This window comes from Clostridium sp. AF20-7 (assembly GCF_003479275.1).
Taxonomy (GTDB): domain Bacteria; phylum Bacillota; class Clostridia; order Lachnospirales; family Lachnospiraceae; genus Otoolea; species Otoolea fessa.
On sequence record NZ_QUGF01000001.1, the window covers coordinates 175,515 to 230,106 of the forward strand.

Here is a 54,592-nt window from a genome sequence, read left to right on the forward strand (position 1 = left end):
TTCTTGATACAAATGATGCCTGGATCCGGGAACGGACGGGTATTGGAGCCAGACATATCTCGACGAGCGAGGGAACCTCGGCGTTGGCGACAGAGGCGGCGAAGCGCGCGATCGCGGACGCGGGCATTTCTCCGGAGGAGATTGAGATCGTGATCGTGGCGACGTCTTCCCCGGATCGGGCGTTCCCGAGTGCGGCGGCGGATGTACAGGGAGCCATCGGGGCGAAACATGCGGTGGCGTTTGACATCACGGCGGCATGTTCCGGATTTATTTACGCCTTACATATTGTGCAGGGATTTATTCAGGCGGGCATCTATAAGACGGCGCTGATCATCGGAGCGGAGACGCTGAGCAAGGTGTTAGACTGGACGGACCGCAGTTCCTGCATCCTGTTTGGCGATGGCGCGGGCGCGGCGGTTGTCCGGGCGGACGAGACGGGTGTGGTGAAGACGCTGGTCGGCAGCGACGGAACGAAGAACGACGTTCTGTACTGCCAGGCAAGAAGTCTTGAAAACTGTCTGACGGGCGGCAAGCCGGAGCTTGGTTTTATGCAGATGGACGGTCAGGAAGTCTTCAAGTTTTCGGTGAAGAAGGTACCGGAGATTGTGAATGCGATTCTGGAGGAGACCGGAACGGACCGCGAGGCGGTACAGCATTATCTGCTGCATCAGGCGAATATCCGGATTCTGGAAGCGGCGTCGCGCCGTCTGAAGGTTCCGATGGACAAGATTCCGGTCAATATCGAGCGCTACGGCAATACGTCGGCGGCTTCGATTCCGATTCTCCTGGATGAAATGCACCGGGACGGACGCTTAAAACGCGGCGATACGCTGGTGATGGCAGGTTTTGGCGCGGGTCTTACCTGGGGCGCGGCATTGATGACCTGGTAGGTGCCTGGAGAAGCAAAAAAATATATAGTAAAACTAATGTACATTATCCCATTTTTTGATAAAATATAAGAACAGTGATTGCATTTTTGCGGTCACAAAAAGAAAATTCATTTAAAAAGGAGATTGAAACGATGTTAGAGAAAATGAAAGAAATTATTGCAGAGCAGCTGAGCGTAGACGCAGATTCCATTACCGAGGCTTCCTCTTTCAAGGATGATCTGGGTGCTGATTCTCTGGATCTGTTTGAGCTGGTTATGGCTCTGGAGGACGAGTACTCCGTAGAGATCCCGGCTGAGGATCTGCAGAACCTGGCAACGGTAGGCGATGTTATGAACTACTTAAAAGAAAAAGGTGTAGAGGCATAATGAAAACAAAGATCACAGAAATGTTGGGGATTGAATACCCGATTATTCAGGGCGGCATGGCATGGGTGGCAGAACATCATCTGGCAGCAGCCGTTTCTGAAGCTGGCGGTCTGGGCTTAATTGGCGGCGCCAATGCACCAGGTGAGGTTGTCCGCGAGGAGATCCGCAAGGCGAGAGAGCTGACAAAGAAGCCGTTTGGTGTCAATGTCATGCTGATGAGCCCGCATGCGGATGACGTGGCAAAGGTAGTTGTGGAAGAAGGCATCAAGGTCGTAACGACCGGTGCCGGTATTCCAGGCAAATACATGGGCATGTGGAAGGAAGCCGGCATTAAGGTGATTCCGGTTGTTGCTTCGGTTGCACAGGCACGTCTGATGGAGAAAAGCGGCGCAGATGCAGTCGTTGCAGAAGGCATGGAGTCCGGTGGACACATCGGCGAGGCGACGACGATGACACTCGTTCCGCAGGTAGTCGATGCGGTTTCGATTCCGGTGATTGCAGCCGGAGGTATCGCAGATGGACGCGGCATTGCGGCGGCATTTATGCTGGGCGCAGAGGCAGTCCAGATGGGAACCCGCTTCGTCGTGTCGAAGGAATCCATCGTAAGCCAGGCTTACAAGGACAGAGTCATCAAGGCGAAAGACATTGATTCGACCGTAACCGGTATGAGTCACGGACATCCGATCCGCTGTCTTAGAAATAAGATGACGAGAGAGTATCTGAAGCTGGAAAAAGAGGGACGCCCGTTCGAGGAACTGGAGTATTTAACACTTGGAACGCTTCGGAAGGCAGTCATGGAAGGTGACGTGGACAACGGAACCGTGATGGCTGGACAGATTGCAGGTATGGTGAAGAAAGAGCAGACCTGTAAGGAAATGATTGAAGAAATGATGGCCCAGGCGGAGGCGCTTTTGGGCAGAAAGTAGAGAGTGAGTGTAACGCTATGAGCAAAATTGCATTTATTTTTCCGGGTCAGGGCGCACAGACCACTGGCATGGGACAGGATTTTTATCAGGAAACGGAAACGGGACGCGGGATGTTTGAGAAAGCAAGCGAGATCCTTGGGTTTTCAATGACCGATCTTTGCTTTGATCCGGCGCAGACGGACCGTCTGAATATCACGGAGTATACGCAGCCGGCGATGGTAACCGCCAGCCTTGCGATGATGCGTGTATTTATGGAACGTACTGGAATCCGCCCGGATGTGGCTGCGGGCCTGAGCCTGGGAGAGTATCCTGCAATGGCGGCTGCAGGCGTTATGTCTGACGAAGATGCCATCCGTACCGTGCGGCAGAGAGGTATCCTGATGCAGGGCGAAGTCCCGGTTGGTCAGGGCGCCATGTCTGCCGTACTGGCGATGGATGCAGAGAAGATCGAAGAGGTGATCGCGCCGATCGAGGGTGTGCAGATTGCCAACTATAACTGCCCGGGACAGATTGTTATCTCTGGTAAGACAGAGGCGGTTGCCGAGGCAGGAGAGAAATTGAAGGAAGCGGGCGCAAAACGCGTTCTTCCGTTAAAGGTAAGCGGACCGTTCCATTCCAAGATGTTAGTGGGAGCTGGCGAGAAGCTTGGAAAGGTACTTGATACCGTTGAGATTCATACACCGGAGATTCCGTATATTGCGAATGTGACGGCAGATTATGTGACCGATGCAGCCGATGTAAAGCCGCTTCTGATGAAGCAGGTTTCTTCCTCCGTCCGCTGGGAGCAGACGATCCGGAAGATGTTAGCAGACGGTGTGGATACATTTATTGAGATCGGACCGGGTAAGACCCTGACTGGTTTCATGCGTAAAATCGACAAAAACGCGAAGGCGTTCAATATAGAGAAACTGGAAGATATCGACAAAGTAAAGGAGGCGCTTGGATGTTAAATGGAAAAGTAGCAGTTGTGACAGGTGCCAGCCGCGGCATTGGCCGTCAGATCGCTATTTCGATGGCGAAAGAGGGCGCTGTGGTGATCGTCAATTATAATGGCTCTGCGGCAAAAGCAGAGGATGTCGTAAAGGAAATTACCGAGGCGGGCGGACAGGCGGAAGCCGTTCAGTGCAATGTTTCGGATTACAGCGCGGCGGAGGTGTTCTTAAAGGACATTATCAGCCGCTATAAGAGAATTGATATTTTAGTCAACAACGCGGGCATTACCCGTGACAATCTTCTGATGAAGATGAGTGAGGAAGAGTTTGACGCCGTCATCGATACGAACTTAAAGGGCGCATTTAACTGCATTAAGCACGTATCCCGCCAGATGTTAAAGCAGAAGGGCGGACGCATCATCAATATTTCCTCTGTTTCCGGCGTGATGGGAAATGCGGGACAGGCAAATTACTGTGCGTCCAAGGCGGGCGTGATCGGACTGACCAAATCCGTGGCAAGGGAGATTGGAAGCCGTGGTATCACGGTCAACGCGATTGCACCGGGATTTATTGATACGGAAATGACCGCCGTTCTTCCGGACGATGTGAAGAAGGCGATGGGCGAGCAGATTCCGTTAAAACGTTTCGGTACGACCGAGGATGTAGCGCAGGCAGCCGTATTTCTGGCTTCTGACCGCGCAGCCTACATCACAGGACAGGTTCTGTGCGTGGACGGCGGAATGGCGATGTAGGGAAAGGGTGCTTTACAGATAGGCACTTTTGGAACCGAAAGTGGCGTACGATAACGTAGTGGCAGCAGATTTTGCCGATTTGGAATGCGAAGCATCGGCAAAATCGTGTCGCAGTTTGCACAACGTGTGAACTGTGACGATAGAAAGGCAGGTTTTTAGATGGGAAATAAGACACGTGTAGTAGTAACCGGTCTGGGAGCGATCACTCCGATTGGAAATGACGTAGCAAGCTTCTGGCAGGGATTAAAGGATAAAAAAGTCGGTATCGCGCCGATTACATATTTTGATACAACCGATTATAAGGCAAAGCTGGCAGGCGAGGTGAAGGATTTTGATCCGAAGAAATACATGGATCCGAAGGCAGCGAGACGTATGGAGCCGTTTTCCCAGTATGCGGTAGCGGCAGCCGGTGAGGCGATCGCACAGGCGGGTCTGGATATGGAAAAAGAGGATCCGTTCCGCGTGGGAACCAGCATCGGTTCCGGTATCGGAAGCTTACAGGCGATGGAACGTGAGCACAAAAAAATGCTGGAAAAAGGACCGAACCGCGTGAACCCGCTGCTCGTTCCGATGATGATCAGCAACATGGCAGTCGGCAATGTGGCAATGCATTATGGTTTAAAGGGCAAATCTATCAACGTGGTAACTGCCTGTGCGACCGGTACGAACTCTATCGGTGAGGCGTTCCGCTCGATCCAGTACGGCGAGGCAGACGTGATGGTAGCCGGTGGTACCGAGTCTGCGATCACACCGCTCGGTATGGCAGGTTTCGCGGCTCTGACGGCTCTTTCTACCAATGATGACCCGGAGACGGCATCCCGTCCGTTTGATAAGGACCGCGATGGTTTCGTCATGGGCGAGGGCGCTGGTATCGTAGTTCTGGAGTCCTTAGAGCACGCGCAGAAGCGCGGCGCGAAGATTCTGGCAGAGGTAGTCGGCTACGGCGGAAGCAACGATGCATTCCACATCACTTCCCCGGCAGAGGATGGAAGCGGCGCAGCGTATGCGATGGAGATGGCGCTCAAGGATGCAGGTATCGCACCGGAGAAGATTGATTACATCAATGCACATGGAACCAGTACACACCATAACGATCTCTTCGAGACGATGGCAGTGAAAAAAGCGCTGGGCGACCACGCTTACAAGGTAAAAATTAACTCCACTAAGTCGATGATTGGACATCTTTTAGGTGCAGCGGGCGGTGTTGAGTTTATCGCCTGCGTGAAATCCATTGAGGATGGATTTGTACACGCAACCGCAGGTTTAAAAGAGGCAGGCGAGGGCTGCGATCTGGATTACACGATGGGCGAGGGTGTTCCGATGGATATCCACTATGCCCTGACCAACTCCCTGGGATTTGGTGGTGTCAATGCCAGCCTGGTAATCAAGAAATTTGAGGACTAAATATAATTTGAGGACGTTTTTGTGTGGATGATTGAATGATTGGAAGCAGCGCACTGGAGCTGGCGGAAGAGACTTGCAGCATACAAAAATGATGTCTGGGAAAGCGAAAGAGGTAACTGAAATTATGATGGGAATTAAAGAGATCCAGGAGATCATCCCGCACCGTCATCCGTTTCTTTTGATCGACTGTATCGAGGAAGTGACACCGGGCGAGGGCGCGGTTGGATATAAAAATGTAACATACAACGAGCCGTGGTTTGCAGGTCATTTTCCGCAGGAGCCGGTCATGCCGGGCGTCCTGATCGTGGAGGCGCTGGCGCAGGTCGGCGCGGTTGCGATTTTAAGTGAAGAAGGAAATAAGGGCAGGACGGCATATTTCGGGGCAATCAACAACGCAAAATTCAAGAAAAAGGTAGTTCCGGGCGACAAGTTAAAGCTGGAGTGCCATATCATCAAGAGAAAAGGACCGGTCGGCATCGGAAGTGCGACGGCAACCGTCGATGGCAAGCTGGCTGTTTCCGCAGAGCTGACGTTTATGATTGGCTAATAAGTGAGGTTGAATAAGAGATGTTTAAAAATCTGTTTAAGAAATCGTATACTTCGATCAATACAAACGACCACGGTTCTGCCGGCGTAAGCCGTGCGGAGAGTGCGAAAGCAGATAAAAGGGCGGCAGAGGCAGCACAGGAAAAACCGGAGAAGATTCCGAGCCGTCCGACGGCGATGACGCCGGAAAGTCTGCGTTCTTTATGGCGTAAGTGTAATAAATGTGAGAAACCGATTCTGGTGCAGGATGTCAAGGACAACCTGTATGTGTGCCCGCGCTGCGGCGGATATTTCCGGATGCATGCGTACCGCCGGATTGAGATGCTGATCGATGAAGGTACCTTTGAAGAGTGGGATAAGGAGATGTCTGTGGTCAATCCGCTTGCATTTCCGGGCTATGAGGGCAAGGTTGAGGCAGCCAGAGAGAAAACAGAGTTAAATGAGGCGGTTGTCACTGGTAAAGGAAAGATTCACGGTTATGAGACTGTGATCGCGGTCTGCGACTCCCGTTTTCTGATGAGCAGCATGGGTCACAACATGGGAGAGAAGATTGCCCGTGCGGTAGAGCGTGCGACCGAGGAACGGCTTCCGGTTATCATCTACGCGGCTTCCGGAGGCGCGAGAATGCAGGAGGGCATGATCTCCCTGATGCAGATGGCGAAAACTTCCGCAGCCTTAAAACGTCATTCCGAGGCGGGACTTCTCTACATAAGCTTTATGACGGATCCGACCACCGGCGGCGTAACGGCAAGCTTTGCGTCCCTGGGCGATATCATCCTGGCAGAGCCGGGAGCGCTGATTGGATTTGCGGGTCCGCGTGTCATCGAGCAGACGATCGGCCAGAAGCTCCCGGAGGGCTTCCAGAGAGCCGAGTTCCAGCTGACACACGGTTTTGTGGATCAGATCGTGGAAAGAAAAGATCAGAAGCGTGTTCTGGGACAGATTTTGAAGCTTCACAGCCAGGAGCATGGCTGGGAGAAATGGAACGACGAGGCGGAGAACCACACAGAAGCGGCATCTGCATCCAAGGCAGAAAAAGCAGCTTCTGTGGCGGAAGGCAAGTTAAAGAGCCGGAAAGCACCGTTCTCCGGTATCATGCGCCAGAAGACCTTAAATAAGATCGCAGGTCGAGAGAGAGACGCCTGGGAGGCAGTACGCCAGTCCCGTAGCGCCGGACGTCTGAACGCCAGCGATTATATCCGGATCCTGTTTGACGATTTTACCGAGTTCCACGGCGACCGGTATTATGGCGATGATATGGCGGTCATCGGCGGTGTGGCATCCTTCTATGGAATGCCGGTCACGGTCATTGGACAGGAGAGAGGTAAATCCCCGAAAGACAGCATGAAGCACAACTTCGGCATGCCGTCTCCGGAAGGATACAGAAAGGCGCTCCGTCTGATGAAACAGGCGGCGAAATTTAACCGTCCGATCATCTGTTTTGTCGATACGCCAGGTGCATTCCCGGGTATGGAGGCAGAGGAGAGAGGCCAGGGCGAGGCGATTGCCCGCAACCTCTTTGAAATGTCGGATATGAAGGTGCCGATTCTGGCGATTATCACTGGTCAGGGCGGCAGCGGCGGCGCACTGGCGCTGGCGGTTTCCAACGAGGTATGGATGATGGAGAATGCGACCTACTCGATCCTTTCTCCGGAGGGCTTTGCTTCGATTCTGTGGAAAGATGCCAAGAGAGCCAGCGAGGCGGCGAAGGTCATGAAGATGACGGCAGAGGATCTGTATGAGCTTGGCATGATCGAGCGCATTATCTGCGAGGATGAGCCGGCAACCGATGACAACATCGAGGAGATCGGACGCATCATCGACCGCCATATGCGTGAGTTCTTCCAGTCCTGCGCGGAAAAGACACCGGATGAGATCGCGGAGCAGCGGTATGAACGTTTTAGAAAAATCTAAAAAATAGATATTGAAAGGGGGTTGCCGCGCGGCGGTCCCCTTTGTGAATATAGGAGATCGTATGAGTACAATTTTATCACAGTTAAAACCGCTGAAAATTGGTGATCTGACGGCGAAGCTTCCGATCATCCAGGGCGGTATGGGGGTTGGCATCAGCCTGTCCTCGCTGGCAGGAGCCGTGGCGGGGGCTGGCGGCATCGGCATTATTTCCACTGCCCAGATCGGTTTCCGGGAGCCGGATTTTGCCGAACATCCGCAGGAGGCGAACCTGCGCGCGATCGGTTCAGAGTTACAGAAGGCGCGCGCGATCGCGAAGGGCGGTATCGTGGGCTTTAATATCATGGTGGCGACGAAAAACTATGCGGAGTACGTTAAAACGGCGGTCAAGGCGGGCGCTGACCTGATCATATCGGGCGCAGGACTTCCTGTTTCCCTGCCGGAGTATGTGAAAGGGACGGCGACGAAGATTGCGCCGATCGTTTCCTCCGTTAAGGCGGCGACGGTCATCTGCCGGATGTGGGACCGCAAGTACCAGACCGCACCGGATCTGGTGGTCGTTGAGGGACCGCTGGCGGGCGGACATCTGGGATTTGACCGTGAGAAGCTGACTGAGCTGGAGGTAGACACGCCGCACGCAGCCGAGACATTCCATCAGGCGGAATATGACGAGGAAGTGCGGGGAATTATCGCGCTGGTTAAAAAATACGCGCAGAAATATGGCAAATCGATTCCGGTTGTGACGGCTGGCGGCATCTACGACCATGCGGATGTGATGCACCAGATGGAGCTTGGCGCGGACGGCGTGCAGGTGGCAACCCGTTTTGTGACAACCGAGGAATGCGATGCACCGATGGCATATAAGCAGGCATATCTGGATGCGAAGGAAGAGGACATCGTGATTGTCAAAAGTCCGGTCGGCATGCCGGGACGTGCGATCAAGAATGCGTTCTTAAAAGAACTGGAAAAAGGAAGACAGGCAGTGACACACTGTTACCAGTGTCTGGAACACTGTGATCCGGCGAAGATCCCATACTGCATCACGCAGGCACTCGTCAATGCCGCCCGCGGTGATGAAGATCATGCTCTGATTTTCTGCGGCGGAAACGCGTGGAGAGCAGAGAAGATAGAGACGGTTGAGGGCGTGATGCGGGCGCTGTGCGAAGGGTAGGATAGATTTTGGCAGGGTTCAGGGATGAGCCAAGATGAAATTTGCAAATAGTTCAGTGTAAAATGCAAAAATATAAAAAGAGGGCTTGTAAAATGCAGCCCTCTTTTTATATTTATCTTAAAAATCATCCCCTAAAACGATTTAAACAAGCATAAATCTCCTGCACGCGCGGCATTGCCAGTCCCATGGCGGCATATGAAGCATCGCTGAACACAGAGAGCCCGTCTGCTTCATAGGCTTTTAAGAGTGTGGCAACCGTTTCCTGTACGGTGCAGCGCTCCAGAAGCCCTTTTTCCAGGCAGTAGCGCACCATCTGGGCGAGTGCGGCGGTCTGCTCGCTGTCGGCAAGCTGTTCGACGAAGCGCAGATCGACCGGCTCTTTGGCAACCTGGAAAGAGTGTTTGTCGTGGACACGGACTTTGATACGCGTGTTCCGGTCCGAATTTCGGTCAGCTTCGCGGCGTCCTCCGCGACCGCGTTCAAAGCGTCCTGCATCGGAGGCGCTGCCGCCGCGATTGCCAAACCGTCCCAAACGACCGCTGTTTTCGCCCTCTTCCTGAGATTCACCGCCTGCTTCTGCGCGGCTGTCGCCAAAATTCAGCGCCATCGCGCCCACAGCCCGTCCTGTTCCGTCAGCCGCCAGCTTCCGTCCAGCCGTCGGGAGCTTGAACCCAGGCGCCTGGATGGCGGGTTTGGAAGCCTCCTGTTCGCAGGTATTTTTTACCATCTCCGTGATATCAAACGGGCGGTATGCATCCATCTGGATAATAGTGTCTGCGATGAAGAAGTAGGCGCCGGAGCTTCCAGCTACGAGGACGGTGGAGATGCCTGCCTGCTTGTAGAGATCGCGGGCGCGTTCGATGAACGGGGTGATCGGCTCTTTATCGCGGCTGACGATGCGCTGCATCAGGTCGTCCCGCAGCATGAAGTTGGTAGCGGAGGTGTCCTCGTCGATCAGGAAAGCGCGGGTTCCCGCTTCAATGCTTTCGATCACGGCTGCCGCCTGGGAGGTACTGCCGCTGGCATCGGCGGTGGAAAAGCAGGTGGTGTCTTTTTTGTTCGGCAGATCCCGGATAAAGAGGGAAATATCAACGTGGTTGATGCTGCGTCCATCCTCGGCGCGCAGCTTGACTGCGGTTTCATCGGTGATGACATATTCACGTCCATCCCCCGGAATGTGGTTGTAGACGCCGGATTCCAGCGCTTTTAGCAGTGTGGATTTGCCGTGGTAGCCGCCGCCCACGATCAGGGTGATGCCGCGGTGGATTGCCATGCCGGAGATCGGACCGTGTCCCGGAAGATTCAGAGTGATTCTTAAGGAATCCGGGGAATGGAACGCAACACTGCCCTTCATCGGACGGTCGGAGACGCCGGTTTCACGCGGCAGGATTGAGCCGTCTGCGACGAAGGAGACGAGATCTAAGCGTTTCAGCTCATTGCGGATAAATTGCTGGTCGTCTGCCAGCGTGATGCGTTTTTTGATTTCGGCGTTGTTCTGGCGGCGGTAGAAAAAGACGTTTTCGACACAGCCTGGAAGAAAATCAAAGAAAATCCGGATCAGTTCACCGGAGTTGATGGTGCGCCCGAATGCCGGGAAACCAACCTCGAAACGGGCTGTAATCTCATTTCTTCCGATCTCGCAGGCGGTCCGGGAGAGGACCTCCTGACCGGGGCGGCTGGTGGCGATCAGACCACTTTTTCCAGAACCTTTTGCCTTGAAAGAAAGACGACCGATTTCACGGGAAAAACAGCGGAGCAGGTAATCTTCAAGCGCTGTTTTTTTCCACGGCGTATCAAAGAGTTCTGCCGGAAATCCGGCTTTCGCGTGGCGGACCTGGACACTGACCTTGGAAGGGGACGCAAACGGGTCACCCTGTACATGGTCGATGGATAAAATATACGTATTAAAATCATAAGCGCCGCGCACGTCCTTGTAAGCCGGATAGCTTTTGTGATCGATGGAGGTGAGGAGACGCTTTAAATCTGCGGATTGTTTCATTCTGAATACCTCGTTTTCATAATATTAAATCATATTTCAATGTCTTCACGGTTTTTGGCAGGAGAATCCATATAAAATGGCCTTTTTCAAAGAATATCTGTCATGTGAAGCAGATGATAGTTCTTATTTTAAAGATCCAAATTCTGAAATGCAAGCGGAATGGACGAAAAGAAACGATATAATTGTATCTATTTATGATGTATGTTTGGCGTCTTTTTATACTTGTCTGAGTATAAAATGTTCTGAGCGTACCATATGACAGCAGGGAGGTAGATGCATGTTAAATGCACTCTGGGCGTTTATGATGCTTACGGGGCTTGGCTGGGCGGCGGTGCATGGGACGCTGGGGGCGGTGACGGAGGGAATGCTTGCAGCGGCGGGGGATGCAGTCTCGCTGGGAATCACGATGCTGGGGGTGATGGCGTTCTGGACGGGAATTTTGGAGATCGGACGGCGGGCGGGGCTGATTGAGCAGTTGTCGGCGGGGATGCGGCCGGTGCTTCATTTCCTCTTTCCACGCATTCCAGCGGGTCATCCGGCGCTTTCTTCGATGGCCGCCAATATGATTGCCAATATGCTGGGGCTTGGCTGGGCGGCGACCCCGGCGGGGCTTACGGCGATGAAGGAGCTGGAAGAACTGGAGGAGGAACGGAGAGCGGCGGGGGATCCGGCGGTGGTCACACAGGGAACGGCGAGCGATGAAATGTGTACGTTTCTGGTCGTAAATATTTCATCGCTGCAGCTCATTCCTATCAATATGATTGCCTACCGGAGCCAGTACGGATCGGCGCACCCGCTGGCAGTGGCCGGTCCGGCGTTCCTGGCGACCTGTGTCAGTACTCTGGCAGGAGTGGCGGTGTGCCGCGTGATGTGCAGGAGAAAGCAATATAAATCAATAAAAAAGGATGGCTGGAAATAGAAAACGCAATTTGGCGTCATGTAGGGGGAAAATTTCACACAAAAAACAAATTTATCCCCTATAATGCCCTTGTTAAAATAAGGGGCTCTGGAAACAGATCCGTTATCATAGAACGCGGATTCAAACCATACATATAAAACAAGTATAGACACGGGAGCCGTCAAATGCGCTGCATCAATTACCTCTCTGAATACCTGGTTCCGGTTGTTTTGTTTTATATCGTTGGGTTTGCGGTGCTTCAGAAACGCCCGGTTTTTGATGATTTTATCGAAGGGGCGCTTGCGGGGCTTAAAACGGTGGCTGGAATCCTGCCGACGCTGGTGGGACTGATGGCGGCGGTCGGCGTGCTTCGGACCTCCGGTTTTCTCGATTTCCTCTCCGGGGTGCTGGCGGGACCGGCGGCATTTCTGCATATACCGGCACAGGTGGTTCCACTGCTTCTGGTGCGTCTGGTGTCCAGTTCGGCGGCGACGGGGCTGCTCTTAGATATTTTTAAAACGTATGGACCCGATTCGCGGCTCGGCATGATGGTGTCGGTTCTTGAGAGCTGCACGGAGACGGTTTTTTATACGATGAGTGTCTACTATCTGACCGTGCGGATCTCAAAGACGCGATGGACGCTTGCGGGGGCGCTGATTGCAACGTTCGCGGGGCTTGTGGCGAGTATCTTATGTAGTGCTATGGTAACTGTTCACGGGTAGGAATTTTCTGAACTGAAAATTCCATACGATACAGTTCTGGCTGCAGATTTTGCCGGTTTGGAATGCGAAGCATCGGCAAATTCCGTTACTGGGCACGTGTGCGTGAACAGTAACAAGTGCCATGTTATAAGAGAAGATGTAAGAAATTTGCTAGTTGTCTTGCCGCACAGAATATTGTATAATCGGTAGGGTAAATTGCCGTTTTGCGCGCTGAAACCAAGGATGAGAGGGAAAACTGTGGGAAATTATGAGACGCTGAATGAGCTTCTGGTGACGCTGTTCCGCGATGTGATGGACATAGAACAGAAGGTAATCATTACGCCGGAGTTTAAAGACATCACGAATAACGATATGCATGTGATCGAAGCGATCGGGATTGGTGAACCGAAAAATATGTCATCGATTGCCAGAGAACTGTCCGTTACGGTGGGAACGCTCACGATTGCCATGAACAGCCTGGTCAAAAAGGGCTATGTGGAACGAAGCCGGGGACTCGAGGATCGGCGGGTCGTATATATTTCTCTTTCAGAGCGGGGCAGAAAAGCGTATGGGCATCACGCCCGGTTCCATCGGGAGATGATCGAGAGCCTGACAAGCGATCTGTCGGAAGATGAGATGCAGACGTTGGTAAAGGCGCTGATGAAGCTGAATCAGTGGTTTAGGAGTAAGGATGGGCAGCGGTAAAAAGAATGGATGTAGTCTGCACTGGATGGAAACAGGTGTGAAAGACAAAAACGGTTGCGAAAACCGTGAAGCAACTGCTGCGAGGAGAATACAAGGAGGTACATTATGAAGAAATTTATGGTAATGGCAGCTGGTCTTATGATGGCAGCTGTTCTGGGCGCATGTGCGCCGACGGCAAGGAATACAGGAGAAACCAGCGAACATGGAACTGCCCCGGCAGGTGCGGCGCAGCAGGAGACTGTAGACGGCGTGGCTGAGAAAGAAAGCATGGTGGTAACGGATGCAGATCCGACGGTAACGGTTTGCGTATATTCTGTAAAATCTGATAAGAGCGGCTTAAAACAGAATATGGATGGCATTGACGGCGATGAGCTGGATGCACAGGAACTGCTTGATAAGATGGCAGAGGTGGGCGTCATTGAAGAGGGAATCACCGTGGATAAATTTGAGCAGAAGGACGGCGCCCTGACGCTGGATCTCTCCTCCTTAAAGGAGTCCTCTGACAAGCTGGTTGTCATGGCCATTGCCAATACATTTATCCAGAACTACGAGGCAAAGACGCTGGAGTTGAGCGTAGCAGGCGAGAAGATCGGCGACGGTCCGATGAGCTTTGAGAAGAATTACAAGAAAGTAAACTAAAGCATGAAAATGCGAAAAGAGCGGGATCCCTGAAGTCTGCGGATGCATACAGGGAGATACCGCTCTTTTTCTCTTATACGTGTAATTTCTCCGTCATCAGCCATGTTTGAAAATACGGTTTGATGACCCGGAAGGAAGCGCCGTCCATGTTCAGGATGAACTGGTGGAAGCTCTTGGCGTTGAATTTGTTTCCAAGTACCTCCTCGGCTTCCTGGCGCATGGTCAGGATTTCCAGATAGCCGGTATAGTATTTCAGGTAATTGCCCGGATTATCAATGATTGCCAGGTATATCTCGCGCGCGGATTCCGGATCCGTAAATCCGTAGGAATTTTCCAGATAACTGGTGGTTGTGGCGAGATCCCAGCCATCATAGTGGATGCAGATGTCGAGAAGCGCGTACAGCCCGTAGCTGCTGGCTTCGCTGCAGCGCATCAGCGGTTTGACCGCTTCCGGCAGTCCGTTGTCGAAGGAGTAGGCGTACAGTTCGCTGTAGAGTCCCCAGCCTTCGTTGTAGCCGCCGCAGGCAAGAAGCCGCCGTACCGGAACCGGCTCCCGGCCATTGAAATAAGCCGATTGGTAGAGATGCCCCGGATAGCCCTCGTGCGCCAGCATGGTGTAGAGGTTCTGCTCAGTGCTTGCTTTTTCGTTGATGTAAATGGTGTTGGAACCGTCGGAATCGATCGGCGGTACGAGGAAAAACGCCGGGGATAGGGAAGATTCCAGCGCTTCCGGGACGTATTTGAGCGTGTAGGAGGTATCTGTAAGCGCCGGGAAATCATCCTGAATCTGCACCTGTAAATTCTGAAGGATCTCATCCGGATCGGAGAGTGTGATGGCAGAGTCGGTCATCTGCCGGACGAGTTCCGGATGTTCCTTTAAGCGGACGCGGATTTCGGATAAATCTGCCTGCATCTGCTTCTCAATCCGCGTTTTGAGCGCATCGACCGAAGAATCTGTGCCGGTCAGCGCCGCCGCAAGATAGGCATAATACTCCCTACCGTGTTCGTAGGTGCTAAGTCCTCCTGCCTCCGGATGGGAGCCCTTGAGCGATTCCAGTGCTTTAGAGAGGTTTGTATATGCCGGGATAAAGTGTTCCTTTAAAATGGTCAGATGTTTTGCTTTGTAGGACGCCTTTTCTGCATCGCTTAAGCCCTCAACCGCATTTAAGCGGGAGGCAAATGTTTCCGTCAGCAGGCTGTTTTCCGGGCGGATGAGGTAGCTTTTACAGGATTTTAAAATCCGGTCGATGGTGTCGTCGGACGGTGCGAGACCGGCGTCTGCCTGCGCCTGTTCATACGCTGCGAGCTGCTTGTAATATGTGTCGATCTGCGAAAGCAGTGCCAGGTAATGGTCGATGTCGGCACGGTTGTAAAATGTGTATTCGGCTAATAAGGTCGGAAGTTCCGCCTGCGTGCCGATCAGGGCGCTTAACGGCTGATTGTAGAGTTCCAGTCCCTTCGAGCCGGCTTCCGTCTCCAGTGTGTCCTTCATCATCCGGTAGGTGAAGAGCTGGTCGGAGGTCAAGAGAGAGGTATCGAAGGAAGAAAGTTCCTCAAGAACGGCCGCGTTTTCCTCGGAATCTTTTTGAAGCTGTTCCAGGGAATATTCTGGAAATTTCATCTCCGGTTCGGTGATACCGTAATTTTCCGGATTCCGGACAAGAAAATGAAGGGAGAGCGGATCGTCCTGCACGCTTTCTTGAAACTGGTGTGCCAGAAACGCATCAAAACGCGCCTGTTCGCTGGCAGCATCGGACGATGCATTGGAAGGAGAACCAGTCTGCCCGGAAGCGGCGTAGGATTCGGCGGGGGTTCCTGAGCCGGAAGAACCAGCGCATCCGGAGAGCGCCAGGGCAGCAGCTGCAGCGATCGCGAGCGCTGTGCGCGGCAGGGGCGGGAAGGAAAAGCGTTTCTGCATAATATAATACCTCCAAAACAAATATATATGTCTGCAAGTATACCATACTTGACAAAGGGATGCAAAACAGATAGACTTAATCTATATATTTATATATGAAGAAAAGGCAGAGAAAAGAAGGTGGCTTGCCTTTAATCGCAGATGGAAAACCATGGGCGGTTAGAGGCTTTTTTTGTGAAGAACACAATTTAAAGCGCAATTTTAATAAGGAGGGCATGATAAATGTGTCAGAACTGTAAGAAACCTTACTATATAACAACTGCGATTGCCTATACATCGGGCAAACCGCATATCGGAAATACCTATGAGATCGTGCTGGCGGACAGCATTGCGCGCTACAAGAGAGCGCAGGGCTACGATGTGCGTTTCCAGACGGGCACCGATGAGCATGGTCAGAAGATCGAGTTAAAGGCAGATGAGGCTGGCATCACGCCGAAGCAGTTTGTCGATAACGTGGCGGGTGAGATCAAGACGATCTGGGATCTGATGAATACATCCTACGACAAATTTATCCGCACCACCGACGAGGATCATGAGGCGCAGGTAAAGAAGATTTTCAAGAAGCTCTATGATCAGGGCGATATTTACAAGAGCTGCTACGAGGGACTTTACTGTACCCCGTGCGAGTCTTTCTGGACCCAGTCTCAGGTCGTAGACGGCAAATGCCCGGACTGCGGACGCCCGGTACAGCCGGCGAAGGAAGAGGCATATTTCTTCCGTATGAGCAAATATGCGCAGAGACTTATCGATTATATCAATGAGCACCCGGAGTTCATCCAGCCGGTTTCCCGTAAAAATGAGATGATGAACAACTTCCTGCTTCCGGGCCTGCAGGATCTGTGTGTTTCCCGTACTTCCTTTAAATGGGGGATTCCGGTTGATTTCGACCCGAAGCACGTTGTATATGTATGGCTGGATGCACTGACCAACTATATCACCGGTCTTGGATATGACTGCGACGGCGAGAGCGGCGAGCTGTTCAAGAAATACTGGCCGGCAGACCTGCATCTGATTGGTAAGGATATTATCCGTTTCCATACCATTTACTGGCCGATCTTTTTGATGGCACTCGACCTGCCGCTTCCAAAGCAGGTATTTGGTCATCCGTGGCTGTTACAGGGCGACGGCAAGATGAGTAAATCCAAGGGAAATGTGATTTACGCCGATACACTGGTTGATTTCTTTGGCGTGGATGCAGTCCGCTACTTCGTTCTGCATGAGATGCCGTTTGAGAACGACGGCGTTATTACCTGGGAGCTGATGGTAGAGAGACTGAACTCGGATCTGGCAAATATCCTTGGCAACCTCGTAAAGAGAACGGTATCGATGACGAACCAGTACTTTGGCGGCGTGGTAGCCGACAAGGGCGTGACGGAGCCGGTGGACGAGGATCTGAAGAAGGTAGTGCTGGAAGCAGTCCGCAAGGTCGATGAGAAGATGGATAAGCTGCGCGTTGCCGATGCGATCACCGAGATCTTCAATATTTTCCGCCGTAGCAACAAATACATTGACGAGACAACCCCGTGGATTCTGGCAAAGGAAGAGGACAAGCAGGATCGTCTTGCGACTGTTCTCTACAACCTGGTTGAGTCTATCACGATCGGTGCGTCCCTGCTTGAATCCTTCATGCCGGAGACCTCGGAGAAGATCTTAAAAGAATTAAATACCGTAAAACGTGAACTGCCACAGATGGATGAATTTGGCCGTTATCCGTCCGGAAATAAGGTGACTGAGGAGCCGGAGGTTCTCTTTGCCCGCCTGAAACTCGACGATGTGATGAAGAAAGTCAAAGTTATCCAGGAAGAGCAGAAGAAGGCAGTTGCTGCAAAGGCAGAGCCGGAGAAGGAAGAGGACGAGAAAGCCGAGGGCATCGATATCGAGCCGAAAGCAGAGATTACCTACGATGATTTTGCAAAACTGCAGTTCCAGGTTGGCGTGATCCTCTCCTGCGAGGCAGTTCCGAAGTCCAAGAAGCTTCTCTGCTCCCAGGTTCAGGTCGGAAGCAAAGTGCGCCAGATCATCAGCGGCATCAAGCATTCCTACTCCCCGGAGGAGATGGTCGGCAAGAGAGTCATGGTTGTGACCAACTTAAAACCGGCGAAATTGGCAGGTCTGCTCTCCGAGGGCATGATTTTGTGTGCCGAGGATGCAGACGGAAAGCTGTCCCTGATGACAACGGAGAAAGAGATGCCGGCGGGTGCGGAGATCTGCTAAGAAAAAAAGGATATAACTTATATGATATTTGATACACACGCTCATTACGATGATGAGGCGTTTGACGGGGACCGGGAAGAACTGCTTTCCGGTCTGGCAGCAGGCGGGATCGGCACGGTCGTCAATGTCGGCGCGGATATGGAAAGCACGAAGACGACGATTGCCCTGACGGAAAAATATCCGTTTATCTATGGGGCAGCAGGTGTCCATCCGAGCAGCACGGCGGAGCTTGACGAGGAAAAATTTGCCGAACTCCGTGTGCTGGCACAGTCCGGGAAGATCGTGGCGATCGGTGAGATCGGTCTCGACTATTACTGGGAAGAGCCGGATCATGAGACCCAGAAGAAATGGTTCCACCGCCAGTTAAATCTGGCGCGGGAATTAAAACTTCCAGTCATCATCCACAGCCGCGACGCGGCGAAGGATACGCTCGATATCATGAAGGAAGAGCACTCCGGGGAGATAGGCGGTGTGATTCATTGCTTCTCCTATGGAAAAGAGATGGCGGCAGAGTATTTAAAGATGGGCTTTTACTTAGGCATCGGCGGCGTACTGACCTTCAAGAACGCGAAAAAGCTTCTGGAAGTAGCCGAGATGGCGCCGCTCGACCGTCTGGTACTCGAAACCGACTGCCCCTACCTCGCTCCGGTTCCCAACCGCGGCAAACGCAACTCCTCACTGAACCTGCCATATGTGGCGGAAAAGCTGGCAGAAATCAAGAAATGTACACCGGAAGAGATCGTCCGTGCGACTGAAGAGAATGCGCGGAGGCTGTACCGGTTACCGTAAAAAGGGGTGTCCCGGACACCCGGGAAAGGATTTTCGGAATGGATCTTGGAAACCCGAAGAATACAATCGAAGTAATACAGAAATACAATTTTGCTTTCCAGAAAAAATTCGGTCAGAATTTTCTGATTGATACGCACGTGCTGGACAAGATTATCTCAGCGGCGGGCATGACCAAGGAGGACACCGTCCTGGAAGTCGGTCCTGGCATCGGTACGATGACACAGCGCCTTTCACAGGCGGCAGGACAGGTCATCGCCGTGGAGATCGACACAAATCTGATTCCGATCTTAAAAGATACGCTTCAGGACTGCGAAAATGTAACTGTTATCAATGAAGATATTTTAAAGATTGACATAAAAAAAATGGCGGAAGAAAAAGGCGGCGGACGTCCGGTTAAGGTCGTGGCGAACCTGCCGTACTATATCACGACCCCGATCATCATGGGGCTGTTTGAGAGCGGCGCGCCGATCGACAACATTACGGTTATGGTGCAGAAAGAGGTCGCAGACCGGATGCAGGTAGGTCCGGGCTCGAAGGATTACGGCGCCCTGTCGCTGGCGGTTCAGTATTATGCCGAGCCGTACATCGTGGCAAATGTGCCGCCGAACTGCTTCATTCCGCGTCCGAATGTCGGCTCAGCGGTCATCCGCCTGACCCGCCATGCGAAGCCGCCGGTGGAGGTAAAGGATAAAGATTTAATGTTCCGCCTCATCCGCGCGTCCTTCAACCAGCGCCGGAAAACCCTGCAGAACGGGCTTTCCAACGCGCAGGATCTCTCCTTTAGCAAGGAAGAGATCGCAGCCGCAATCGAGTCGCTGGGACTTTCCCCGTCCGTGCGCGGCGAGACGCTGACGCTGGCGCAGTTTGCAGCGCTTTCGGATGTGCTTGGGAAATAGAAATTGGATAAGAGAAATATAAAAAAGTCCCATCCTTATGCAGATTCAAATCTGAAAGGATGGGACTTTTTGAATTTTTTGCTTTTTTAAAATTATTCCGACAATAAAATCCGGTCATTATCCAGCGCGTGGCCTGCGCCGGTCTTGAAGCGGGCGATCAGATCCTCGACAGTCATGGAAGCGCGCTCTGCGCCGCCGACGTCGAGCACGATATTTCCGTTTGCCATCATGAGCGTGCGGTTTCCGAGCTCCAGAGCCTGGTTCATATTGTGGGTGATCATCAGGCAGGTGATTTTCTCCTCAGCAACGATATTTTTCGTCAGCTCCAGTACTTTTTCAGCTGTTCCCGGATCGAGGGCGGCAGTGTGCTCATCGAGCAGCAGAAGCTTCGGCGTGATGAGGGTTGCCATGAGCAGGGTGAGCGCCTGGCGCTGACCGCCGGAGAGAAGTCCGACCGGCTGGGTCATCCGGTCTTCAAGCCCCATATTTAAGAGGGAGAGGCGTTCGCGGAACGCATCCTTATCTTTCTTGGAAATGCGGGAAAATGGCGATTTCCCCTTTGCGGTCCGCAGATAGGCGAGGGCAAGATTTTCTTCGATCGTCATGCCCGGCGCCGTTCCCTTTAACGGGTCCTGGAAGAGGCGGCCGACCATCAGGCTGCGCTTGTGCTCCGGCATATAGGTGATGTCCTCGCCGTCCAGCTCGATAAAGCCGTCATCGACGTAGAAGCTGCCGGCAATCGCATTGAACAGGGTCGATTTTCCGGCGCCGTTGGAACCGATGATTGTCACGAAATCGCCGTGATCCAGATGCAGGGACAGCCCGGAGAGCGCCTGTTTGGCGTTGACAGTTCCCGGATTAAAGGTTTTTGATATCGACTGAATATTTAACATGCTCCGTGTCCTCCCTTCCGGCGTGCCGCTGCATTTTTACGTGTCTGGAATGCCGCCCATTTCCGGATCGTCGGAAATGCGATTGCCAGCGCTACGATCACAGCGGTGACCAGTTTCAGCCCCTGTACAGGCATGATTTTTGTATACAGGACGATAGCGTAGATAAAACGGTAAATAATCGAACCGATGACGGTGGCGATGACACCTCTTGCCACGCCGCGGCGTCCGAGGACGGTTTCACCGATGATCAGGCAGGCAAGACCGATCACGACGATACCCGTGCCGCCGTTGATGTCGGCGGTATTCTGGTACTGACCGACCATTGCGCCGGAGAGTGCGGTCAGCGCATTGGCGATGCATAAGCCGACCGTAATGGTAAATGTCGGGTTGATCGAGGAGGCGCGCACCATGTCAATGTTGTTGCCGGTTGCCCGGATGGAGAGTCCCAGACGGGTACCGAGAAAATAGACGAGCAGTGCGCCCGCAAGCACAGTTACGCAGATTGCCAGAAGTGCTTCATACCAGTCACCCCCGATACCGGTTTTCTGAAGCAGGGAAAAGATGGTCTCTGTCTTTAAAAGACTCACGTTGGCACTCCAGCCCATTACCATCAGATTGATGGTGTAGAGTCCCATATTGGTGATGATACCGGCGAGAATGGACGGCACGCCGAGACGGGTCTGCTGAAATGCGGTGACAAATCCGGCGCAGATGCCTGCAAGCATGGCAGCCGGAACCGCGAGGAATGGATGCCCTGCCGCAGCCATTGTGACGGATACCGCTGTGCCGAGGACGAAACAGCCGTCCGTCGTCATATCCGCGATGTCCAGTATGCGGAAACTCAAGAACAGCGCCATCGGCACCAGCGCATACAGAAATCCCAGTTCCAGAGCGGTTTGTAAAATATGAAGCATGGGAAATTACCTCCGTAGAATGATTTGTACTCCCAGAGCGTTCATAAGGCAGATGCGCCAGCCGCGTGGTAAGCGGGGGATGCGGCTGGCGTCTGGTCTGTCTTACGGTTCTGAGAGTACATGAAAGTCAGTCAAATGAAAATCAAAGTGCCGCCGGATGAGGGGTATTAGTCCTCGGTGGTCGTAACCTCTACAACATCGCCAAAATCTTTGAATACAGCTGTGTCGATATTCAGGGCTTTGGCAGTCTCGGTATTTACGGTTACGATGCCGCCTTCTGCGGTGTAGTAGTCTTCCATGCTGTCCATGCCTTCGGTGATTGCCTGATAAGCAAGGTCAGCGGTCTGTGTACCAAGAGCCGTGTAGTTGACGCCGCAGGTGGCAAATGCACCATTGCGGACGAAGGAATCAGCGCCGGCATAGTGCGGGATGCCTGCATCGGCCAGATCCTTGAAGATAGCCAGCTCAGCTGCCATGATGACATTGTCGGTAGGAGTGAAGACAGCGTCTACTTTGTCAGCAACCAGGGAGGAGGCAGCGGTAATTACTTCGTCGTTGGTATTTGCAGTCTGCTCGGTGTAGGAGATACCTTTTTCATCTAAGTATGCCTTTGCATCCGCGATCGGTTTAGTTGAGTTTGCCTCGGATAAGGAATATAAAAGCCCCACATTTTTAACATCTGGGTTTGCGGCAAAAATCATATCCATGATTTTCTCAGTGTTCAGCGCATCGCTGGTACCGGTTACATAGTCGATGCCGGTCAGCTCAGCGGCTTCCGGATCGGAAACAGCGGCGTAGACAACCGGTGTCTGGGTCTGCTGTGCGGATACGGTCGCTACCTGTGCAGCCAGGGTTGCAATCGGGATGATGGCGTCAACACTGTCAGCAACCGCCTGATCACCAATCTGCTTTAAGGTTGTCTGGTCATTCTGGCCGGAGTACAGTTCGTAGTGAATGGTTACATTGTTATCCTCGGCGATTTTATCTAACTCTGCCTCGACTGCATTTGCAATCTCATCGAGGGAAGCGTGGTCGAGCTGTTTGACAATCGCTACATTATAAATTTCTTTGTCCGCGGAAGCTTCCTGAGAGGTTTCGGCGGTGGTGTCTGCTTCGGAAGCGTTGCTGGATGTGCTGGAAGAGCATCCTGCGGTTGTCAGTGTCAGGGCTGCGGTGCATCCAAGTGCAAATAATTTTTTCAGATTCTTTTTCATAGTCATTTTCTCCATTCTTTATTCTTATTTTGATATTTGTTTTGGATGGCAGATGTATCAGTCTGCCTTGCCGGAGCAGAGTAAAGAATGTGTCTGGAAAGAAGATTCTCTTTGGTTTGGCGCCGCGCGCCGTGATGAAAGATTTTACTGAGAATGTTTCCAGAAACTAAAAAACGCCTCTGTCCCCATACATGGGACAAAAGCGTAAACTTCTGCGATACCACCCAAATTGACATTTGTGAAAATGTCCACTCGCTTACACGTACCATCATACGTGCCCCGATGGATAACGGGTGGGGTCCCGTCAGCCCCTACTGAAACAATCGTTCAAGGCTGCCCTCGGAAGTCCATTCACTGACGGTAAGGCGTTCCGTTTCCACCATCCGGAACTCTCTGTGGCGATACATAGGTCAGATACTCCTCTTCCTCATCGGTTTATCTGTGTTCTTCGTTACATGCATTATAAACACACCCAAAAGGATTTGTCAACCATCAAAATCAAAAAGATGCAGGAAAATGAAAAAGAGTCGGTTTTTCCATTGTTTACGGAAAATTTGGAGATGAAGATGTGGACGCTGGCTGTGCGGCAGGAACAGCAAGTTGAAAAAGTTTTTGAAAAAATTTAGAAAAGTAGAAAAAAATAGTTGACATTTAAAAGACTCTCTAGTATAATAACTCATGTCGCTGAACAAGAGCGAACATGAGAATCACAGGATTCCTCAGGATGCCCAGATAGCTCAGTTGGTAGAGCAGAGGACTGAAAATCCTCGTGTCACTGGTTCGATTCCGGTTCTGGGCATTACAATTTCATAATTTATCATGCGGGTGTAGTTCAATGGTAGAACACCAGCCTTCCAAGCTGGATACGTGGGTTCGATTCCCATCACCCGCTTTTTTTGTTGCCTAAAATTAAGAAAGCCCCCAGAGTTGCCGCTCTGGGGGCTTTCTTGTTTCATAGGAAATTACGTCCTATGAAACAAAAAACGCTCCGCGAGGATGTGCACTCGCGCGAAGCAGGAACATGTCGCAAGCGACCGCGCGAGACGCCCGGATGTGCCAAGGCACATTCTTTTTTATCAGATGCTATAAAAAACCAGAAAATATACCGCCATCAGGACTGCTAGAAATCCCGCATTTGCAATCGTGAACCAGCGGAAGTAGATTCCTTTTTTCTCTGGGCAGGAGCGGACGATATATTTGTAAGAAATAAGACTCGCCATGGATGCGATCAGGGTGCCGAGACCGCCGAGGTTAGTTCCGATCAGAAGGGAAACTCCTTTTTCGGTAAATCCGGACAACAGGATGGCGGCCGGAACGTTGCTGATTACCTGGCTGGCCAGAACGGAGACTATCACTTCGTGTCCCGTGATCATACTGGAAAGCAGGGAGCTTACCGCAGGAATGTGTTTCAGATTCCCGATGAAGATGAAGAATCCGATAAAAGTCAGGATGAGAGAGTAATCCACCTGACAGAAGATCTTCGGGTCTGCCAGACAGCCAATCGCCAGAATGCAGATAAACAGGATTGGAAGAGGCAGAAGACCGGCTACGGTGCAAAGGCACAGGAAAAACATTCCCAGACAGCAGAAAAGGCAGCGTTTAGGAAAGGTCTCATCGGAGGTTGTATCTCTACCGGCTGTATCTAGTGAGATAGTCTCCCTTGGTGTAAACATTGTGACGAGCAGCAGCAAAACCAATGAAAGCAGCGAAAATGGACCGATGCTCCGGATAAATGTATCAAGTGAAAGCTCAAAGTGGGAATACAGATACAGGTTCTGGGGATTCCCCACCGGAGTTGTCATGCTGCCGAGGTTGGCTGCCAGTGTTTGGCAGACGACAACCGGAACGATCCGGTCTTTGCGGTTTACCATCCGCAGTAGTTCCAGAGCGAATGGAACGAAGGTAATTAAGGCCACATCGTTGGTGATCAGCATGCTGGAAAAGAAACACAGAAGAATCAGAAGCTGTTCCAGCTGCCTGAGTGAATGGATTCGAAGCAGCAGTAATTCCCCGAGCTGTCGAAAGAAACCGATGTTTTGGAGGCCTGTGGTTGCTGTCATCAGGCCAAAGAGCAGGATCAGTGTGTGCAGATCCAGATATTTCAGGTATCCGGCGGACGGTGGTATGATAAACATGGAAAGGACAGCCAGAGCCAGGGCGATGGTTAAAACGGTATCCTTTTTGAGAAAAGAACTTACTTTTTGTATCATGGTAAAATACTCCCTTGAAAAGAAAAAGTGTAACTGTGACCAGTAACGAAAATAGCGGAAACCCTCATGAAAATGAAAAGGTTTCCGCTATAAAATAAAAAGAGCGCGAGACGGGACTCGAACCCGCGGCCTCGACCTTGGCAAGGTCGCGCTCCACCAACTGAGCCACTCGCGCATTTCTGAAGCATTGCTTCAACGAGTTATATAATATCATAGGTCGGTTGATTTGGCAAGCGTTTTTTTAAAAAAAATCAAAAAATATAGAAAATTCATTACTGTTCACGGGTAGGCACGTTTGAAACCGGGAGAACCGTATGAAAACGATCAAGTTTCCATATTTTCCACTGGATGTGTTCCCGCGGTCTGCACAAACCCGATGATCTGTCCGGACAGGAGTACCGTGAGGATGGAATATACCATGCGGTTTAACGGAATGTAGCTCAGTGAAAGCACCAGTACAGCAAAATCGGACAGGAGGTAGATCCACTGGATTTTGATGTGCGTCACGTGGGAAAGGCTCATCGCAAGCGCATCGTCCCCGCCCGGGGCACCGCCGATCCGCACGCAGAGCCCGGCACCGACGCCGACGAAGACCGCGCCGAGCAGGGATGCGGCAAGCGGCATATCGGCAAGCTGCGGCCACAGGGGCGGAAACTGCTCACAGATCCGGTAAGACAGGGAGAAGCTGGCGCTGGAAAGAATGGAGTAGGCGATGAACTGCCGCCCCAGAAGTTTCCATCCCATCGCGTAGCAGGCGAGGTTCATGATGAAGCCGGACACGGATGGGGAGATATGGAACCAGTGATCAAGCAGAAGCGTCATTCCTAAGACACCGCCCTCGGTGACACCGGAAAAGGAATGGACATGGTACAGGCCAAATGCCAGAAATGCACTTCCAAACAGTGCAATCAGGCAGGATTTTAGTTTTAAATCGAGGGAATGGAATAATTTCAGCAAAATAACAGGCTCCTTACAAATGATAGTGTTGTTAATGGTTTCTCTATTTTAGTATGGAAACAAATTTGTGTCAAGAATAGACAAAAATGTGGGATGTGCGTATACTGGAAGATAGGAAGACGGAAAGGGGAATGAAAACATGGTAGAAAATCATCCGGACACCCGGAAGCAGGAATACCGCGGAATTGCCTGCCTGGTGCTGTCTGCGTTCTGTTTTGCGCTGATGAGTATGTTTGTACATTTGGCGGGCGATCTGCCGTCGATGCAGAAGAGTTTTTTTCGCAATCTTGTGGCGGCGCTGGCAGCGGTTGTTTTGCTTTTGCGGGCGGGAGAGCCGTTTCGTATCCGCAGGGGAAATCTGCCGTATTTTCTGATGCGGTCAATTTTCGGCACGATGGGAGTGCTGTGTAACTTTTATGCGGTGGATCATCTGGTGCTGGCGGACGCATCGATTCTAAATAAAATGTCGCCGTTTTTTACAGTGCTGTTCAGCTGGCTGATCTTAAAGGAAAAAGTTATGCCAATTCAGCTTTCGCTGATCTTCGGTGCGTTTCTCGGCAGTATATTCGTGGTAAAGCCGACATTCTCCAATCTGGCACTTGTGCCGTCGCTGCTGGGCTTTTTCGGCGGCATCTGCGCGGGCGCGGCGTACACGATGGTGCGGAAACTGGGAGAGGCAGGAGAAAAGGGACCGGTGATCGTGCTGTTTTTCTCGGTATTTTCCTGTGTGGTTGTGCTGCCGTGGCTGATTTTTGACTATCATCCGATGACCTGGCAGCAGATGGGGATCCTGCTTTTGGCGGGCTGCGCGGCGGCGGGCGGACAGTTTGCGATCACGGCGGCATACCGCTATGCCCCGGCGAGCCGTATTTCCATCTACGATTATTCGCAGCTGATCTTCTCGACGATGCTCGGTTTCTTCATCTTCGGGCAGGTGCCGGACGGCTGGAGTTTCCTAGGATATGGAATTATCTGCCTGATGGCAATTTTCATGTTTGTGTATAACAATCGGAAGGAAAAGTGCCCGTAGATACGCTTTACAAGCGTTGTCAAATTATATATACTGGAGATAAAGCCGGTGTGAGTTCCATGTTTCAGAGAATAAAGTTCTGGAATAAAGTGGATTGCCGACATGGTTCGAAAAATGGTTTACAGGAGGGAATAGGAATGAAAAAATTAGCAACCGCACTTGTGAGTGTAGCAGCCATTATGACAATGTCAACAACCGCATTTGCAGCCGAAAATCCGGCGGAGGTATTTGACCGGGTGATGGAGAAGAACAATACGATTCAGTCCGCGGAGATTCAGAGCGGCGTCCATTCGGTCATACTTGCAAAGGATGTCATTCCGGACGGTCAGATGAAAGTTGATATGGCGATGCATGCAGAGATGGATATGCAGGATACCACCGATCTCAAGTACCTGGCACAGGTCGCTTCCTCGATTCTGGGACAGGACAGCTATTCACAGGTTTTTTATACGGACGGCTACTATTACGTAGATGCCAACGGTGTCAAACTGAAATACCCGATGCCATTAGAGCAGATCATATCCTCCGTCCAGACCGGAGTCAACACCAGCAATATGGAATCCAGCTATATGAAGGGCATTTCCTTAAACGAGGTCAATGGAAAACGTGTGCTGGCATATGAGGCAAATCCAAAGAAGCTAAACAAGAACGTCAAAGAAGCCCTCGGAACCGTGATGAACACACTCGGCACCGATGTCAATCTGGACATGAACATCCAGGAAATGAAAGGCGCTTACGTGCTGGATGACAACGATTACATTATCTATATGACAAACTATATCGTATACAACATGGAAGTCCTCGACCAGCCAATGACCTGCATTACTCTGATGGAGACCGAAGTCCAGAACCCGGGCGAGCCGGTCGTAGTGACCCTTCCATCCACGGATGGCTATGAAGACTTAATTGGTTTATACGATGGAGTCATTGAAAGCGAAGTAGAATAAAAAAACAGACAAAAACAAAAATAGACAATCAAAAGCCAGCGTTCCAATTATCGATTGTACGCATCCCACGCCAGCTGTCCGGCTGGGGCGGACATTTTTGTCCGATCCAGACGAACAGATGTAGCGAAAGCAAGCGAACAATGATAATTGGAGACGCAGGCGGCGCAGATTCCCGGACGCCTCTTTCCGCATCACGACAATCAATCAATCTATCTATTACTGCATCTCATCCTCAATCATCCGATATCCAATCCCGATCTCCGTAAACACATACTGCGGTTCCGCCGGATTCTGCTCCAGTTTCCTTCGAATATGTGCCATATTTACGCGCAGAATACTGTTATCATCGTCCGCATAGGGACCCCAGATATTCGAAATAATCGTATCATACGTCATGACTCTGCCGGAATTCTGTGCCAGCAGGGAGATAATCTTAAACTCGATCTGCGTCAGATGGACATCCCTTCCATCAACCGATACCAGATGTTTTTCAAAATCGATCGTCAGTCCCTTTGCATGGAATGGGCGCTTATAAAGCGGAGAAGCTGTGTTTAAGCGGTTGCTGTGGCGCAGGGCAGTCCGGATGCGCGCGAGAAGCTCGGAGGTGCCGATCGGCTTGGTCAGATAATCATCCGCGCCAAGGTCGAGCGCACGTACCTTTTCCTGTTCCTGCGTGCGGGCGGAGAGGACGATGATCGGGACGCTGGACCAGGTGCGGACCTGGCGGATGATCTCTATGCCGTCCATGTCTGGAAGCCCCAGGTCGAGGAGAATCAGATCCGGGCACTGGGACGTGATGATCGGAAGTGCTTCTTTTCCCGTGTGTGCGGTGGAAATGCGGTAATCCTGTGCGGACAGGGAGGTGGAGATGAAGTCGCAGATGTTTTTTTCATCTTCTACTAATAAAATAGAAAGTTTATGTGTCATGTTATTTGTCCTCCTTTGGAAGGGTAAAGTAAAATTCGGCACCGCGCGTGTGGTTGATTGCCTTGATTTCGCCGCCGTGGGCGAGAATGATCGTTTTACAGATGGAAAGCCCGATTCCCATGCCCTTTCGTCCATCCGGCGAAGTGCTGGTCGTCGAAGAAGAGCCGTCAAAGATGGTTGCCAGCTTCTCCGGCGGGATGCCGACGCCGTAATCGCGCACGTGGAAAATCGCATAGTCGGAAAGTGATTCCACATAGCACTCGATCGGCTCGGTGCTTTCAGCATGGACAACGGCATTTTCCAGCAGGTTGATGAGAACCTGTTCGATGAGGACGGCGTCCATCGGGACCATCAGGAATTCCTCCGGCACGCGCACATGGATATTGGCATCTGGAAGTCTCTTTTTTAAGCGGATCATCGCCTCGGAGAGAACTTCCTCGACCGGTTCTGAGGTCTTAGTTACCTTTGCCGTCTCATTGTTGATACGCGTGACGGAGAGCAGGTTTTCAACCATGTTTAAGAGCCAGTTAGAGTCCTCAAGAATATGGCGCACCAGCGCATTTTTCTCAACCTCCGGGAGGCTGCTTCCATTTTCCAGATATACGGTACTGGAACCGATGATGCTGGTAAGCGGGGTGCGGAGATCATGGGAGATTGCCCGCAGCAGGTTCGCCCGCATCTTTTCTTTTTCCGCTTCCATCAGCATCTTTTCACGTTCTGCCAGCACGCGCGCCTGTGTTTTCATGTTGCTTGTGATGGCGCTTGTAATGCTGGAAATTGAAAACATTGCCACGAAGGTAATCGGATAGCCGGCCATCGTGAAATCCAGCGCGAAATACGGATACGTGAACAGAAAATTGACGCAGACAACGCCGACAAAGGAGGAGAACAGACCGAAGCTGTATCCGTCCGTAAAACGCGCTACCAAAAAGACCGCCAGAATGTATGTTAGCGCGATGTTGGCAGTCGGATTTTTGAGCGCATGAAAAAAGCAGAACGCGATGATCGTGGCGGTACCCATGAAAAACAGGGTAAGTCCCCAGCTCTGTATGTATGTCGGAAGTGCACAGAATTTTTCAACGATCGGGCGGGTCCGGAACCAATTTTTTAAGGCGTCAATTTTGTGTGGATATGTTTCGCTGCCATTGGAAGTGCTGGTATCCGGAGAGTTGGGTTCGGCTGAACCTTGAAGGCTGCTGGCTGATTCTGTTTTCAGGAAAGTTTCATTGGAAGTTCCAGAAACAGAAGGTTTACTTGAATGTTTCATTTAAATAAAGAAAGTCTCCTTTCAAAAAATTCATATGGATGCTTCTATTATACAATGTTTCTTCTGAAAAATAGAGAGGAAGACTGTTAAAAAGTTGAAAAAATCGTGAAAATTTGGGATAAAAACAGTAACACAATTATTGAGAATCTGGCTGGATAAGGGCGATTTCATTGCATTTTCAGCGTCGGTGTGTTAAACTCCAAACAGTCTCCCGAATGAGGGAAGCAGGCTGACCCGCCTGTTAGAAAGTGACAAACGGGCTGCCGGAGTGCAGGACGAAAGGAATGAAAGTAAGATGAAAAAATTAGGAAGAAATGATCTGTGCTGGTGTGGAAGTGGAAAGAAGTACAAACATTGCCATGAGGCGTTTGACGAGAAGCTGATGGAGGCGGCGGATGCCGGACACCAGATTCCGGATCACGACATGATCAAGACCCCGGAGCAGATCGAGGGGATCCGCGAGAGCTGCAAAATCAATGTGGCAGTTCTGGATTATGTGGCTGAGCATATCAAGGCTGGCGTCACAACCGAGGAGATCGATCAGTGGGTATATAATGAGACGACCCGCATGGGCGGAATCCCGGCGCCGCTTGGCTATGAAGGATTCCCGAAGAGCGTGTGCACATCCATCAATGATCAGGTCTGCCACGGCATTCCGTCAGCGGATGTCGTATTAAAGGATGGAGATATCATCAACGTGGATGTTTCGACCATTTATCACGGCTATTATGCGGATTCTTCCCGTATGTTCTGCATCGGAAATGTCAGCCCGGAACATAAAAAACTGGTGGACGTTGTCAAAGAGTGCGTGGAATTAGGTCTGGAGCAGGTAAAACCGTGGGGCTTCATGGGCGATATGGCGGAAGCGGTCCAGAAGCATGCGGAAGAAAATGGTTATTCTGTGGTTCGAGAGATCGGCGGTCACGGCGTTGGTATCGAGTTCCATGAGGATCCGTGGGTTGGCTATATTGGTCAGAGAGGCACCGGTATGATGTTTGCACCGGGCATGATGTTCACGATCGAGCCGATGATCAACGAGGGAACCGAGGAGGTATTCGTGGATGGCGATGACGACTGGAGTGTATACACGAAGGATGGAAAAGCATCCGCCCAGTGGGAGATTCAGGTGCTGGTAACCGAGGATGGTCATGAGGTGCTTTCCTGGTAGTTTGCAGAGTACATAAAAAGAGACGGCGTCAAACCGTCTCTTTTTTGTACCCAAGGTGGGTGTTCTTCACAGCCGAAGGGGGATAAAAGACTGCGAAGAAATATCTATATAAAGGAAATTGTTGTTAGTCGAGCCAGATAACGATTGCGCGCATCTTGTAGTGTCATCTGCCTCATTGATGTTATGCCATTATAATACTGGATAATTGTGTCCATATTTTGACCAATATCTAAAATAAATCTAAACGAGTATTACATAATTCGAAACTTTTTCGGAACCGTTTATGAGGCTGGCACGCTTGAATTTTTCTTGTCGATTTCTTGGATGGGGTATATAATAAATCTGGTGATTAAAGGGGTGCGGCCTGACTGGATAGAAACCGCGTCCAGAACAAAGCAATTAAGAAGAAAGTGGCAGGAATTATATGGAAAATTTTTTATTTGCACTTAATACAGTCCTTCCGTTTCTGCTCTATATCGCATTTGGATATGGAGTCAGGATGTCGGGGCTGGCGGATGAGGATTTTATGAAGCGCCTGAATAAGGTGATCTTTCAGGCATTCTTTCCGATTCTGATGTTTAACAACCTGTATTCCATTCCGGAGGGAATGACATTAAATCTGCGCCTGGTGGCAGTCGCCATTATCAGCGTGCTGCTTTTGCAGGCGGTTCTGCTTGCTGTGGTTCCGCGTCTGGTAAAGGAAAATGAGCGGCGCGGCGTTATCATCCAGGCGATTTACCGCAGCAATTTCGTCCTGTTCGGCATTCCGCTGGCAACCAGCGTGTTCGGTGAGGAGGGAACACTGCTGGCGACGATGATGGTGGCGATCGTGATTCCGGTCTACAACATAACGGCGGTCGTGATTCTGGAATTGTTCCGGGGCGGCAAGGTCCCGGTTTCTGTTTTGATTAAGAATATCCTGAAAAATCCGATGATCCGCGGCGCGCTCCTGGGCTTTATCTTCCATATATTAGGAATTAAACTTCCGGTTTCCGTGGAAGGACCGATCAAGCAGTTTGCCAATCTGACAACGCCGCTGGCACTGTTCGTACTGGGCGGAACGCTGCATTTCAATGCGATCGGCGGCAATCTGAAATATGTGGTTCCGTCGATGACCTTCAAGATGGTGATCCTGCCGGCAGTGATTCTGGCGGTTGCGACGCTGCTCGGCTTTTCCGGTGTGGAACGTTTTGTTTACTTTGAAATGTACGCGACTCCGGTTGCGACGGCGTCCTATGCGATGGCGCAGAACATGGGCGGCGACGGCGAGCTGGCGGGACAGTTTGTCGTGTTGAGCACGGTCGCCTCGGTTGTGACGATCTTTTTGTGGGTCTATTTCCTTAATTCGATCGGGTGGCTCGCATAAAAATAAATATATAATAGGGGACTGCCAGACAGTGGTTTGTGGAAGAGCAACAATTGTCTGGCAGCTTTTTTTGTGGAAACAAACACTGTTTTTCATGAGAACCGAAATTTTTTTTCATAAATTAAGATGTATGTATAATCTTTTCAAAATTAAAACATTTAATAGACAAAACTGATTGAAAAAGTTATAATAGTATACAAATGCGAGAAAACTTATTTATTTTCCATGTGCTTTTGATGCTTCGAATCAGCGAATTGTATGGAATGGGAGGATGTGAAACATAATAAGGATATTGCATTATTGTTGAAAAAAATTAGGGGAAAAGGTGGTGGTTCAATGATCAAGGAGACGATCCAGGCGGTCGAGGACGCAGAGGCGAAGGCATCGGAACTGGTCGCGCAGGCTTCGGAGGATGCACGCCGCGTTAAGGCGGAGGCGGAGGCAGAAGCGGATCGAATGCTCGCAGATGCACAGAAAAGGGGGAAAGAAGCAGCTGTGAAGCAGGAAGAAGAACTGACTCTCAGAGGGAAGGAGTACGTAAAACAGGCACTGGCAGAAGCTGAGGCGGAGTGTCAGACGCTCAGAGAGACGGCGGACAGACGGAAACCGGAGGTGGTTGACCGGCTCATAGCGGAACTGGTCTAGTGAATGGAGGGATGTAGATATGGCAGTATTGCAGATGCAAAAGCTATGTATCTGTGCCCTGAAGAAGGACCGTAAGTCCCTGATGGAGTTTCTGCAGGCTGCCGGAGTGCTGGAGCTCTCTGCGGAGGCGGAGCCGGACGAGGTATTTAAGCGGACGGACACGCTGGAGGATCGGCAGAAGTTTGAGCGGAATGCGGCGACGGCGGATCGCGCATTGGAAGTGCTTGCCGCGGTGGTTCCGGAGGAAACATCGATGCTTGCTGGGCTTGCCGGAAAGCCGCTTGCAAAGGCAGGCGCGTACCGGGAGACGGAGGCGAACGCAGAGGCGCTTTTAGGTCAGGCGGAACGCATTTTGAACCTGCAAAAGCAGATCACGGAGGAAAAGACTGCGGCGCTTAGACTGCTGGCGGAGGCGGAAAGCCTGAAACCGTGGCAGAAGCTGGAGATTCCACTTGCGTATCAGGAGACGAAACGGTGTGCTATCTTAGCTGGCGCGGTCGGCGGAGGCGCTTATACGCAGGAAGAAATTTACGCTTCGGTGGCAAAACAGGAGCCGCAGCTTGAAAAATGGGAGCTGGAGGTTGTCGGAAGCGATGCCGACCAGACCTGCATTGCGGTAATTTGCCTGAAAGAGGACGAGGAGAAGCTGGAGACAGCACTCCGGTCGATTGGATTTGCCCGTCCGGCGCGTCCGGTGGAGGAAGTTCCGGCAGCTTACGCTAAGAAACTCAAAGCGCAAGCGGCAGAGCATGAGGGACGCGCGGCGGCGACGGAAGAAGAACTGAAACAGTGCGCTCCGGCGAGGGAAGATTTGAAACTGTTATCCGACTATTACCGCCTGCGGGCACAGAAGTATGAGGCGCTCGGCGAGATCTTACAGTCGGAAAAAACGTGTATGATCACGGGATTTATCCCGAAGCGCGATGCGAAAGGACTGGAGGAGAAGCTGAATAGCCGGTTTGAACTTGCAGTGGAAAGTTCGGATGTGCCGGAGGATGAGGAAGCACCGGTGCTTCTCTCCAACGGAACCTTCGCGGCGTCGGCGGAGGGCGTGACCGCGTCCTTTGGCTTACCGGCGAAGGGGGAGATGGACCCGACCGGCATCATGGCAGCGTGCTATGTATTTTTGTTTGGTCTGATGCTTTCAGATGCGGCATACGGATTTATTGTATTTTTGATGTGCTTCCTGGCACTTAAGAAATTCCCAAGGATGGAAGAAAACCTGCGGAAATCACTGCGGCTCTTTATGTACTGCGGACTTTCGACCCTGTTCTGGGGCGTCATGTTCGGCGGTTATTTCGGAGATGCGGTGGACATCGTGAGCCGGACATATTTTGGACATACGGTGACGATACCGGCGCTCTGGTTTGTCCCGCTAAATGACCCGATGAAGCTTTTGGTTTATTCGATGTTATTTGGCGTGATTCACTTATTCCTGGGGCTGGGACTGAAAGGATATATGCTCTTAAAGGATGGCAAGGTTGTGGATTTTATCTGCGACGTGGTACTCTGGTACCTCCTGCTTCTGGGGCTGATCCTGATGCTGCTTCCGACGGAACTGTTTGGTTCCATCGCGCAGATGAATATCGTATTCCCGCCGGTGCTTAATTCGCTGGCAAAGGGAATGGCGATCGTGGGCGCGCTGGGAATTCTGGTGATGTCGGCGCGCGACAAGAAGAATCCGCTCCTGCGGCTGGCGCTTGGCGCATATGATTTGTACAATATTACCGGATGGGTGTCGGATGTGCTTTCCTACTCGCGCCTTCTGGCGCTCGGACTGGCAACCGGCGTTATCGCATCGGTTATCAACCAGATGGGAAGTATGGTTGGAAATAATGTATTTGGCGTGATTGTATTTATACTGGTATTCTGCTTCGGACACCTGTTTAACCTGGCGATCAACCTGCTCGGCGCGTATGTGCATACCTGCCGTCTGCAGTACGTCGAGTTTTTCGGAAAGTTCTATGAGGGTGGCGGAAAGGCGTTCCGTCCGTTTAAGCAGATAACAAAATACGTGGAAATCAAGGAGGATTAAATATGAGCGGAATTGTATTTGCATTGTTGGGAGTTGCAGTGGCGGTTATTCTTGCAGGTATGGGTTCAGCCTACGGCGTAGGCGTGGCAGGTCAGGCAGCAGCCGGAGTCGTAACCGAGGATCCGGATAAATTCGCGAAGGTGCTTCTGCTCCAGCTGCTTCCGGGTACCCAGGGTATCTACGGTCTGCTGGTTGGTTTCATCGCTCTTTCTAAGATTGGTCTTCTTGGCGGCGGCGCTGACATGAGCATGTCGATCTCCCAGGGACTCTTATATCTGGCAGCATGCCTTCCGATCGGCGTGGTTGGTCTGGTATCGGCGAGACATCAGGGAAGAACGTCGGTTGCTTCCATCGGTATCGTAGCGAAGAAACCGGAACAGTTTGGTAAAGCGATGCTGTTCCCGGCGATGGTTGAGACCTATGCGATTCTGGCACTTCTGGTTTCGATTCTGGCAATCAATGCACTGTAATCTGGCACGGCGGAAAGAATCAAAATCAGTTAAGGAGTGAAGCGTATGAATGGATTAGATAAGATTATTGCTCAGATCCTTGACGATGCAAAGCAGGAATCGCTTGCGATTCGGGAAAAAGCAGCCGGTGAAGCGGAGACGACTCTTGCGGCAGCCGGTGAAAAGGTAAAAAAGCTGGAGGAAGAGCAGGCGAAATCGGCGGCGCAGCGTGAAAAAAGCTATGAGGAACGGCTTCGTTCTTCGGCGGCGCTAAAGAAGCGCCAGGCGATCCTTGCGGAAAAGCAGGCGATCATCGAGGAAATGCTTGCGGCGGCACACAAGGAGCTGCTGGCAAAGCCGGATGAGGCGTATTTTGCATGGATGGAGCAGCTTCTTTCCCGGTTCGTGACGGATCGGGCAGGAGAAATCTATGTTTCAAAACGTGATTTAGAGCGGATGCCGGATGATTTTCCGGCAAAGATAGAGAAGGCAGCGCAGGAAAAGGGCGGAAGCCTGGTACTGAAAAAAGAACCGAGGGAGATCGACGGGGGCTTTGTTCTGGTGTATGGCGGTGTCGAGGAAAATTGTTCTGCCGGGGCGTTGTTTGCGTCGCAGCGGGATGAGCTGGCGGACAAGGTACATGCGATGCTGTTTGGATAACGGCGGGAGAAGGTAAGGAGGGCTTATATGTCTGATACAAAATATGCCTACGCGGTCGCCCGGATCCGGGCACTGGAAAATGGGCTTTTTTCCTCCGCACAGATTGAACAGCTGCTGTCCGTAAAAAGCTACGAGGGGGCGCTGCGTTTCCTGACCGAACACGGCTGGGGGGATGCAGATACACCGCTCAGCGCGGAGGCGATCCTGACCCGGGAGAAGGCGAAATCCTGGGAGACGGTCCGCGACCTTTTGAAGGGCGACGACGCGATCCTGGCAGTGCTTTCCTACGGGGATCTCTACCACAATTTAAAGGCGGCGATCAAGGATGCAGCGGCGCCGGGCAGCCACGGCAATGTCTATTTTGACGACTGCGAGGTGGACGGCGCGCGGATGTCGAAGATCGTGGCGGAGAAGGACTGGCAGGCGCTTCCGGCACATATGCGGGAGGCGGCGAAGGAAGCCAGCGAGACATTTCTGCACACGGGCGACGGGCAGCTCTGCGATATCATTGTTGACCGGTCGGCGCTCGCAGCTATCTATGAGTGCGGAAAGAATGCGTCCGACGCGATCATCCGCGATTATGCCGAGACAACGGTCGCGGTGGCGGATATCAAGATAGCGGTGCGCTCCCAGAAGACGGGAAAACATCTGGATTTTATGCGGCGCGCGATGGCACCGTGCGATAGCTTGAATATCGAGCGCCTGTCACAGGCGGCTCTTGGCGGTGTCGGCGCGATCTGCGAGTATCTGGAAGGAACCCGCTATGGGGGCGGCGCGCAGGCATTAAAGGAATCGCCGTCGGCGTTTGAGCGGTGGTGTGACAATCAGCTGATCGAGACGATCAAGCCGCAGAAATACAACCCGTTTACGGCGGGACCGCTGGTTGCCTATATACTGGCGAAGGAAAATGAGATCAAAACGGTCCGTATCATCCTGACCGCCCGTCTGAACGGTCTTGAGGAGGAACAGATTCGGGAAAGGATAAGGGAGATGTATGTATAAGGTTGCAGTAGTCGGAGATTACGACAGCATCTACGGATTTGCGGCGCTGGGACTGGAGACATTTCCGGTGTCCGATGTAAATGAGACGGAGAAAGTATTTCTGGAACTGGCTTCTGGTTCCTATGCGGTGATCTATATCACCGAGGCGGCGGCTGCCGGGATTGAGGCAGTCATCGACCGCTACCGGGAACAGCCGCTTCCGTCCGTGATCCTGATTCCGGGTATTTCCGGGAATACGGGAAAGGGCGTGGAGTCGGTCAAGCATTCGGTGGAACAGGCAGTTGGATCGGATATTCTGTTTGGAGATGCATGATAGAAAGGTGGGTGAAACCTTCCAATGAGCAAAGGAACGATAAAGAAGGTAGCAGGACCGCTGGTTATCGCCAGCGGGATGCGGGATGCCAATATGTTTGATGTCGTCCGCGTCAGCGACGAACGTCTGATTGGCGAGATCATAGAGATTCACGGAGATGAAGCGTCGATTCAGGTATATGAGGAGACTTCCGGTTTAGGACCTGGCGAGCCGGTAGAGTCGATGGATGTGCCGCTTTCGGTTGAACTGGGACCGGGACTCCTGACGAGTATCTACGATGGAATCCAGCGGCCGCTGGACGATATCATGAAGGAGACGGGCAGCAACAACTTAAAGCGCGGCGTTGAGGTTCCGTCTTTAAAGCGTGATAAGAAATGGCAGTTTGTGCCGACCGTGAAAGCGGGCGACAGTGTGGAAGCAGGCGACATCATCGGTACCGTGCAGGAGACGCTGATCATTGAGCATAAGATTATGGTACCGTATGGTGTAAAAGGTACCGTTAAAGAGATCAAGAGCGGTGAATTTACGGTGGAGGAAACTGTAGCGGTCATTGAGACGGAAAACGGCGAAAAAGAGCTTACAATGATGCAGAAATGGCCGGTTCGGCGCGGACGTCCGTACCAGACGAAGCTGCCGCCGGTAAAACCGCTGATCACCGGACAGCGTGTCGTTGACGCATTCTTCCCGATCGCCAAGGGCGGCGTGGCAGCCGTACCGGGACCGTTCGGAAGCGGCAAGACCGTCATCCAGCACCAGCTGGCGAAATGGGCGGAAGCGGACATTGTTGTTTACATCGGCTGCGGTGAGCGCGGCAACGAGATGACGGATGTTTTAAATGAGTTCCCGGAGTTAAAGGATCCAAAGACCGGGCACTCCCTGATGCAGCGGACCGTGCTGATTGCCAATACTTCGGATATGCCGGTAGCAGCCCGCGAGGCATCGATTTACACGGGTATCACGATCGCAGAGTATTTCCGCGACATGGGTTATTCGGTGGCATTGATGGCGGATTCCACCTCCCGATGGGCGGAGGCGCTGCGAGAGATGTCGGGACGTCTGGAAGAGATGCCGGGCGAGGAAGGTTATCCGGCCTACTTAGGAAGCCGTCTGGCACAGTTCTATGAGCGTGCCGGTCATGTCATCTGCCTTGGCAGGGACGGACGCGAGGGCGCGCTGTCCGCAATCGGAGCCGTATCCCCGCCAGGCGGCGATATTTCCGAGCCGGTTTCCCAGGCGACGCTGCGTATCGTCAAGGTGTTCTGGGGACTCGATTCAGCGCTGGCATACAAGCGCCATTTCCCGGCGATCAACTGGCTGACCAGCTATTCCCTGTATGTGGACAATCTGGGAAAATGGTTTGATGAGAATGTATCGGATGAGTGGATGAGCTGCCGCCAGGGTCTTATGAGCCTTCTGCAGGAAGAGGCAGAGCTGGAGGAGATCGTAAAGATGGTCGGCATGGATGCACTGTCCCCGATCGACCGCCTGAAAATGGAAGCGGCGCGCTCGATCCGTGAGGATTTCCTGCATCAGAACTCCTTCCATGAGATTGACACGTATACACCACTGCAGAAACAGTTCCGCATGATGAAGCTGGTGCTGGCGTTCTATGAGCAGTCGAAGAAAGCGCTGGAAGGCGGCGCTTCCATCCAGAATCTCATCAAGATGCCGGTGCGCGAGCAGATCGGACGTTTTAAATATACGAAGGCAGAAGACGTGGAGAAAGAGTATCAGGCGGTCCTCGATGAGCTTGCGAAAGAGGTTGCCGATGCGGCTGGAAAGGGGGCATTCTAAATGCCGAAAGAATATAGAACCATACAGGAGGTTGCAGGTCCTCTGATGCTGGTGCAGGGCGTGGAAAATGTTACCTATGACGAGTTGGGTGAGATCGAGCTGGCGAGCGGCGAAAAGAGACGCTGCAAGGTGCTGGAGATCGACGGCGGCAATGCGCTGGTACAGCTTTTTGAGAGTTCCACGGGTATCAACCTTTCAAATAGTAAGGTGCGTTTTTTAGGCAGAACGATGGAACTTGGCGTATCGGAGGATATGCTGGGACGCGTCTTTGACGGTCTGGGCAATCCAATCGACGGCGGTCCGGAGATCCTGCCGGAGGAACGCCGCGATATCAATGGTCTGCCGATGAACCCGGCGGCGAGAAGCTATCCGCAGGAGTTTATCCAGACGGGTGTTTCCGCGATCGATGGTCTGAATACACTGGTCCGCGGTCAGAAACTGCCGATTTTCTCGGCGTCCGGTCTGCCGCATGCGAATCTGGCAGCCCAGATTGCGAGACAGGCGAAGGTGCGCGGCACGGACGAACCGTTTGCCGTTGTCTTCGCGGCGATGGGTATCACCTTTGAGGAAGCGCATTTCTTTACTGAGAGCTTTAAGGAGACGGGCGCGATCGACCGTACCGTCCTGTTTATCAACCTGGCAAACGATCCGGCGGTTGAGCGTATCGCGACCCCACGTATGGCGCTGACGGCTGCCGAGTATCTGGCATTTGAGAAAAATATGCACGTTCTCGTTATCCTGACGGATATCACGAACTACGCGGATGCGCTGCGAGAGATTTCGGCTGCCCGCAAGGAAGTTCCGGGACGCCGTGGTTATCCGGGCTATATGTACACGGATCTTGCATCCCTGTATGAGAGAGCCGGACGCCAGAGAGGCAAGAATGGTTCGATCACGATGATTCCGATCTTAACCATGCCGGAGGATGACAAGACGCACCCGATTCCGGACTTAACCGGATATATTACCGAGGGACAGATTATCTTAAGCCGTGATCTGTACCGCAAGGGCATCACACCGCCGATTGACGTACTTCCGTCGCTGTCCCGTCTGAAAGATAAGGGAATTGGCGAGGGCAAGACGCGTGCCGACCATTCGAACACCTTAAACCAGCTCTTTGCGGCGTATGCGCGCGGCAAGGAAGCAAAGGAACTCATGGTGATCCTGGGCGAGGCGGCATTGTCCGATGTTGACTTAATCTATGCAAAATTTGCGGACGCCTTTGAAAAAGAATATGTTTCCCAGGGCTACAATACGGACCGCGATATCGAGGAGACGCTGCGGATTGGCTGGAAACTGCTTTCCATCCTGCCGAGAAGCGAGCTGAAACGTATCGATGAGAAGTATCTGGATCTGTATTATGGGAAAGAGTAAAAATGCCTGTGCATGGCGGATGCGCTTGAAAACGAAAGCGGCGTGTCATAACGCGGCTGCGGGAGCTGGCGGATCTGTTGTGACAAAGTGATTGCAGGAGAGAGGTGGTACGCATGGCATCGACACAGGTCAACCCGACCCGAATGGAGCTTACGAGGCTGAAAAAGAAGCTGGCGACAGCCACGCGGGGACATAAACTGCTGAAGGATAAGCGGGATGAGCTGATGCGCCAGTTCCTGGATCTGGTCCGGGAAAATATGGCGCTGCGCCAGAAAGTGGAGGCGGGCATCCGGAGTGCGAATGTGAATTTCGTCATCGCTAAAGCCGGGATGTCCGAGCAGGCGTTAAATACCGCGCTTGCCGCGCCGAAACAGGCGGTTTATCTGGAAGCAGACAAGAAAAACGTAATGAGCGTCGATATTCCGGTGTTCCATTATAAGACCCGGACGGCGGATGAGAACGATATTTACTCGTATGGATTTGCGTTTACTTCGAGCGATCTGGACGGGGCAGTCAAGTCGCTGGCGGACATTCTGCCGGATATGCTGCGGCTGTCCGAGACAGAGAAAGCCTGCCAGCTCATGGCAGCCGAGATCGAGAAAACGCGTCGGAGAGTCAATGCGCTGGAACACGTAATTATTCCGGAGGCGCGCAAAAATATCAAATATATCACGATGAAGCTGGATGAAAATGAGAGAAGCACGCAGATCCGCCTGATGAAGGTAAAGGATATGATGCTGGAGGAGAAGCATCATTATAAGGAGAAGCGGGAGCTTTGTTCGTGATGATGAAAATGCCTCTTCTGGCGGCTTTAGGGCTGTCAGGGGAGGCTTTTTGCACATAGTTGTGAAAATGACGGGACGAGCCCACGAGGTTCGAACCGCCCTTTCGATATACCTTTGTTCGCTTGCTTTCACTACAGATGTTCGCCCATGACGGACTGCGTCCGCCCTGTTCGGACACCTGTGTTCAAGATGCGTACAAAGATATATGAAAGGCGGTTCGGACCTCGCGGGCTCGTCCCTGTGTATTGGAAAAATAAAAGAGACAGAAAAAAGTAAAGTATTTATTGGAAATATTTGGTAGAATAGGAGGAAATGAGGGGAGGAATTTTGCATGGCAAAGCAGGTACAGAGGGCGATCGGCTGGGTGGCAGCATTTCTTTTGGCGGTGGGGATGTTGTTCCTGCCGGTTTCGAAGGCGTATGCGGGTCCGGTATCGGGCGGCAGTCCTGGAAGTGGAGAGATGAGAGGTGTCTGGGTTTCGTATCTGGACTGGAATGGATGGGCGAAGGATGAGGCTGGATATAAGAAAGCGATGGATCAGACACTGGACCTCTGTGTACAGAAGGGGTTAAATGCGGTTTTCCTACAGGTTCGCCCGGATGGAGATGCGATGTATCCGTCACAGTATTTCCCGTGGTCGAAATTTGCCTCTGGAAAACAGGGAAAGAATCCGGGGTATGATCCGCTGGCATATGCGGTGCAGGCGGCGCATCAGCGGGGCTTGCAGCTTCATGCGTGGATCAATCCGTACCGGATCACGGGGTATCTGAACCGTTATTCGGATCTGTGTGCGTCAAATCCGGCGATCGCGTGGGCGAAGGACGGGGACAGTTCGAATGACCGGTGGGTATTGTGCCAGAATGGTGAGTATTATTACAATCCGGCGATTCCGCAGGTGCGCCAGCTGATTATTGACGGTGTGAAAGAGATCGTGACGAATTATGAGGTGGACGGCATCCATTTTGATGATTATTTCTATCCGAATCTCGATGACAGCAAGGCGGAAACATGGTTTGATTATCCAGAGTACCAGGCGGGCGGCACATCGCTGAGTGTGGCGGCGTGGAGACGGAATAATGTCAATGAGCTGGTAAGGGGCGTTTATAGTGCGGTCAAGTCGATCCGTCCGCAGGCATTGTTCGGTATCAGCCCGGAGGGATATTTACAGAACCTCCGAAAAGATACCCGCCAGTTTACAGATGTGGATGCGTGGATGACCCAGAGCGGCTATGTGGATTACCTGATGCCGCAGATTTACTGGGGATTTGAGGCGAAGCAGAACGGCCAGGCAGCGGGCTATGCGTTTGCAAACTGCCTGAATGAGTGGGTGACGCTGAAAAAGAAGGGCAATGTGAAGCTGTATGTCGGTCTGGCGCTCTATAAGACCGGAACAGATGCAGTGGACGGCAACGAGGTGCCGGAGTGGCAGCGGTATCATGATATCATGAAGCGCGAGGTGCAGGCTGGACGGGCAACCGGACAGGTGAGCGGTTACTGCTTCTATGATTTATCGTCCCTGACGCGTGCGGCGGCAGCGGAGGAAGTGGCGAATGTGACGGCGCTGTTCCATTAAGTGCTCCCAGATAGTTACTGTTCACGCATACGTGCCCAGTAACGGAATTTGCCGTGGCTTCGCATTTAAATACGGCAAATTCCTGCTGCCACCACGTTTTCTTACGGCACTTTCGGTTCCCAAAGTGCCTACCCGTGAACGGTAACCATGATACCTTGTTGGGGAAATGGAAACCCCTGTGGATGATTGCAACCACAGGGGTTCTGTGCTATACTGGACATACGATTGCAGTAAAAATGTTGTTGTTTACATAATGTTCAGATGGCAGCAAATATACGGACGAGGAGAGGGAAGATGAAAAAAACAGCACTTGTCATTATGGCAGCCGGAATCGGAAGCCGTTTTGGCGGAGGGATCAAACAGCTGGAGCCGGTGGGTCCGAATGGGGAGATCATTATGGATTACTCTATCCATGACGCGCTGGAAGCTGGATTTGACCGGATTATCTTTGTGATCCGTCATGATTTGGAGGAGGACTTCAAAGAAGTGATCGGGAACCGGATTGAGAAGATTGCGCCGGTGACATACGCATTCCAGGAGCTTTCGGATGTACCGGAGGGATTCAGTGTCCCGGCAGACCGGAAAAAACCGTGGGGAACCGGACAGGCGATTTTGAGCATCCGCGGACTGGTCGAAGAGCCATTCCTGGTGATCAATGCGGATGATTATTATGGAAAAGAAGTGTTCCGAAAGATTCATACATACATGGTGGAACAGATGGACGTGAACGCACCGGTGTATGATATCTGCATGGGCGGCTTTATTCTGGCAAATACGCTCAGCGAGAACGGCGGCGTGACACGCGGCGTCTGTGAGGTGGGCGAGGGAGAGATTTTAAAACGCGTAACCGAAACCTACAATATCCAGAAGACAGCGGACGGCATGACGGCGACGGACAAAGAGGGGAATCCGGTTTCGGTTCAGGAGAACCAGCATGTATCGATGAATATGTGGGGACTCACACCGGGCTTTGTGGAGGAGCTGGAAAAAGGATTTCCAGAGTTTCTTGCGGGGCTGAAAGAGGGCGACGTGAAGTCGGAGTACCTGCTTCCGACGATCATCGATCAGATGATCCACGATGGGCGCGCACGGGTGAAACTTCTGGAGACGCATGACCGCTGGTTTGGCGTGACCTACCGTGAAGATAAGGAGAGTGTGACGGAGTCGATCCGGGCGCTGATCCGTGAGGGCGTGTACCCGGAAAAACTGTTTTGATAATTTGAGGAACAGTTGATTCGGCTGTGCAGAGGATAACGTGAAAAACGGTACGTGAGAATAACATGATACGCATAAATCCTGCATAGGATACCATGTAAGCCTTGAATTAAGGGGGAATGGCAGTCCGATGCAGGATTTTGCATATTTTAAGAGTCTTTATCCGGCTGCATGTAAGCAGATGCAGCTTTGCGTGGAAGCGGTCTGTGATGAGCTGGAGTATGAGGGGAGTCCCATCTATGATGAATATCCGGATCGGATCTTTCTGGAAAAACTGACAAAACGGGCACTGGAAAAATGGCAGAAGGTTTATCCGGCTGGAACGGAAAGGACGGATACACTGACGACCTATATAAAGGCGGCGGACGTGGGCACCGTATCCACAGAAGAAGGAACGGCGATGGTGGAAAATTCCCTGAAAATAGATTCTCCTGGTGGAGAAAGAGAAGAGAATCTGGCGGGAACCAGCATACAGCCGCATCTTCCTGGAAATGATGTATGGTATGGACCACTTCGGGGCGAACAGAAGGGCGGAAACGCTGGATATATGGTGTGGGAGGCGGATGAGCCGAATCTGACCGCGCAGGAGCGCCGTCCATGGAGTCCGCCGCCGGGACCGCGCCCGGGAGGACCGGGAAATCCGTGGGGACCGCCGCCCCCGCCGCCGGGACCGCGCCCGGGAGGACCGGGAAATCCGTGGGGACCGCCGCCTCCGCCGCCGGGACCGCGCCCGGGAGGACCAGGAAATCCGTGGGGACCGCCGCCCCCGCCGCCGGGACCGCGCCCGGGAGGACCGGGAAATCCGTGGGGACCGCCGCCCCCGCCGCCGGGACCGCGCCCGGGAGGACCGGGAAATCCGTGGGGACCGCCGCCCCCGCCGCCGGGACCGCGCCCGGGAGGACCGGGAAATCCGTGGGGACCGCCGCCCCCGCCGCCGGGACCGCGCCCGGGAGGACCGGGAAATCCGTGGGGACCGCCGCCCCCGCCGCCGGGACCGCGCCCGGGAGGACCGGGAAATCCGTGGGGACCGCCGCCCCCGCCGCCGGGACCGCGCCCGGGAGGACCGGGAAATCCGTGGGGACCGCCGCCCCCGCCGCCGGGACCGCGCCCGGGAGGACCGGGAAATCCGTGGGGACCGCCGCCCCCGCCGCCGGGACCGCGCCCGGGAGGACCGGGAAATCCGTGGGGACCGCCGCCCCCGCCGCCGGGACCGCGCCCGGGAGGACCGGGAAATCCGTGGGGACCGCCGCCCCCGCCGCCGGGACCGCGTCCGGGAGGACCGGGAAATCCGTGGGGACCGCCGCCCCCGCCGCCGGGACCGCGTCCGGGGAGACCGGGGAATCCGTGGGGAGCGCCGCTTCAGGATTTTCTTCAGGTTTTATTAATGAATGAGCTGCAGGAGCGAAGACGGTGTCGGAAGTGCTGAAATGGCAATTTTCAGGTGTGAATTTTCTGAATTAAAATGCGGTAACATCCAGGTGTGACAACGAATTTTACCGATTTGGAAAAAGAACAATCGGGTTACTGGGCACGTATGCGTGAACAGTAACACAATTGGAGTTCTTACAAATCATAGAAATTCTGGAATTTGAAGCCTGCTTGTGTTATACTGAAACAAAGGCTGCCGCCGGGACAGATGGGTGCCTGCGGCAGTTTTTGGCGTGCATGACAAAACGGAAACAGTTCGGCGGGTAGATTTTCCTGTACCTGTGAAGATACGGAACTGGTATGGTGGAGAGATAAAAGGAATTGATTTGATATATGAAGAAAAACCTGAAAAAGATACTGATTTTACTGATCTTATTTGTGCTGGCAGCAGCCGGTTATTTTACCTGGTCCTGGATGCAGTTGCGGGAGGATGGGGCGGTCTATACTTCGATTGAGGACGCGAACCTTCCAGTCGCTTATGTGAATATTCTGGGGAGGCGGATGAACGAGCTGGACGGTTTCGTGGAGGACAGCCAGAAAGCGGCTGGACGCGGGGACCTGACGGTACTTCCGGCAGACCGGAAACTGTCGGTGACGATCGACAAGCTGGACTCCCAGATTACGGGGATGCAGTATGAGATCCGCAGTCTGGACGGCGAACGTCTGGTAGAACGGACGACGCTTGACCACTGGGAACAGTCAGGGGAAGAGGTTGCTGCGGAGCTTCCGATCCAGAACCTTCTGACGGAGGGAAGCGAATACCGCTTAACGATTGCGATCGCGACGGAAAAGCACCCGGCGGTTTATTTTTACACACGCGTGATGTGGCAGCAGGAGAGCCGTGTTCAAGAGATGGTCGATCTGGCGGTGTCCTTTTCTGAAAAGACGTTTGACTATGATTCTGCGAGGGAGCTGACGACCTATCTGGAGACGGATCCGAATGCGGACAACAGTTCATTGGGGCATGTGACGTTAAAAAGCGATTTCAGCCAGCTGACCTGGAAGGGGCTTTCAATGGAGCGGGTCAGTGAGCCGGAAATTCATCTGCGGGAGCTGCAGGGCATCATTGGGACGATCGATTTAAAATATGTTGTAAGTGAGATGAAGGATGGCAAGGCGGCTGCTTATTACGATGTGATTGAGAGCTTCACGATGAAGCTGGGCGCACAGCGCATCTACATGATGAATTATGACCGCCGCGCGGACCAGATTTTTACGGGGGAGAGCAGCGCCTATTCTGGCGACCGGATTCAGCTGGGGGTTTCGGATGCGGAGGATCTGCAGTCGATGCAGGACGAAGCGGGGAAATACCGTGCTTTTGTGGCAAACCGGGCGCTCTGGATTTATGATACAGGCAAAAAAGAGAGCACAAAGGTATTTGCGTTCCGCAAGAGCGAGAATGATACGAGGGTCAATTACGATACCTACGGAATCAAGATTCTGGATGTGGGCGAGGCAGGCGAGATTGATTTTGCCGTGTACGGCTATATGAGCCGCGGTAACCATGAGGGAACGACGGGAATCGCGCTGTACCGCTATGAGAGTGCGGGAAATGCCCTGACAGAGCGGCTGTATCTGCCGGCATCGACCGATTACGGCAACCTGCGCCAGGATATCAACCAGCTGTGCTACTTAAGCGGCGGCCAGACACTGTATGTGCTGATGAACCATGCGGTTTACAGTATCGATCTGACGGGGAAAGAGTACATGGTGGTGGCAGATGGCCTGACGGAGGAAAATTTTGCAGTCAGCACGGATGCTTCCCGGATTGCGTGGCAGGATGGGGCGGATATTTACCGTTCGACTAAGCTGCATGTCATGAATCTGGAGACAGGCAAGAAGGATGAGATTTCCTTCCAGGGGCAGACCGTGATCCGACTGATCGGCTTTGTCGGAACCGACTTAGTCTACGGGCTTGCCCATCCGAACGAGCAGCTTACGATGGACGGACGCGTGACGGGGCTTCCGCTGTATGCGGTCGAGATCGTCGGCAGCAATATGGAGATGGAGACCCGCTATGAGAAGCCGGGCGTCAGCCTGGTGGATGTGCGGATTCAGGACAGCCGGGTTCATCTGTCGCGGATGCGCCAGATAGGAAGCGGCTATCAGCCGATGGACGAGGATACGCTGGTCTGCAATGAGGAAGTGTCGAAAGATCCGCTGGACGGAATTGGCACGTTAAATGACAGCGCAAAGGGACGTCTCTATTGCGTCAAGCTGGATGCGGGCAAGACGGCACGGAGCACGAAGGTGCATGTTCCGAAGCAGGTGGCAGCAGAAGAAAATGATGTGATTGTGCTTCAGAGCAATGGCGCGGCTGCACAGCGGATTTACAGTGCCTACAGCGAGGGACGCCTGAAAGGGTCGTATGCGGAATTTTCCAGCGCGGTGCAGGCAGCTTACGATGGCATGGGACTTGTAACTGATGAAAATGACCGGGTTGTCTGGGTGAGAGCAAATCGGAGCGATGCGAAGACGATCCGTGACGTCCAGAATATGGCGGGAACCGTCAGCCGCTATCTGTCGGATATGGCGGACGGGAAGACGACCTCCTCGGATGGCACTGAGTTAATCGACGCACGCGGGCTGACTCTGAACCAGATTCTCTACTTTGTCTACGCGGGCATGCCGGTGGTGGCATATCTGGGAGACGGAAGCTATGGTCTGATCTGTGGATATGACGCGTACAACATCTCCTGTCTCTGGTATCCGGGCACGGAATTTGCCTACACGGATAAGATGGGACTCAACGATGCAGCGGCATTTTTCGAGGGAAATGGAGGCAATGATTTCATCTGTTTCCTTGCTAATTAAGGAGAAAACGGAAGTTACTGTTCACGGGGAGGCACTTTTGGAACCGAAAGTGCCGTAAGAAAACGTGGTGGCAGCAGGAATTTGCCGTATTAAAATGTGAAGCCACGGCAAATTCCGTTACTGGGCACGTATGCGTGAACAGTAACAAACGGAAAGCCGGTGCTTTACAAATTGAGATGTTATGATATAATCATGTAGATAACATGATATAAATTTAAGAAAATATTAAAGATATTAAAGATTTGAGGCGCCGTCTGGCGCGTGTAAGTATCGTAAGATAATAGATTTTGAGGTGCAGAATGGAACAATTTATTATGAAAGGCGGAAATCCGCTGGTAGGTGAAGTGACTATCAGCGGAGCGAAGAATGCGGCGCTGGGAATCTTGGCGGCATCGATTCTGACCGACGAGGATGTTTTAATAGAAAATCTGCCGGATGTGCGTGATATCAACGTGTTTCTGGAGGCTGTTTCGGAGATTGGCGCGACGGTAGACCGGATTGACCGGCACACTGTCCGCATCAATGCGAAGGGGATTCATGCGATACATGTGGATGACGAGTACATTCGTCGGATCCGAGCTTCCTACTATTTTATTGGCGCCCTGCTTGGCAAGTACAAAAGCGCACAGGTTCCGCTTCCGGGCGGATGCAACATCGGCAGCCGTCCGATCGACCAGCATTTAAAGGGCTTCCGTGCCCTCGGTGCGAAGGTGCAGGTGGAAAATGGCGCGGTGCTCGCACATGCGATTGATTTAGTTGGTACCCATATTTATCTGGATATGGTGTCGGTCGGCGCGACGATCAATATCATGATGGCAGCGACGCTGGCAGAGGGCGAGACGATCATCGAGAATCCGGCGAAAGAACCGCATGTCGTCGATGTGGCGAACTTCTTAAACAGCATGGGAGCCAATGTCAAGGGTGCCGGAACCGACGTGATCCGCATCCGCGGCGTCCACAAGCTGCATGGAACCGAATATTCGATCATCCCGGACCAGATCGAGGCAGGTACATTTATGTGTGCGGCAGCGATCACCCGCGGCGACGTGATGGTACAGAATGTCATTCCGAAGCATCTGGAAGCAATTTCTGCGAAGCTTATCGAGATGGGCTGTGAGGTGACGGAGTTTGATGAGGCGGTTCGTGTTGTGGGACGCCCGAGCCATGTGCATACCGATATCAAGACACTTCCGTATCCGGGATTTCCGACTGATATGCAGCCGCAGATCACTGTGACACTGGCACTGGCAGAGGGAACCAGTGTAGTGACTGAGAGTATTTTTGAAAACCGTTTTAAATATGTGGACGAACTTGCCCGTATGGGTGGACGTATCAAGGTAGAGGGCAATACCGCGATCATTACCGGCGTGAAGAAGCTGACCGGAGCACAGGTGGAGGCACCAGATCTGCGCGCAGGCGCTGCCCTGGTCATTGCGGGGCTGGCAGCGGAAGGATATACGACCGTTGATGAGATCGGTTATATCCAGAGAGGCTATGAGCATTTTGAGAAGAAGCTGCAGGGACTTGGCGCGGTGATCGAGAAAGTCGATTCCGAGAAAGAGGCGCAGAAGTTCAGACTCAAAGTGGGCTGATAAAAAAGAATGCGGTGTCACATATTGCTTGACAGACACCGCGGAGTATGTTATCGTACTGTTGAAACTTTTAACAATTAAAAAGTTCGTATATATCCCTTATTCAGAGTGATGGAGATACAAAGGATCTATGAAGTCACGGCAACCCCGTTACATGGGACTGAAAATTGGTCTCAGCAGGGAACGGAAGGTGCCAGCCTGAGCGAGGAACCGGGAGATCGGTTTATCGAGCAATAAGAGGATTTGATCGAGATAATCAAGTCCGTGTTGCTGCGGACTTTTTTTATGTCTTACGACAAACTTATCAAAGGAGGAAATATGGAGAGATTACTTTTTACATCTGAATCAGTAACCGAAGGACATCCGGATAAAATGTGTGATCAGATTTCCGATGCGATTCTGGACGCGCTCTTAGAGCAGGATCCGATGAGCCGTGTGGCTTGTGAGACGGCGACGACAACCGGTCTGGTTATGGTTATGGGCGAGATCACAACGAAAGGCTATGTGGATATCCAGAAGGTAGTCCGCAATACCGTCCGTGAGATCGGTTATGACCGTGCGAAATACGGTTTTGACTGTGATACCTGCGGCGTGATCGTGGCACTGGACGAGCAGTCCCCGGATATCGCGATGGGAGTTGATAAAGCGCTGGAAGCAAAAGAGAACAAGATGACCGACGAGGAGCTGGAGGCAATCGGTGCCGGCGATCAGGGTATGATGTTTGGTTATGCGACCAACGAAACGGATGAATATATGCCATATCCGATTTATCTGGCACACAAACTGGCACGCCAGCTGACCAAGGTCCGCAAAGACGGAACCCTGCGCTACCTGCGCCCGGACGGCAAGACACAGGTAACCGTAGAGTACGATGAGAACGGCAAACCATCCCGTCTGGATGCAGTGGTTCTTTCCACCCAGCATGACGAGGAAGTAACCCAGGAGCAGATCCATAAGGATATTAAAAAATATGTATTTGACGAGATTCTGCCGGCAGAGATGGTTGATGAGAATACAAAATTCTTTATCAATCCGACCGGACGTTTCGTTATCGGCGGTCCGCATGGAGACAGCGGTCTGACCGGACGTAAGATCATTGTGGACACCTACGGCGGCATGGCGCGTCACGGTGGCGGCGCATTCTCCGGAAAAGACTGCACAAAAGTGGATCGTTCTGCTGCATACGCAGCCCGCTATGTTGCGAAAAACATCGTAGCAGCCGGACTGGCAGACAGATGTGAGATTCAGCTTTCCTATGCGATCGGTGTTGCACAGCCGACCTCCATCATGGTAGATACATTCGGAACCAGCAAGTTGCGTGAGGATCAGCTGGTTGAGATGATCCGCAAGCACTTTGACCTGCGTCCGGCTGGCATCATCAAGATGCTTGACCTGCGCCGCCCGATCTACAAACAGACGGCTGCATACGGACATTTCGGCCGCGACGATCTGGATCTTCCGTGGGAGAAGCTGGATAAGGTGGATGAATTAAAGGCGTATCTGTAAGAGTAGGAAACGCTGCAGGGGTATCTGCCCGTAAAAAATCATAAGATCAGAACGAGGGGGCTGCCGCTTTTGCGGCAGTCTCTTTTATTACACAAAAAGGCACATGCTTTTTTATTTATAATACTTTTAGAGACGTAATCTGCAAAATATGATACACTATTTGTGGAAGATATCAGGAGCAAAAGCGCAGAAGTCCGACGCAGTTTTGCGGGAGGATTTTTGTAGGGGCAATCTGGTATCAGACCGGGCAATGACTGGAGGAAATAGGATGAAGATACGCACACGTCTGGCGATTGCTTTTGTGACGATTACGGTCGTTCCGATTGTGCTCATATTTGTGGCGGCGTTCGGACTCGTAAACTATCAGGAGCATCTGTTTCAGAAAACATACGGGCTGTCGGAGCAGATCGATCTGCTCTCCGGCAATCAGACACAGGTGTTTAACCGGCTGACGCAGGGAATCCAGGAGGAGATCCGCGAGGCGGTCGGGGAAAATACAGATTTATTTGAAGAACCGGCTTATTTGAGCAAGGTCAATGAAGAACTGCGCGATAAATATTCGTATCTGGTCATCCGCAAGGGCAAGGACATCACATTCTGCGGAAGCGAGGATGGACGCGAGCTCTGCGAACGGCTGGCGCCGTACGGTGATCAGGGAAGTATGGCAGGCAGTATTTACATGGATGGCGAGGAACAGCATCTGGTCAAACAGATCGATTTCCGGTTTTCAGATGATTCACAGGGCAGTGTGTTCATCGTGACGAACGTCGGGGATTATGTGCCGGAGATCAAGGCGCTGCTCGGAGAGATGCTGCTTCTCGGCGTGCTGATCATCAGTTTTATGGGCGGTCTGCTGATCATGTGGATCTACCGTTCTCTGCTGCGTCCGCTGCACAAGCTGCAGGAGGCGACCAAGCAGATCCGGGATGGAAATCTGGACTTTACGCTCGATGTGGATGATGAAGATGAGATCGGAATGCTCTGCCAGGATTTCGAGGAGATGCGTCTGCGTCTCAAGGAATCGCAGGAAGAAAAACTCCAGTACGACAAGGAGAGCAAAGAGCTGATCAGCAATATTTCCCATGATCTGAAGACTCCGATCACGGCGATCAAGGGGTATGTGGAAGGCATTCAGGATGGCGTGGCTTCTTCACCTGAGAAATTGAATAAATATATTCGGACGATTTATAATAAAGCAAACGATATGGATCGACTGATTGACGAGCTGACGTTTTATTCGAAGATCGATACGAACAAGATTCCGTACAACTTTTCAAAGATCAATGTGGCGGAGTATTTTGGTGATTGTGTTGAGGAAGTTGGTCTGGATATGGAGACGCGCGGCATCGAGCTGGGATATTTCAACTATGTGGACGAGGATGTGGTCGTGATCGCGGACGCGGAGCAGATGAAGCGAGTGATCAACAACATTATCGGAAATTCGCTCAAATATCTGGACAAGAAAAAGGGTATTTTAAATATCCGCATCAAGGATGACGGCGATTTTATCCAGGTCATCATCGAGGACAACGGAAAGGGAATCGCGGCGAAAGATCTGCCGTATATTTTCGACCGTTTCTACCGGACGGACTCGTCGAGAAATTCGTCCAAGGGTGGCAGCGGCATCGGGCTTTCGATCGTAAAGAAGATTATCGAAGATCACGGCGGACGCATCTGGGCGACCAGCAAGGAAGGCATCGGAACGGAGATCCATTTCGTTTTGCGCAAGTATGTCGGAGCATAGTGGCAAGTATGTCGGGGCATAGTGATTTGAAGTTTGGTCGTTTAAATAAAAACAGCAGGAGGAATTCACAGATGAGCAGAATATTAATCGTAGAAGACGAGGAGAGTATTGCAGAGCTGGAAAAAGACTATCTGGAGCTTTCTGGTTTTGAGGTTGAGATAGAAAATAATGGAGAAACGGGACTGAAACGCGGCATGGAGGAAGATTTTGACCTTCTGATTCTTGATCTGATGCTGCCAGGGGTCGATGGCTTCGAGATCTGCAAGAAGATCCGGGAAGTAAAAAACACACCGATCATCATGGTATCTGCGAAAAAGGACGATATTGACAAGATCCGCGGTCTGGGACTGGGCGCGGACGATTATATCACGAAACCATTCAGTCCGAGCGAGATGGTGGCGCGTGTCAAGGCGCATCTGGCGCGTTATGAGCGCCTGATCGGCAGCGGTATGCCGGAAAACGAGATCATCGAGATCCGGGGACTCAAGATTGATAAGACTGCCCGCCGCGTTTACATCAACGGCGAGGAGAAGAACTTCACGACGAAGGAATTTGACCTGCTGACCTTTTTAGCACAGAACCCGAACCATGTATTTACCAAGGAAGAACTCTTCCGCGAGATCTGGGATATGGAGTCGTTGGGAGATATCGCGACGGTTACCGTGCATATTAAGAAGATCCGTGAGAAGATCGAGTTCAACACGGCGAAACCGCAGTATATTGAGACGATATGGGGCGTTGGATACCGGTTTAAAGTCTGATGACTGGATAAGCCACATAAAAACGACCCTTGGGAAACGCAAACAGGAGCGCTTTCCAAGGGCCGTTTTATATTTCATAAGAAATTGCGTCCTATGAAATATAAAAGTTATTGTTCACGGGTAGGCACTTTTGGAACCGAAAGTGCCGTAAGAAAACGTGGTGGCAGCAGGAATTTGCCGTATTTAAATGCGAAGCCACGGCAAATTCCGTTACTGGGCACGTATGCGTGAACAGTAACATATAAAATGCTCCGCGAGGATGCGCACTCGCGCGAAGCAGAAACATGTCGCAAGCGACCGCGCGAGACGCCCGAATGTGCCAAGGCACATTCTTTTTTATTCCAACAGGATTT

46 protein-coding genes, 3 tRNA genes, 1 riboswitch and 1 other annotated feature (1 of these 51 running past the window's edge) are annotated in these 54,592 nt (G+C 52.2%); of the genes, 39 read left to right on the forward strand and 10 right to left on the reverse strand.

The genetic code is table 11. The features are described from left to right. From DWX68_RS00835 to DWX68_RS00875, 9 genes are all read left to right on the forward strand, one after another. A protein-coding gene (locus DWX68_RS00835) for a beta-ketoacyl-ACP synthase III (protein WP_118628404.1) crosses the window boundary here: on the forward strand, positions 1-890 show its 3' portion. The gene continues 73 nt to the left of window position 1, outside the view; 890 of the gene's 963 nt are visible here — the last part of the coding sequence; its start codon lies off the left edge, out of view; it ends in the stop codon at positions 888-890. 131 nt (positions 891-1,021) lie between these two features. Continuing rightward, entirely contained in the window at positions 1,022-1,255 is a 234-nt protein-coding gene (acpP, locus tag DWX68_RS00840) for an acyl carrier protein (RefSeq protein ID WP_022360533.1), read from the forward strand. Then, the gene (gene fabK / locus DWX68_RS00845) at positions 1,255-2,181 is read left to right on the forward strand and encodes an enoyl-[acyl-carrier-protein] reductase FabK (protein ID WP_118523436.1); all 927 of its coding nucleotides are present in this window, start codon (positions 1,255-1,257) and stop codon (positions 2,179-2,181) included. Before acpP ends, fabK begins: the two co-directional genes overlap by 1 nt. A gap of 17 nt (positions 2,182-2,198) precedes the next feature. Continuing rightward, entirely contained in the window at positions 2,199-3,131 is a 933-nt protein-coding gene (gene fabD / locus DWX68_RS00850; protein WP_118628405.1) for an ACP S-malonyltransferase, read from the forward strand. Further along, positions 3,125-3,865, forward strand: a complete 741-nt coding sequence (gene fabG, locus DWX68_RS00855; protein WP_118471598.1) for a 3-oxoacyl-[acyl-carrier-protein] reductase — start codon at positions 3,125-3,127, stop codon at positions 3,863-3,865. The genes fabD and fabG overlap by 7 nt, the downstream gene beginning before the upstream one ends. Before the next feature lie 159 nt (positions 3,866-4,024). Further along, positions 4,025-5,269, forward strand: a complete 1,245-nt coding sequence (gene fabF / locus DWX68_RS00860; RefSeq protein ID WP_107000851.1) for a beta-ketoacyl-ACP synthase II — start codon at positions 4,025-4,027, stop codon at positions 5,267-5,269. Positions 5,270-5,393: 124 nt separating this feature from the next. Beyond that, positions 5,394-5,816, forward strand: a complete 423-nt coding sequence (gene fabZ, locus DWX68_RS00865; protein WP_022359380.1) for a 3-hydroxyacyl-ACP dehydratase FabZ — start codon at positions 5,394-5,396, stop codon at positions 5,814-5,816. A 20-nt stretch (positions 5,817-5,836) separates the two neighbouring features. Then, positions 5,837-7,729: an acetyl-CoA carboxylase, carboxyltransferase subunit beta gene (gene accD / locus DWX68_RS00870; protein WP_117796539.1), complete on the forward strand. Its 1,893-nt coding sequence runs from the start codon at positions 5,837-5,839 to the stop codon at positions 7,727-7,729. Between the two features lie 61 nt (positions 7,730-7,790). Next, positions 7,791-8,897 carry a nitronate monooxygenase family protein gene (locus tag DWX68_RS00875; protein ID WP_107000849.1) on the forward strand — a complete coding sequence of 369 codons (1,107 nt, stop codon included), beginning with the start codon at positions 7,791-7,793 and terminating at the stop codon, positions 8,895-8,897. Positions 8,898-9,021: 124 nt separating this feature from the next. Here the strand turns inward: DWX68_RS00875 and DWX68_RS00880 are convergent, their stop codons facing one another. Then, the gene (locus DWX68_RS00880; RefSeq protein WP_118628406.1) at positions 9,022-10,896 is read right to left on the reverse strand and encodes an ABC-ATPase domain-containing protein; all 1,875 of its coding nucleotides are present in this window, start codon (positions 10,894-10,896) and stop codon (positions 9,022-9,024) included. A gap of 277 nt (positions 10,897-11,173) precedes the next feature. On the opposite strand from DWX68_RS00880, the gene DWX68_RS00885 reads away from it, so the two are divergent. From DWX68_RS00885 to DWX68_RS00900, 4 genes are all read left to right on the forward strand, one after another. Further along, complete coding sequence (locus DWX68_RS00885; protein WP_118628407.1) at positions 11,174-11,815, forward strand: nucleoside recognition domain-containing protein; 642 nt, start codon at positions 11,174-11,176, stop codon at positions 11,813-11,815. Between the two features lie 164 nt (positions 11,816-11,979). Continuing rightward, positions 11,980-12,516: a hypothetical protein gene (locus DWX68_RS00890; RefSeq protein ID WP_022359373.1), complete on the forward strand. Its 537-nt coding sequence runs from the start codon at positions 11,980-11,982 to the stop codon at positions 12,514-12,516. Positions 12,517-12,753: 237 nt separating this feature from the next. Further along, positions 12,754-13,200, forward strand: coding sequence for a MarR family transcriptional regulator (locus tag DWX68_RS00895; RefSeq protein WP_022358468.1), 447 nt, complete (start codon positions 12,754-12,756; stop codon positions 13,198-13,200). A 105-nt stretch (positions 13,201-13,305) separates the two neighbouring features. Continuing rightward, on the forward strand, positions 13,306-13,839 hold the full coding sequence (locus DWX68_RS00900; protein ID WP_022358467.1) for a GerMN domain-containing protein: 534 nt from the start codon (positions 13,306-13,308) through the stop codon (positions 13,837-13,839). 73 nt (positions 13,840-13,912) lie between these two features. Here the strand turns inward: DWX68_RS00900 and DWX68_RS00905 are convergent, their stop codons facing one another. Beyond that, positions 13,913-15,757 carry a DUF885 domain-containing protein gene (locus DWX68_RS00905; RefSeq protein ID WP_118628408.1) on the reverse strand — a complete coding sequence of 615 codons (1,845 nt, stop codon included), beginning with the start codon at positions 15,755-15,757 and terminating at the stop codon, positions 13,913-13,915. A gap of 222 nt (positions 15,758-15,979) precedes the next feature. Here DWX68_RS00905 and metG point away from each other — a divergent pair, with 222 nt between their 5' ends. From metG to rsmA, 3 genes are read left to right on the forward strand one after another with little or no spacing between them, the layout of a single operon-like run. After that, positions 15,980-17,971, forward strand: coding sequence for a methionine--tRNA ligase (metG, locus tag DWX68_RS00910; RefSeq protein ID WP_118468863.1), 1,992 nt, complete (start codon positions 15,980-15,982; stop codon positions 17,969-17,971). Between the two features lie 21 nt (positions 17,972-17,992). Further along, positions 17,993-18,760 (forward strand): TatD family hydrolase, encoded by a 768-nt coding sequence (locus DWX68_RS00915; protein ID WP_107000843.1) that lies wholly within the window; start codon positions 17,993-17,995, stop codon positions 18,758-18,760. 38 nt (positions 18,761-18,798) lie between these two features. After that, complete coding sequence (gene rsmA, locus DWX68_RS00920) at positions 18,799-19,656, forward strand: 16S rRNA (adenine(1518)-N(6)/adenine(1519)-N(6))-dimethyltransferase RsmA (protein WP_118522242.1); 858 nt, start codon at positions 18,799-18,801, stop codon at positions 19,654-19,656. Positions 19,657-19,748: 92 nt separating this feature from the next. On the opposite strand, the gene DWX68_RS00925 is transcribed toward rsmA, so the two are convergent. The 3 genes from DWX68_RS00925 to DWX68_RS00935 all read right to left on the reverse strand — a co-directional run bounded on the left by DWX68_RS00925 (position 19,749) and on the right by DWX68_RS00935 (position 22,677). Then, positions 19,749-20,549, reverse strand: a complete 801-nt coding sequence (locus DWX68_RS00925; protein WP_022358462.1) for an ATP-binding cassette domain-containing protein — start codon at positions 20,547-20,549, stop codon at positions 19,749-19,751. Next, on the reverse strand, positions 20,543-21,463 hold the full coding sequence (locus tag DWX68_RS00930) for a branched-chain amino acid ABC transporter permease (protein WP_022358461.1): 921 nt from the start codon (positions 21,461-21,463) through the stop codon (positions 20,543-20,545). The genes DWX68_RS00925 and DWX68_RS00930 overlap by 7 nt, the downstream gene beginning before the upstream one ends. Positions 21,464-21,630: 167 nt before the next feature. After that, the gene (locus DWX68_RS00935; RefSeq protein WP_118628409.1) at positions 21,631-22,677 is read right to left on the reverse strand and encodes an ABC transporter substrate-binding protein; all 1,047 of its coding nucleotides are present in this window, start codon (positions 22,675-22,677) and stop codon (positions 21,631-21,633) included. Between the two features lie 189 nt (positions 22,678-22,866). Next, positions 22,867-23,117 (reverse strand) — a binding site (T-box leader). 286 nt (positions 23,118-23,403) lie between these two features. On the opposite strand from DWX68_RS00935, the gene DWX68_RS00940 reads away from it, so the two are divergent. Both DWX68_RS00940 and DWX68_RS00945 read left to right on the forward strand, forming a co-directional pair. Next, positions 23,404-23,476, forward strand: a tRNA-Phe gene (locus tag DWX68_RS00940). Between the two features lie 22 nt (positions 23,477-23,498). Then, positions 23,499-23,569: transfer RNA gene (locus DWX68_RS00945), tRNA-Gly, on the forward strand. Positions 23,570-23,753: 184 nt separating this feature from the next. On the opposite strand, the gene DWX68_RS00950 is transcribed toward DWX68_RS00945, so the two are convergent. The 3 genes from DWX68_RS00950 to DWX68_RS00960 form a co-directional block, all read right to left on the reverse strand. Further along, positions 23,754-24,887 (reverse strand): SLC13 family permease, encoded by a 1,134-nt coding sequence (locus DWX68_RS00950; protein WP_107000838.1) that lies wholly within the window; start codon positions 24,885-24,887, stop codon positions 23,754-23,756. A 102-nt stretch (positions 24,888-24,989) separates the two neighbouring features. Beyond that, positions 24,990-25,062: transfer RNA gene (locus tag DWX68_RS00955), tRNA-Gly, on the reverse strand. Between the two features lie 149 nt (positions 25,063-25,211). Continuing rightward, the gene (locus DWX68_RS00960) at positions 25,212-25,844 is read right to left on the reverse strand and encodes a YitT family protein (RefSeq protein ID WP_233430219.1); all 633 of its coding nucleotides are present in this window, start codon (positions 25,842-25,844) and stop codon (positions 25,212-25,214) included. 139 nt (positions 25,845-25,983) lie between these two features. Here DWX68_RS00960 and DWX68_RS00965 point away from each other — a divergent pair, with 139 nt between their 5' ends. After that, entirely contained in the window at positions 25,984-26,874 is an 891-nt protein-coding gene (locus DWX68_RS00965; RefSeq protein ID WP_118626949.1) for a DMT family transporter, read from the forward strand. A 137-nt stretch (positions 26,875-27,011) separates the two neighbouring features. Beyond that, a complete protein-coding gene (locus DWX68_RS00970; protein WP_118628410.1) occupies positions 27,012-27,821 on the forward strand; it encodes a hypothetical protein in 810 nt (269 codons plus the stop codon). A 216-nt stretch (positions 27,822-28,037) separates the two neighbouring features. On the opposite strand, the gene DWX68_RS00975 is transcribed toward DWX68_RS00970, so the two are convergent. Both DWX68_RS00975 and DWX68_RS00980 read right to left on the reverse strand, forming a co-directional pair. Continuing rightward, a complete protein-coding gene (locus DWX68_RS00975; RefSeq protein WP_118469028.1) occupies positions 28,038-28,748 on the reverse strand; it encodes a response regulator in 711 nt (236 codons plus the stop codon). 1 nt (position 28,749) lies between these two features. Further along, a complete protein-coding gene (locus tag DWX68_RS00980) occupies positions 28,750-30,015 on the reverse strand; it encodes a DUF4118 domain-containing protein (protein WP_118469030.1) in 1,266 nt (421 codons plus the stop codon). Between the two features lie 295 nt (positions 30,016-30,310). Between DWX68_RS00980 and DWX68_RS00985 the strand changes: the two genes are divergently transcribed. The 19 genes from DWX68_RS00985 to DWX68_RS01075 all read left to right on the forward strand — a co-directional run bounded on the left by DWX68_RS00985 (position 30,311) and on the right by DWX68_RS01075 (position 54,239). Further along, the gene (locus DWX68_RS00985; RefSeq protein ID WP_022358671.1) at positions 30,311-31,183 is read left to right on the forward strand and encodes a methionyl aminopeptidase; all 873 of its coding nucleotides are present in this window, start codon (positions 30,311-30,313) and stop codon (positions 31,181-31,183) included. A 424-nt stretch (positions 31,184-31,607) separates the two neighbouring features. Then, on the forward strand, positions 31,608-32,549 hold the full coding sequence (locus tag DWX68_RS00990; protein WP_117796527.1) for an AEC family transporter: 942 nt from the start codon (positions 31,608-31,610) through the stop codon (positions 32,547-32,549). A 303-nt stretch (positions 32,550-32,852) separates the two neighbouring features. Next, a complete protein-coding gene (locus DWX68_RS00995) occupies positions 32,853-33,194 on the forward strand; it encodes a hypothetical protein (RefSeq protein ID WP_147354031.1) in 342 nt (113 codons plus the stop codon). A gap of 19 nt (positions 33,195-33,213) precedes the next feature. After that, positions 33,214-35,229 carry a V-type ATP synthase subunit I gene (locus tag DWX68_RS01000; protein WP_118493581.1) on the forward strand — a complete coding sequence of 672 codons (2,016 nt, stop codon included), beginning with the start codon at positions 33,214-33,216 and terminating at the stop codon, positions 35,227-35,229. A gap of 2 nt (positions 35,230-35,231) precedes the next feature. Continuing rightward, complete coding sequence (locus DWX68_RS01005; protein WP_022358667.1) at positions 35,232-35,699, forward strand: V-type ATP synthase subunit K; 468 nt, start codon at positions 35,232-35,234, stop codon at positions 35,697-35,699. A gap of 45 nt (positions 35,700-35,744) precedes the next feature. After that, on the forward strand, positions 35,745-36,338 hold the full coding sequence (locus DWX68_RS01010) for a V-type ATP synthase subunit E (RefSeq protein ID WP_118493578.1): 594 nt from the start codon (positions 35,745-35,747) through the stop codon (positions 36,336-36,338). 27 nt (positions 36,339-36,365) lie between these two features. After that, the gene (locus DWX68_RS01015) at positions 36,366-37,340 is read left to right on the forward strand and encodes a V-type ATPase subunit (protein ID WP_107000827.1); all 975 of its coding nucleotides are present in this window, start codon (positions 36,366-36,368) and stop codon (positions 37,338-37,340) included. Then, positions 37,333-37,653 carry a V-type ATP synthase subunit F gene (locus DWX68_RS01020; protein ID WP_118628412.1) on the forward strand — a complete coding sequence of 107 codons (321 nt, stop codon included), beginning with the start codon at positions 37,333-37,335 and terminating at the stop codon, positions 37,651-37,653. The genes DWX68_RS01015 and DWX68_RS01020 overlap by 8 nt, the downstream gene beginning before the upstream one ends. A gap of 24 nt (positions 37,654-37,677) precedes the next feature. Beyond that, on the forward strand, positions 37,678-39,447 hold the full coding sequence (locus DWX68_RS01025; protein ID WP_107000825.1) for a V-type ATP synthase subunit A: 1,770 nt from the start codon (positions 37,678-37,680) through the stop codon (positions 39,445-39,447). Beyond that, positions 39,448-40,821, forward strand: a complete 1,374-nt coding sequence (locus tag DWX68_RS01030) for a V-type ATP synthase subunit B (RefSeq protein WP_022358662.1) — start codon at positions 39,448-39,450, stop codon at positions 40,819-40,821. Positions 40,822-40,934: 113 nt separating this feature from the next. Beyond that, a complete protein-coding gene (locus tag DWX68_RS01035) occupies positions 40,935-41,606 on the forward strand; it encodes a V-type ATP synthase subunit D (RefSeq protein ID WP_022358661.1) in 672 nt (223 codons plus the stop codon). Between the two features lie 331 nt (positions 41,607-41,937). Then, positions 41,938-43,179 carry a family 10 glycosylhydrolase gene (locus tag DWX68_RS01040; RefSeq protein ID WP_117796524.1) on the forward strand — a complete coding sequence of 414 codons (1,242 nt, stop codon included), beginning with the start codon at positions 41,938-41,940 and terminating at the stop codon, positions 43,177-43,179. Positions 43,180-43,473: 294 nt separating this feature from the next. Continuing rightward, positions 43,474-44,394 carry an NTP transferase domain-containing protein gene (locus tag DWX68_RS01045; RefSeq protein WP_118628413.1) on the forward strand — a complete coding sequence of 307 codons (921 nt, stop codon included), beginning with the start codon at positions 43,474-43,476 and terminating at the stop codon, positions 44,392-44,394. Between the two features lie 130 nt (positions 44,395-44,524). Further along, complete coding sequence (locus tag DWX68_RS01050; protein ID WP_118628414.1) at positions 44,525-45,820, forward strand: hypothetical protein; 1,296 nt, start codon at positions 44,525-44,527, stop codon at positions 45,818-45,820. Positions 45,821-46,155: 335 nt separating this feature from the next. Next, positions 46,156-48,636: a hypothetical protein gene (locus DWX68_RS01055; RefSeq protein WP_118628415.1), complete on the forward strand. Its 2,481-nt coding sequence runs from the start codon at positions 46,156-46,158 to the stop codon at positions 48,634-48,636. Between the two features lie 299 nt (positions 48,637-48,935). Next, the gene (locus DWX68_RS01060) at positions 48,936-50,228 is read left to right on the forward strand and encodes a UDP-N-acetylglucosamine 1-carboxyvinyltransferase (RefSeq protein ID WP_118628416.1); all 1,293 of its coding nucleotides are present in this window, start codon (positions 48,936-48,938) and stop codon (positions 50,226-50,228) included. Between the two features lie 96 nt (positions 50,229-50,324). Beyond that, positions 50,325-50,468: riboswitch (SAM riboswitch) on the forward strand. A 78-nt stretch (positions 50,469-50,546) separates the two neighbouring features. Further along, positions 50,547-51,734: a methionine adenosyltransferase gene (metK, locus tag DWX68_RS01065; protein WP_022359473.1), complete on the forward strand. Its 1,188-nt coding sequence runs from the start codon at positions 50,547-50,549 to the stop codon at positions 51,732-51,734. Positions 51,735-52,002: 268 nt separating this feature from the next. After that, positions 52,003-53,478, forward strand: coding sequence for a HAMP domain-containing sensor histidine kinase (locus DWX68_RS01070; RefSeq protein ID WP_118492943.1), 1,476 nt, complete (start codon positions 52,003-52,005; stop codon positions 53,476-53,478). A gap of 71 nt (positions 53,479-53,549) precedes the next feature. Beyond that, complete coding sequence (locus DWX68_RS01075; protein WP_022359471.1) at positions 53,550-54,239, forward strand: response regulator transcription factor; 690 nt, start codon at positions 53,550-53,552, stop codon at positions 54,237-54,239. The last annotated feature ends 353 nt before the right edge of the window (positions 54,240-54,592 follow it).

Coding starts and splice junctions, on each gene's coding strand:
- DWX68_RS01010 (WP_118493578.1), top strand. CDS start 35,745: ATGAATGGATTAGATAAGATTATTGCTCAGATCCTTGACGATGCAAAG.
- DWX68_RS01020 (WP_118628412.1), top strand. CDS start 37,333: ATGTATAAGGTTGCAGTAGTCGGAGATTACGACAGCATCTACGGATTT.
- DWX68_RS01045 (WP_118628413.1), top strand. CDS start 43,474: ATGAAAAAAACAGCACTTGTCATTATGGCAGCCGGAATCGGAAGCCGT.
- acpP (WP_022360533.1), top strand. CDS start 1,022: ATGTTAGAGAAAATGAAAGAAATTATTGCAGAGCAGCTGAGCGTAGAC.
- DWX68_RS00990 (WP_117796527.1), top strand. CDS start 31,608: ATGGAAAATTTTTTATTTGCACTTAATACAGTCCTTCCGTTTCTGCTC.
- DWX68_RS00950 (WP_107000838.1), bottom strand. CDS start 24,887: ATGATACAAAAAGTAAGTTCTTTTCTCAAAAAGGATACCGTTTTAACC.
- fabD (WP_118628405.1), top strand. CDS start 2,199: ATGAGCAAAATTGCATTTATTTTTCCGGGTCAGGGCGCACAGACCACT.
- DWX68_RS00905 (WP_118628408.1), bottom strand. CDS start 15,757: ATGCAGAAACGCTTTTCCTTCCCGCCCCTGCCGCGCACAGCGCTCGCG.
- DWX68_RS00930 (WP_022358461.1), bottom strand. CDS start 21,463: ATGCTTCATATTTTACAAACCGCTCTGGAACTGGGATTTCTGTATGCG.
- accD (WP_117796539.1), top strand. CDS start 5,837: ATGTTTAAAAATCTGTTTAAGAAATCGTATACTTCGATCAATACAAAC.
- DWX68_RS00980 (WP_118469030.1), bottom strand. CDS start 30,015: ATGAAACATTCAAGTAAACCTTCTGTTTCTGGAACTTCCAATGAAACT.
- DWX68_RS00985 (WP_022358671.1), top strand. CDS start 30,311: ATGAAAAAATTAGGAAGAAATGATCTGTGCTGGTGTGGAAGTGGAAAG.
- DWX68_RS00965 (WP_118626949.1), top strand. CDS start 25,984: ATGGTAGAAAATCATCCGGACACCCGGAAGCAGGAATACCGCGGAATT.
- DWX68_RS01000 (WP_118493581.1), top strand. CDS start 33,214: ATGGCAGTATTGCAGATGCAAAAGCTATGTATCTGTGCCCTGAAGAAG.
- DWX68_RS00875 (WP_107000849.1), top strand. CDS start 7,791: ATGAGTACAATTTTATCACAGTTAAAACCGCTGAAAATTGGTGATCTG.
- DWX68_RS00970 (WP_118628410.1), top strand. CDS start 27,012: ATGAAAAAATTAGCAACCGCACTTGTGAGTGTAGCAGCCATTATGACA.
- DWX68_RS01015 (WP_107000827.1), top strand. CDS start 36,366: ATGTCTGATACAAAATATGCCTACGCGGTCGCCCGGATCCGGGCACTG.
- DWX68_RS01035 (WP_022358661.1), top strand. CDS start 40,935: ATGGCATCGACACAGGTCAACCCGACCCGAATGGAGCTTACGAGGCTG.
- DWX68_RS00975 (WP_118469028.1), bottom strand. CDS start 28,748: ATGACACATAAACTTTCTATTTTATTAGTAGAAGATGAAAAAAACATC.
- DWX68_RS01005 (WP_022358667.1), top strand. CDS start 35,232: ATGAGCGGAATTGTATTTGCATTGTTGGGAGTTGCAGTGGCGGTTATT.
- DWX68_RS01070 (WP_118492943.1), top strand. CDS start 52,003: ATGAAGATACGCACACGTCTGGCGATTGCTTTTGTGACGATTACGGTC.
- DWX68_RS01025 (WP_107000825.1), top strand. CDS start 37,678: ATGAGCAAAGGAACGATAAAGAAGGTAGCAGGACCGCTGGTTATCGCC.
- fabF (WP_107000851.1), top strand. CDS start 4,025: ATGGGAAATAAGACACGTGTAGTAGTAACCGGTCTGGGAGCGATCACT.
- DWX68_RS01050 (WP_118628414.1), top strand. CDS start 44,525: ATGCAGGATTTTGCATATTTTAAGAGTCTTTATCCGGCTGCATGTAAG.
- DWX68_RS00880 (WP_118628406.1), bottom strand. CDS start 10,896: ATGAAACAATCCGCAGATTTAAAGCGTCTCCTCACCTCCATCGATCAC.
- DWX68_RS01030 (WP_022358662.1), top strand. CDS start 39,448: ATGCCGAAAGAATATAGAACCATACAGGAGGTTGCAGGTCCTCTGATG.
- DWX68_RS01040 (WP_117796524.1), top strand. CDS start 41,938: ATGGCAAAGCAGGTACAGAGGGCGATCGGCTGGGTGGCAGCATTTCTT.
- fabZ (WP_022359380.1), top strand. CDS start 5,394: ATGATGGGAATTAAAGAGATCCAGGAGATCATCCCGCACCGTCATCCG.
- metG (WP_118468863.1), top strand. CDS start 15,980: ATGTGTCAGAACTGTAAGAAACCTTACTATATAACAACTGCGATTGCC.
- DWX68_RS01060 (WP_118628416.1), top strand. CDS start 48,936: ATGGAACAATTTATTATGAAAGGCGGAAATCCGCTGGTAGGTGAAGTG.
- metK (WP_022359473.1), top strand. CDS start 50,547: ATGGAGAGATTACTTTTTACATCTGAATCAGTAACCGAAGGACATCCG.
- DWX68_RS00925 (WP_022358462.1), bottom strand. CDS start 20,549: ATGTTAAATATTCAGTCGATATCAAAAACCTTTAATCCGGGAACTGTC.
- DWX68_RS01075 (WP_022359471.1), top strand. CDS start 53,550: ATGAGCAGAATATTAATCGTAGAAGACGAGGAGAGTATTGCAGAGCTG.
- DWX68_RS00890 (WP_022359373.1), top strand. CDS start 11,980: ATGCGCTGCATCAATTACCTCTCTGAATACCTGGTTCCGGTTGTTTTG.
- DWX68_RS00915 (WP_107000843.1), top strand. CDS start 17,993: ATGATATTTGATACACACGCTCATTACGATGATGAGGCGTTTGACGGG.
- rsmA (WP_118522242.1), top strand. CDS start 18,799: ATGGATCTTGGAAACCCGAAGAATACAATCGAAGTAATACAGAAATAC.
- fabG (WP_118471598.1), top strand. CDS start 3,125: ATGTTAAATGGAAAAGTAGCAGTTGTGACAGGTGCCAGCCGCGGCATT.
- fabK (WP_118523436.1), top strand. CDS start 1,255: ATGAAAACAAAGATCACAGAAATGTTGGGGATTGAATACCCGATTATT.
- DWX68_RS00900 (WP_022358467.1), top strand. CDS start 13,306: ATGAAGAAATTTATGGTAATGGCAGCTGGTCTTATGATGGCAGCTGTT.
- DWX68_RS00935 (WP_118628409.1), bottom strand. CDS start 22,677: ATGAAAAAGAATCTGAAAAAATTATTTGCACTTGGATGCACCGCAGCC.
- DWX68_RS00885 (WP_118628407.1), top strand. CDS start 11,174: ATGTTAAATGCACTCTGGGCGTTTATGATGCTTACGGGGCTTGGCTGG.
- DWX68_RS01055 (WP_118628415.1), top strand. CDS start 46,156: ATGAAGAAAAACCTGAAAAAGATACTGATTTTACTGATCTTATTTGTG.